The organism is Streptomyces sp. NPDC048361 (genome assembly GCF_040651795.1).
Lineage (GTDB): Bacteria > Actinomycetota > Actinomycetes > Streptomycetales > Streptomycetaceae > Streptomyces.
Genome location: NZ_JBEZKW010000009.1, coordinates 1 through 57,671, shown reverse-complemented (window position 1 = coordinate 57,671; position 57,671 = coordinate 1). Strand labels below are relative to the sequence as shown.

Here is a 57,671-nt window from a genome sequence, read left to right as displayed (position 1 = left end):
TCGTGGCGCAGCTCGCCGCCGGTGATCCGGGCCTCGTACACGATGCGCAGACCCTGGAAGTCGGCGAATCTGCCGAGTTTGCGCGGATAGCGCCGGTTGATGGAGTCGATGCCGAGCAGCCGGACCGGTTCGACGGCGTAGCCCGTCTCCTCGTCGAGCTCGCGCACCACGGTCTCCAGGGGGTCCTCGCCGTGGTCCATGCCGCCGCCCGGCAGCGTCCACCGCTTGGTGCCGTCCCTGGCCACCCAGCGCGCGAGCAGCAGCTCCCGGACCCCGTCCGTTTCCCGTACGCATATGGCGTAGGCCGCCACCCGCAACTCCGTGTTCATTGGGTGAGATTACGGGGCCGTGCGCGCGGGCGGCGGCCGCCGGGCGCACAGGTTCACCGAGGCGCCGTGGCGGAGCACGCCCCCTGGCGGGAATGCGCCATGTGCACATCACGTAACGGTCAACTCTCCACAAACAACAGTCATATAGGCAATGCTCAGCGGTCATCCGGCACCGAAATACGAACCGTTTTTCACGAGCCGGGTCCTTACCCACTTCACAGGGATGCTGAATGACCACTGAATCCCCGCGCCCCATACCCGGGGCGAGACGCACGGCCCGAATAGCGGCGGCGGCCGGCCTGGTGGCCGCGCTCGTCACGGCGGGCGCAGCCCCGGCCTTCGCCACCACCGGCGGCGACGGCCCGACCGCGCCCCCGGTGAAGACCGCTCCGGCCAAGACCGCCGACGACAAGCTCGGCAAGGCCGACGAGCAGCGTCTCGCCGAGGCGCAGGCCAAGGGCGAGAAGAGCGTCACCGTTATGGTGGCGACCGCCCCGGGCGCCACCTCCGACGTCGCCAAGCAGCTGCACGCGGTCGCGGGGACGACCGTGGGCAAGCAGGACGACAAGCTCGGCTACGTCCGCGCGACCCTGCCGACGGTGAAGGCCGAGGCCGCCCTGAAGGCCGCCGCGAAGCTGCCCTCGGTGCAGGGCATCGACCTGAAGCAGGACATCCAGCTGGACGACCCGACCCCGTCGGGCGACACCACGAGCTCCGCGAAGCAGCTGCGGACCTCCAACAGCTACCCCGCCCCGGGCAAGGACACCCCCGCGAAGAACCCGTACAACCCGAACTTCGAGACGGGTGCGGTCGACTTCGTGAAGCAGCACCCGCAGGCCGACGGCCGCGGGGTCACCATCGGTGTCCTCGACTCGGGTGTCGACCTCGGTCACCCGGCGCTCCAGAAGACCACCACCGGCGAGCGCAAGATCGTCGACTGGGTCACCGCGACCGACCCGGTGCAGGACAACGACGGCACGTGGCTGCGCGCCAACCTGCCGGTGTCCGGGCCGACGTTCACCGCGGGCGGCAAGACGTACCAGGCCCCGGCGGGCTCGTACGACTTCTCCACCTTCTCCGAGAAGGTCACCAAGGGCGGCGACGCGGCCGGTGACCTGAACCGGGACGGTGACACCACCGACAGCTGGGGCGTGCTCTACGACCCGGTCGCCGGCACGGTCCGGGTGGACCTGAACAACAACAACGACTTCTCGGACGACGCTCCGATGAAGCCGTACAAGGACGGCAACCAGATCGGCTACTTCGGTACCGACAACCCGGCGACCGACGTCGTCGAGCGGGTCCCGTTCACCGTCGAGATCCGCAAGAACGTCGTGTACGACGCGGCCGGGCACACCTCGGACTACGTCAACATCGGCGTCATCGAGTCCGAGCACGGCACCCATGTCGCGGGCATCACCGCGGCCAACGGCCTGTTCGGCGGCAAGATGAGCGGTGCCGCGCCCGGCGCGAAGATCGTCTCGTCGCGCGCCTGCAACTGGGACGGCGGCTGCACCAACATCGCGCTGACCGAGGGCATGATCGACCTCGTCACCAACCGCCACGTCGACATCGTGAACATGTCGATCGGCGGACTGCCGGCGCTCAACGACGGCAACAACGCGCGGGCCGCGCTCTACAAGCGTCTCATCGACACCTACGGCGTCCAGCTGGTCATCTCGGCCGGCAACGACGGCCCCGGCGTCAACACCATCGGCGACCCCGGCCTCGCCGACCACGTCATCTCGGTGGGCGCGAGCATCTCCAAGGACACCTGGGCCGCCAACTACGGCTCCGGCGTCTCCACGGAGTACCAGATGATGCCGTTCTCCTCGCGCGGCCCGCGTGAGGACGGCGGCTTCACGCCGACGCTGACCGCCCCGGGCGCGGCCATCAACTCCACCGAGACCTGGCTGCCCGGCAGCCCCGTCAAGGAGGCGGGCTACAGCCTGCCGGCCGGCTACTCGATGCTCCAGGGCACCTCGATGGCCTCCCCGCAGGCCACCGGCGCATCGGCGCTGCTCATCTCGGCCGCCAAGCAGCAGGGCATCGACCTGCCGCCGGCCGATCTGCGCACCGCGCTGACCTCGACGGCCAAGCACATCAAGGGCACCCAGTCCTACGCCGAGGGCGCCGGCCTCATCAACATCGTGGGCGCCTGGGACGCGATCAAGCAGACCGCGAAGAAGCACGCCCCGGCCCACGAGTTCACTGTCGCCGCGCCGGTCTCCAGCGCGCTCGGCTCAGCCCTGAAGACCCCGAACGTCGGCACCGGCATCTACGACCGCGAGAGCGGTCTGAAGGCGGGCCAGAAGAAGACGTACGACGTCACGGTCGTCCGCACCACGGGCCCCGACGCGAACGTCAAGCACAAGGTGTCGCTCAAGAACGACGACGGCACCTTCAAGATCCTCGGCTCGAAGGACGTGAGCCTGCCGCTCGGCAAGCCCGTCACCGTCAAGGTGCAGGCCCAGCCGAGGTCCGGCGGCGTGCACAGCGCGATCCTCCAGGTCGACGACGCCAAGACGGTCGGCGTCGACCAGCAGATCATGGCCACGGTCGTCGTCGCGACCCCGCTCGCGGCCCCGGGTTACACCTTCTCGGCGTCCTCGACGGTGCAGCGCAACTCGACCCAGTCGTACTTCGTGACCGTCCCGGCGGGTGTGAAGAACCTGGAGGTCCGCATGGGCGCGCTGCGCTCGGGCAGCCAGACCCGCTTCATCTCCATCCACCCCTACGGTGTGGCCCTGGACACCACGTCCACTCCGAACTGCTACCCGAACTACGACAACCCGGCCAACACCTGCCGCCCCGACCTGCGCTCGTACGCCAACCCGCAGGCCGGTGTCTGGGAGATCGAGGTCGAGGCGCGCCGCACCTCGCCGTACCTGGACAACTCCTTCAAGCTGGACGTCTCGGCGCTCGGCGTCACCTTCGACCCGGCCACCCAGACGGTGCCCGAGGCGAAGGCCAACACCGCGGCCCCCGTGCAGTGGAAGGTCACCAACAACTTCGCCGCTCTCGACGGCAAGCTGATGGGCGGCTCGCTCGGCTCCGCGAAGGTCGCGACCCCCACCATCAAGAACGGTGAGACGCAGACCAGCACGGTCACCATCGGCGCGGGCGTCGAGCACCTCGACGTGTCGATCGGCCGGCCCTCGGACGCGAGCGCCGACCTCGACCTGTACGTCCTCGACCAGAGCGGCAAGGTCGTCGCGCAGGCCGCGACGAGCAGCGCCGATGAGGCGGTCAGCCTGACGAAGCCGGCCGCGGGTACGTACACGATCCAGGTCGCCGGCTACTCGGTCCCGGCCGGTTCGACCACGTACGCCTACAAGGACGTGTACTTCGCTCCCTCGCTCGGCACCCTGAAGGTCGACGAGAGCAAGACCGTCAAGCTCGTGGGCGGCGCTTCGGCGCAGGTGACGGCGGACGTCGTCGCGGCGGGCGCGGCTCCCGAGGGACGCCAGTTCTTCGGCACCGTGCAGCTCCTGGACGAGCGCGGCACCGTGGCGGGCACCGGCAACGTGATCATCGGCAAGGTCACGCAGTAACGGCCGCCGGCATCACCGGCATCACCGGTATCGCCGGTATCGCCGGTATCACCTGAGGAACGACGGCGGGGCGGGCGCTCTTCACGAGCACCCGCCCCGCCTTTTCCGTCTCCGCTCAGTGCTTGAGCGAGCCCAGGTCGAGCGAGCCCAGATCGTAGGCGTACGTGCCGACCGCGTACGCGATGACATCGATGTTGAGGTCGAAGTACTTCCTGTCGATGTTCTTCAACGTGTCACCCTTGGCGTGGTAGTTGGGGTCGAAGGCCTCCCCGGCCTTCCCTCCCCACTTCGCGGCCTGCTCGGGCGTCTTGATCTCCTCGGCGCCGGTGTAGGTGCCGCCGGCGGGGATGCCGACCTCGATGAAGGGGCCGTAGTCGGAGCGGCCGTCGAAGTCGTACCCCTCGTGCGGGACACCGCGCCGGTCGAGGTAGCGGTTGATCAGGCCTTCGATCCCGGCCGATCCGGCCGGGCCCGGGCCCGCGCCCTTCTTGTCGGAGTCGTCGCCGTCGTAGACGAGCTGGGCGGCGTTGGGCGAGCCGATCATGTCGAAGTTCAAGTAGAGCTTGATCTGCTTCTTCTGTGCCTCGGTAAGGCTCTTCACATAGTGGTCCGAGCCGAGCAGGCCGAGCTCCTCCCCCGACCACCAGGCGAAGCGCACCTTGTGAGGCAGCTCCTTGGGGTGCTTGCGGGTCTGCTTGGTCTCCTGCGCGAGCTTGAGGGCGACCTCCAGGAGGCCCGCCGAGCCGGAGCCGTTGTCGTTGATACCGGGGCCGGCCGGCACCGAGTCGAGGTGGCTGCCGAGCGCGACCACGTCGTCGGGGCTGCCGGTGCGGGTCTCGGCGATCACGTTGCGGGTCTTCTTGGCCACGGACTCGGTGGCCACGTCCAGGGTGATCTTCACCGGCCCCTTGGCGACCCGGGCCGCGAGCGCCTCTCCGTCGGCGAGCGAGATCCCGGCGGCCGGGATGTGCGCGTTGGCCGGGTCCTCGACCGTGCCGCGCACCGGATCGGTCCCGGAGTGGTTGTAGAGGACGATGCCGGCCGCGCCCGCCTGCGCGGCGACGGCCTCCTTCTCCTTGAAGGTGCAGCTGCCGCGCTTGACGAGCGCGATCTTCCCGGCGAAGGAGCCGGATGCGTAGTCGTCGAGCGAGCAGCCCGGGGTGTCGTCGACGCGAGCCGCCTGCACCTCGGCGGTGATCCCTCCGACGGGCGTCGCCTTGCTGAACAGGAAGGCGGCGGCGGGCAGTTGACGCCCCTCGGGCCCGTCCAGAGTCACCTTCTGGCGCAGCGTCTTCGACTCGTAGAACGTGAAGTCCTGGTACGCGACCTCGTACCCGGCGCGCTTCAGCTGCCCGTACACATAGGCGGCCGAGGCGTCGTAGCCGGGGGTGCCGGCGGCGCGGTTGCCGCCGTGGGCGTCGGCGATCTTCTGGAAGGCCTCCAGATGGCGGTACGCGCTCTGCCCGGACGCCTCCTCGACCAGCTTCCTGGCGAGGCGCGGGTCGCGCGGCCTGTGCGGCCCGTCGGCGACGGCGGGTGTGGCCAGGGAGAGGATCACCGGGGCGGTGGCGAGGGCGGCTATGGCCCGGCTGCGGCGGGATGCGCGACGGGGTACGGGCACGGAAAATCCTCCGGAGTACGGTGCGGTGTCGCCGGTGATCGACCGGCTTGCCGCGACCGTAGCCAGCAAAAACGGCCCCATGGGGCATTTCGGGGCGGATGCAACACGGATGCCATGGACTTGTCACAAGTGGGCAGGTGTCCCACACCCCGGACAATGGATTGGACAAGTCCGCCGGGCGCCGACGCATCATGGATGCGCCGGAGTCGTATCTAGACCACGTGAGCTGCACGTGAGCACCAAAGGAGTCACCGTGAGGGTCGGAATCGTCGGAGCCACCGGGCAGGTCGGCTCAGTCATGCGCAGGATCCTCGTCGAGCGGAAGTTCCCCGTCGACGAGCTGCGTCTGTTCGCCTCCGCGCGCTCCGCGGGTACGGTCCTGGACGGCGTGACGGTCGAGGACGCGTCCACCGCCGACTACTCCGACCTCGACATCGTGCTGTTCTCCGCGGGCGGCGCCACTTCGCGCGCCCTCGCCGAGAAGGTCGCCTCGCAGGGGCCCGTCGTGATCGACAACTCCTCCGCGTGGCGTGGCCACCCCGAGGTGCCCCTCGTGGTCTCCGAGGTCAACCCGCACGCGATCGCGAACCGGCCCCTTGGCATCATCGCCAACCCGAACTGCACCACGATGGCCGCGATGCCGGTCCTTCGTCCGCTGCACGACGAGGCCGGCCTCACCGCGCTGGTCGCCACCACCTACCAGGCCGTCTCCGGCTCGGGTCTGGCGGGCGTGGCCGAGCTGTACACCCAGGCGCAGAAGGTCGCGGCCGAGGCGGACCGGCTGACCTTCGACGGCGGCGCGGTGGAGTTCCCCGAGCCGGCCGTCTACAAGCGCCCCATCGCCTTCAACGTGGTGCCGCTCGCGGGCAGCATCGTCGACGACGGCTCCTTCGAGACGGACGAGGAGCAGAAGCTCCGCAACGAGTCCCGCAAGATCCTGGAGATCCCGGAGCTGAAGGTGTCCGGCACGTGTGTCCGTGTGCCGGTCTTCTCGGGCCACTCGCTCCAGGTCAACGTCCGCTTCGAGCGGCCGCTCAGCGTGGAGCGCGCGTACGAGCTGCTCAAGGACGCCCCCGGCGTCGAGCTCTCCGAGATCCCGACGCCGCTTCAGGCCGCGGGCAAGGACGCGTCGTACGTGGGCCGCATCCGCAACGACGAGACCGTCGAGAACGGTCTCGCGCTCTTCCTCTCCAACGACAACCTCCGCAAGGGCGCTGCGCTGAACGCCGTCCAGATCGCGGAACTGGTAGCAGCCGAACTGAAGAAGTCCTGACCCCCTGAGCACAGTTCCCCGCGGGCGGCCAGGCACGCCGGGTGCCCTACAGGGGCGCGGGGAACTGCGCGGGTGCCCCAGCACGGCCCGCACCCGAAGTGCGCCGGGGCCATTGGGGCTTCGCCCCGGACCCCGTTCGCGCCTGAAGGGCGCTCGTCCTCAAACGCCGGACCGGCTGAGGGAATGCACCCGCCCGGCACCGAGTAGCTCAGGGGCGCGGGGAACTGCGCGGGACGCGGGCACGGTCCGAGCACCCCGGAACGGGTGGGGTCGCCGGGGCTCCGCCGGGCTCCGAGGGTGGCCCTCCCCCATGAAAAAGGGACATCGCGCTGCCCGCATCCTGCGTGCAAGGATGGCTGGAACGTCACGATCTGATGGAACTGAAGTATCTGAAGGAGATGACCGGGTGCCTGGCACGAATCTGACCCGTGAAGAGGCGCAGCGGCGCGCGGCCCTGCTCACCGTCGACTCGTACGAGATCGAGCTCGACCTGAGCGGCGCGCAGGAGGGCGGAACGTACCGCTCCGCCACCACCGTGCGCTTCGATGCCGCCGAGGCCGGGGCGGAGACCTTCATCGACCTGGTCGCGCCGACCGTGCACGAGGTCGTCCTGAACGGCACCGCCCTCGACGCGGCCGCCGTGTTCGCCGACTCGCGCATCGCCCTGACCGGGCTGGCGCAGGGCCGCAACGAGCTCACGGTGGTGGCCGACTGTGCCTACACCAACACCGGCGAAGGCCTGCACCGCTTCGTGGACCCGGTGGACCAACAGGCCTATCTGTACACGCAGTTCGAGGTCCCCGACGCCCGCCGCGTCTTCGCCTCGTTCGAGCAGCCCGACCTCAAGGCGACCTTCCAGTTCACCGTGAAGGCGCCGAGCGGCTGGACGGTGATCTCCAACTCGCCGACCCCGGAGCCCAAGGACGACGTCTGGGTCTTCGAGCCGACGCCGCGCATCTCCTCGTACATCACGGCGCTGATCGTGGGCCCGTACCACGCGGTGCACTCCACCTACGAGGGCCCGCATGGGCAGAGCGTGCCGCTGGGCATCTACTGCCGCCCCTCGCTCGCCGAGTTCCTCGACGCGGACGACATCTTCGCGGTGACCCGGCAGGGCTTCGACTGGTTCCAGGAGAAGTTCGACTACGCCTACCCGTTCGCCAAGTACGACCAGCTCTTCGTGCCGGAGTTCAACGCGGGCGCGATGGAGAACGCGGGCGCGGTCACCATCCGCGACCAGTACGTGTTCCGCTCGAAGGTGACGGACGCCGCGTACGAGACGCGCGCCGAGACCATCCTGCACGAGCTCGCCCACATGTGGTTCGGCGACCTGGTCACGATGGAGTGGTGGAACGACCTGTGGCTGAACGAGTCGTTCGCCACCTACACCTCGATCGCCTGCCAGGCGCACGCCGAGGGCTCGCGCTGGCCGCAGTCGTGGACCACGTTCGCCAACCAGATGAAGACCTGGGCCTACCGCCAGGACCAACTGCCGTCCACGCACCCGATCATGGCCGAGATCAATGACCTGGACGACGTCCTGGTCAACTTCGACGGCATCACGTACGCCAAGGGCGCCTCGGTCCTCAAGCAGCTCGTCGCCTACGTCGGCATGGACGAGTTCTTCCAGGGCGTGCAGGCATACTTCAAGGCCCACGCCTTCGGCAACACGCGCCTTTCCGACCTGCTCGGCGCGCTGGAGAAGACCTCGGGCCGCGACCTGAAGACCTGGTCGAAGGCGTGGCTGGAGACGGCCGGCATCAACATCCTGCGCCCCGAGATCGCGGTGGACGACGCCGGCGTCGTCACCTCGTTCGCCGTCCGCCAGGAGGCTCCGGCGCTCCCGGCCGGCGCGAAGGGCACCTCGACGCTGCGTCCGCACCGCATCGCGATCGGCCTGTACGACCTCGACGGCGCGGGCAAGCTGGTGCGCACCGACCGCATCGAGCTGGACATCGAGGGTGAACTCACCGCCGTGGACGCCGTGGTGGGCAAGGCGCGCCCCGCGGTCGTGCTGCTCAACGACGACGACCTGTCCTATGCGAAGGTCCGTCTCGACGAGGAGTCCCTGCGCGTCGTCACCGAGCACCTGGGCGACTTCACGGAGTCCCTGCCGCGCGCCCTGTGCTGGGCGTCGGCATGGGACATGACGCGCGACGGCGAACTGCCCACGCGTGACTACCTGTCGCTGGTCCTGTCGGGCGTCGCCAAGGAGTCCGACATCGGTGTGGTGCAGTCCCTGCACCGCCAGGTGAAGCTGGCCATCGACCTGTACGCGGCGCCCGAGTGGCGCGACACGGGTCTGACCCAGTGGACGGAGGCGACCCTCGCGCACCTGCGGACCGCCGAGCCGGGCAGCGACCACCAGCTGGCGTGGGCCCGCGCCTTCGCGGCGACGGCCCGCACCCCGCAGCAACTCGACCTGCTTCAGGCCCTGTTGACGGGCGCGGAGGTCATCGAGGGCCTGGCCGTCGACACCGAGCTGCGCTGGGCGTTCGTGGAGCGCCTCGCCGCGACCGGCGTCTTCGACGAGGCGGAGATCGCGGCGGAGCTGGAACTCGACAAGACGGCGGCGGGCGAACGCCACGCGGCGACCGCGAAGGCCGCGCGGCCGACACCGGAGGCGAAGGCCGAGGCGTGGGCGTCGGTCGTGGAGGGCGACAGCCTGCCCAACGCGGTCCAGGAGGCGGTCATCTCCGGCTTCGTCCAGACCGACCAGCGCGAGCTCCTCGCCCCGTTCGCGCCGAAGTACTTCGAGGCGGTCAAGGGCGTGTGGGAGTCCCGCTCGCACGAGATCGCCCAGCAGATCGCGGTGGGCCTCTACCCGGCGCTCCTGGTCTCCGAGGAAACCCTGGCCGCCACGGACACCTGGCTCACCTCGGCCGAGCCGAACGCGTCCCTGCGCCGCCTGATGTCGGAGTCCCGCGCAGGCATCGAGCGTGCCTTGCGCGCCAGGGCGGCCGACGCGGAGTCCGCCTAGCCAACCCGGGAGAGGCGGGGAGTACGCCACAGCGCGCCGCTCCCCGCCTCTCCCCTGGCGGGCGAGCGCCCTGTGCAGCCTCCGGCTGGACTCGCAGCCTGCAGACAGGCCGTGGCCGGCCGGCGGATGACGGTCTACCAGGCCGAGCCCGGCAGCGCCGACGAGGCGGCGCTCGGGATGCTCGCCGCGCGCTGACCGGGTCCACCGATGCCGCCGTCATCGGATGACCGGCCGCCTGAGCGAGCCAACAACCTCGCCCCAGGGCTGTCGCCGAGAGCGACCAGGACGAACCGGCGGCGCGGCGGGTCGGACACGAACGGCCGCCACGCCATCCCCGCGTCCGCTGTGAAGCTGTTCCGGCTTCGCAGGCCCACCAGGTTCTCACTGGTGCGCAGGTGGCGGCAGTACAGCGCCTGGCTGTGCGCGTCGACGATCCGCAGCTGCGGCGTCCAGCCGTGGCCGGCGAGGTGGGCCAGGGCGTCCTCGGCGAAGCGGCGATTGCGCTCGGCCGGGAACCACAGGAGCTCCTGGTCCGCCAGGTCGGCCCAGGACAGTGCGGTGTGCTCGGCCAGCGGGTGGTCGGGGCGCAGCACCACGCCGTGCGGTTCGTCGTCCAGGGTCAGCGCGGCCAGGCCGTCGATGGGGTGGAAGACGCGCATCACCCCGAAGGCCAGGGCACCGGTCCGCAGGAGGTCGAGCTGCCGCTGGGAGTCGGCCTCGTCGAACTCGACGCTCAGGGAGCCGTCGTCGGCGAAGATCCGCTCGACGCGGGCCAGCAGGTGCTCCGGAACCGTTCGGCAGACCCCCACCCGGACCGCGCGGCGCGCGTCGCGCGCCTGGTCCAGCGACGCCTCGATCTCGGCGAGGGCGCGGATGGCGGTCGCGTACAGGATCCGGCCGCCCTCGGTCAGCTCCATCCCCTTGGGTCTGCGGTGGAACAGCGGGGCGCCGACACGGCGTTCCAGGGCGCTGATCTGCTGGCTCAGGCTGGGCTGTGCGATCCGCAGCACGCGCGCCGCCTCGGTCATCGTGCCTTCCTCGGCGACGGTGACGAAGTAGCGGAGATGGCGAAGTTCGACGCCCCGGTGGTCGTTCACGGCCGCTCCTTCCTCTCGCGATAGGCCCGAGCCTATGGCTTGCTTCCCAACTGCTATTGGCATGAGTCGGATCCCGTGGGTTTTCCTAAGGAGGCCGTCCACGGCCTCGTCGGTCCGGTGATCAATCTCTGAGAGCTGAGGAACCATTTATGAAGATCGCCGAGTTCCCCGCATCGGCGGCACGGGGAAGCGTGGCCGCGGCCCTGGCGGAGGACAGGGCCGCCGACGACATCACCACCCTGTGGAGCGTCCCGGCCGGCCCGATCGCCACCGCCGAGATCAGTACCCGCCAGCCCGGTGTCGCCGCCGGACTGCCCGTGGTCCACGAAGTCTTCGCCCAGACCGACGCCGAGGTCGAGGTCGAGACTTTGGTCGCGGACGGCGGGCGGCTGCGGGCCGGGGACGTCCTGGTGCGGCTGACCGGATCGGCGCGCAGCCTGATCACCGCCGAGCGCACGGTGCTGAACTTCCTGCAGCGCCTGTGCGGCATCGCCACTGTCACCGACGGCTTCGTCCAAGCGGTGGCCGGAACCCCAGCGCGGATCCTGGACACCCGCAAGACCGCCCCGGGACTGCGGGCGCTGGACAAGTACGCCGTGACCGCGGGCGGCGGCAGCAACCACCGGCTCACCCTGGCGGCGATGGTCCTGCTGAAGGAGAACCACATCACCACGGCGGGCGGGGTGACCGCGGCGATCAATGCGGTCCGGAAGGGAATGGCCGATTCCGGGACGAGCGTGCCGATCGACGTCGAAGTGCAGACCGTCGCGCAGGCCCGCGAAGCCATGGAAGCGGGAGCTGGCTGGCTCATGCTCGACAACATGGAGGTGGCCGACATCGAAGAAGTGATGCGAATGAGGGCCGGCCGTTCCGGCGGTTCGGAGATCCTCCTGGAGGCTTCCGGCAACGTCACCCTGGACCGGGTTCGCGCCCTTGCCGATGCCGGCGTCGACCTCATCTCGATCGGCGCCCTGACGCACAGCGCACCCGCGCTCGACCTGACGATGCTGATCACGATGGGCGCGGCGCCATGCCCGAGGTGACGATCGTCGACGCGTGCCGGCGGCAGGGCCAGGGCGGCAGTCCGACCGCCGTTCTCGACGACGCGCCCTTCACTGATGCCGAGCGACAGCGCATCCGGCACCCTGATCCGCCTGGGCGGCGCCGCAGAAATCGCGCGCCGTCCGCCTTCCCCTGCTCGGCTGACACGAAGGCGACTCGCGGTGGTCAGCAGACCAACAAGGACGGCCGCCGACGCTCGTCCGAGACCAACCCGTAAGTCAGATGCACTCATCCCACCACTGGAGGTTCCATGCCCAAGGGCTACTGGGTCAGCGTCTACCGCACCATTTCAGATCCTGAGAAGCTGGCTGCTTACAACAAGCTGGCCCGCCTGGCCGTCGCGCCCGGGGGCGGCCGGACCATCGTCCTTGGCGGTCGGGTCGTGGCGCATGACGCCGGAATCGCCGAGCGCACCGTCCTGGTCGAGTTCGACAGCTTCGAGCAGGCCGTCGCGGTGCGCGAGAGTGCGGCCTACCAGGAGGCGCTGGCCGCCCTCTCCGACGGCGTCGAGCGCGACTTCCGCATCGTCGAAGGCATTGACTGACCGAGGTCCACCCCGGCGGCCTTCGCGATCGCCGCGAAGCTGGTGCGGCCGCCTGTGCGTTGTGCTGCCGAGATGTCCTTCTCGGCGTCGCTGCGGGCGCGTTCGCTGCGACGCCGGGTGGCCTCGGCCAGTGGGGCGGTGTTGTCAGCCGGCGGTCCAACCCCCGCTGGTTCACGTCGTCCTACAGCAACAACGGCGGCCAGTGCATACAGGTGGCCACCAACCTCGCCGACGCCGGCCGGGGTGTGGTCCCCGTACGGGACAGCAAGAACCCCCTCGGGCCCGTCCTGCGGCTCTCCCCCGACGCCTTCCGCGGTCTCATCGAGTTCGCTCGGCGTGCCGACCGATAGCAGCCCACCCCGCACATGGGAACCGCCCGACGGACGGGCGTCGATGCGCAACCGTTCCGCCGGGCGGGAGTACGAGAGAGGAGCCGGGGTCAGCCGGTCAACTCCGTGTGGCGGCGGCGCAGTTCGGCCGCACCCTCGGCCGTGAGGGCACCGTGCAGTCGCATGCGCGCGACCCCGCCGTCGGGGAAGGCGTCCAGGCGGACGTGGGTCGCCACCGCCTGGGCCGGGAGGCGGAACCGGTGCAGCGTGTCGGGCTGGAGGCGCGTACGCGGGATGATCTCGAACCACTCGCCCGTCTCGCCGTCGCGCCCGCTCAGCGCGATCCAGCCCGCCGAGTTGCCCTTCAGGTACGCCGTGTCGATCTCGACCGCCCTGATCGCCCCCTGTGCGACCAGCCGGAAGCGCACCCAGTCATTGGTGTCGCGGACACGGCGACGGCGGTTCTCCCAGCCGTCGTCCATCTTGCGGGAGGTGCCGGGCAGGATGATCTGCGTCGGCGAGGAGTAGAACTTGTCGCTCGCGTCCTCGTACGAGCCGCCGTTGACGACCGCCACGAGGTCGATCGTGCCGAGGGTGTCGAGCCACTCCGGGTCCGGTACGACCTCGCCGTGCACGCGCAGGCGGGCCACGCCGCCGTCGGGGTGCTGGCAGAGGCGTATGTGGGTGTAGCGGCGCCCCGTGGTGATCTCGAAGCCGTTCTCGGCGTGACCGCGCACCGGCGTCGGCGGGACGATCTCGTCCCACTTCACGTCGTCGGCGAGAAGCTGCTCGGGGCTGGGCGAGCCCTCGACCGCGGTGGCCTGGATCGAGACCCGCTGCGGGTAATTGCCGCGGAAGTGCGCCGTGTCGACGACGATGCCCTTGATCACGCCGGGCGCGCCGAGCCGTACGAGCGCCCAGTCGTGGTCCTCGGGGGCGGGAAAGACGTGGTCGGCGTCGGCCCCGCGGCGACGGCGGGTCTCCCAGCCGTCCATGATCTTGCCCTTGTGCCCGAAGTGCTCGGGGTCGAAGACGGCGCGGTCGCGCACCAGGAGGTTCTCGCGCTCGGCGAAGAACTCGTCGTTGGCGGCGATGACTCCGGCGCCGAGCCTGCGGTCCGCGAGGTCGACGAGCTCGGTGAAGGCGAACTCCCCCGAGCGGTAGTCGGCGTACGGGTCGCCGCCGCCGTAGGGCGCGGCGTCGTTGGCGTGCGGGTCGGCCGCGGACGCGTGGTCGAGGTTCTCGGTGGCGGAAGTCATGCCATGACTCTCGGGTACCCGACCGCTCGCGTCCATCGAAAGTTTCATCACAGACCTTTTAGCAATGACGAACGATCTCGGGAGAGGCGGACGGCTTCCCTCCGCGCTTACATGGCCACTTCTGGCCAACTCCCGTTTGCGCCCTGGGGCGTTGCCATACTCCCGGCATGGACTCAGAGACGATCACCGCAGCGGAGACGATCACCGCGGCGGATGCCGGCAGCTGGAAGCTCGGCGACCTGGAAGTGAACCGGATCGGTTTCGGCACGATGCGGCTGCCGCAGCGGGGCGCGGCCCTGCGCGCCGATGCCGTACCGAGGGACCGCGACGAAGCAATAGCCGTGCTGCGCAAGGCCGTTGAGCTCGGCGTGAACCACCTCGACACGGCGGCGTTCTACTTCTCGCCGCTGCGTTCGTCGAACGAGCTGATCAACAGCGCGCTCGCCCCGTACGCGGACGACCTCGTCATCACCACCAAGGTGGGGCCCGCGCGCGTCGCCTCGGGAGAGTGGGGTGAGCACGCGCGGACGCCGCGGGCGCTGCGCGGGCAGGTCGAGGAGAACCTGCGCCAACTCGGCCGCGACCACCTCGACGTCGTGAACCTGCGTGTCTCCGGGCCCGATTCGGTCGCCGAGCGTTTCGGCGCACTGGCCGAGCTGCGCGCGGCGGGGCTCATCCGCCACCTGGGCCTGTCCAATGTGGGCCCGGCCCACCTCGACGAGGCGCTCGCCATCGCGCCCGTGGTCTGCGTACAGAACCCGTACGGCATCGGCGCCCCCGCCGAGCAGGAGGCCATGCTGCGGCTGTGCGGCGAGCGGGGCATCGCGTTCGTGCCGTTCTACGCGATCGCGGGGGCGGGGCGGGAGGCGGGCGCGGGTGCGGGCGACGCGGCCGGCGCGGCCGGCGCGGCCGGCGCGAAGGACCGGGAGGTGCTGGCGATCGCGGGTGAGCGGGGTGTGAGCGCGGCGCGGATCCGGCTGGCCTGGACGCTGCACCGGGGCCCGCACGTCCTGGCCATCCCCGGCACCGGCGACCTGGCCCACCTCGCCGACAACGTGGCCGCGGGCGCGCTGCGGCTCACGGACGACGAACTGGCCCGCCTGGGCGCGGACACACCCCATGTGAGCGTCTGACCGACACCGATCCGGCCGACCGGCCGGCCCGCCTGGGCGCGGACACACCCCACGTCCGTGCCTGACCGACACCGATCCGGCTAACCGGCCGGCCGTACGCGCGCGACCTCGCGCAGTGCGGCGAGGACACGGGCCACGGCAGGGCCGTCCTCCGCGCCCCGCCGCACCGCGGCCACCACGTGGCGGCGCGGCTGGTCCGCGCTGAGGATGCGTGTGACGACGCCCGCACGGCGGTCGGCCGCCGCCATGCGGGGCACGAGCGCCACCCCCATCCCGGCCTCCACCATGGCCAGGATCGCCGTCCATCCGGCCGCGCTGTGCGCCTGCTCGGGGACGAATCCGGCGGCCTCGCACGCCGCGGTGGTGATCTCCGACCAGGGGCCGCTGCCGCCGAAGATCCACGCCTCGTGGGCCAGGTCCGCGAGGCGCAGACCCGGTTCGGCGGCGAGTGGGTGCCCGGCGGGGAGCGCCACGTCGAGGGGGTCGGTGAGCAGGGGCAGCAGGGCGAACTTGGGGTCGCGGGCGCTCGGCGCGTGGGCCGCGAGGGAGAGGGCGAGGTCCACCGACCCGGCCGAGAGCAGCTCGTACGCCTCGGCCGCCTCGGCTTCGCGTACGCGTACCTCCAGCGCGGGGTGGCTGCGGCGCAGCTGCTGCACGGCGGGCACGACGAGGGCGGGTACGGCGGTGGAGAAGGCCCCGATCCGCACCTCGCCCGCCTCTCCTTGCAGATAGCCCGCCAACTCGGCGTCCGCGCGCTCCAGTTGGGCGAAGACCACCTCGGCGTGGCGCAGCACGAGATGGGCGGCGTCGGTGAGGCGGACCCGGCGGCCGTGCGCTTCGAGCAGGGTCACTCCGAGCTGCTTGGCGAGGTTGGACAGCTGCTGCGAGACCGCCGAGGGCGTCATGAGCAGCACCTCGGCGGTCGCGGTCACGGTGCCCTGTTCGCGCAGGGTCCGCAGGATGTGGAGTTTCTTGATGTCCCACTCGCTCATGGGACGCAACATACCGGCGCTCCCCCGGCCCGGCTCACCTGCGGCTTCCCAGGACGACCCCGCCGAGGATGAGCGCCATGGACACCAGCTGCGCCGGGCCCGTGGACTCGCCGAGCAGAGGGTAGGAGAGCAGCGCCACACAGACCGGCTGGAGGTAGTAGACGACGCCGGCGCGGGCGGCGCCGATCAGCGAGATCGCCTTGTTCCAGGCGAAGAAGGCCACGGCCGACGAGAGCACCCCCACGTAGAGGAGCGGGCCGACGGTGGCGGGCGTCGCAGCGAACCCGCCCTGCACGGCGAGGCTGACGCCGTAGGCGGGGGCCAGCATGAGCGCGCCGAGTACGAAGGTGGTGAACAGGAAGGTGAGGGAGCCGAGTTCGGCCGGGCGGCGGCGCAGCAGCACGCTGTACGAGGCGAAGCTGAGGGCGGCCGCGACCATCCAGAGGTCGCCGGGCGCGAGGGCGAGGTCGAGTGAGCCCTTGCTGACCAGGAGCAGGACGCCGGCGACGGCGACGAGCAGCCCGACGGTGCGCCGCGCGCCGAGCCGGCCACCGGTGAGGCGTTCGTGGACGGCCATCAGGACCGGCGAGGCCGCCATGATCATGCCCATGTTGCCGGCCGGGGTGGAGGTGCCGGCCTGGTTGACGAGGGTGTTGTACACGGTGATGCCGAGCAGGGAGGCGACGGTGAGGTAGCCCAAGTTGCGTCGGATCAGGGCGCGTTGGCGCCAGGTCTCACGGATGGCGAAGGGGGCGACCGCGGCGATGGCGATCAGCCAGCGCCAGAAGGCGTCCTGGACGGGCGGCACCGAGGCGTGCAGCGCCCGGCTCGCGACGAAGCTCCCGGACCAGACGACCGTCGCTACGGCGGCGAGTGCGAGCCCGAGCCCGGAGGCTCCGCCCGCCTTCCGGGCCGCGGTGGTACGCGGTGTGCTGCGGACGTGGTCCAGGACGGTCACGAGGGCTCCGTTTCGGATTCGGCAGGGCCTGCGCACCTGGGGAGGCGCGGGGTGTGCCCCTACCGTCGCACCGCCCCAACGGTTAAGTCTATCGAAAGTTTCGCCTCAATACTTTCAGTAGAACTGAACAGAGCGGGGCCGCTCGCCGGCTTCTTCGGCGCGATGGCGATCTGCCCGGCGAGGGTGGCGCCGAAGGCGATCGCCATCCCGAGGATCTGTACGGGGCCGAGGGCCTGGCCGAGCGCCGCCCAGCCGATGACGGCGGCGGTGAGCGGGGAGAGCGGGCCGAGGAAGGTGACGGAGGTCGCGGTCATGCGGCCGATGCCGCGGAACCAGAGCCAGTACGCGACGGCCGTGTTCACCAGGGCGAGGTAGAGGTATCCGGTGAGGTTGCGTCCGTCGAGCGCGGGCGGGGCGCCCTCGGCGAGGAGGGCGACGGGCGCGATGAGCAGCCCGCCCGCGGTGAGCTGCCAGCCGGTCAGGACCAGCGGCCCCACACCCTCGGGCCGCCCCCACCGTTTGGTGAACACCGTGCCTGCGGACATCGAGGCGGAGGAGCCGAGCGCGGCGATCACCCCGATCGCGTCGAAGGCGCCGGTCGCCTTCAGGACCACGAGGCTGACCCCGAGGGCCGCGGCCACGCCGGTGAGCAGGGTGCGCCGGGTGGGCCGCTCTCCCAGGAAGAGCGCGGCGAGCCCGGCCACCCACAGCGGCCCGACCGACCCGATCACGGCCGCCATGCCGCCGGGGAGCCGGTAGGCGGAGAGGAAGAGCAGCGGGAAGAACGCGCCGATGTTGAGCGCGCCGAGCACCGCGGACTTCCACCACCAGGCGCCGCGGGGCAGCCTCCTGGTGACCGCCACCAGCGCGAGCCCGGCGGGCAGGGCCCGCATCATGCCGGTGAACAACGGGCGGTCGGCGGGGAGGAATTGGGTGGTGACGAAGTAGGTGGAGCCCCAGGAGATGGGGGCGAGGGCGGTTAGAGCGGTGGTGGTGAGGGGTCGGTTGAGGTTGAGGTTCACTGGATGTCCCTTCCAGGGGGTGGGGTGGGGCTGGGTGAGGTGGAGTGGGTGCGGTCGGGATGGCTGCGATGCCGGGTGACGGCCGTGCGTGGCTGGTCGCGTTCCCCGCGCCCCTGGAGGCCGCCGGTACCGACCGGTCGCGCCCGCCGCGGCGGAGCCGCGCAGTGTTACAGCCCCGCGCCCCTGGAGGCCGCCCGGTACCGACCGGTCGCGCCCGCCGCGGCGGAGCCGCGCAGTGTTACAGCCCCGCGCCCCTGGAGGCCGCCCGGTACCGACCGGTCGCGCCCGCCGCGGCGGAGCCGCGCAGTGTTACAGCCCCGCGCCCCTGGGTCCGCTCTTCGGGGGAGGACGAGCGCCCTTCAGGCGCGAACGGGGTCCGGGGCGGAGCCCCGGGGGGCTGCACCTTCGGGTAGCCGCACGGGTGACTGGGTGGGAAAACCTCCGACCGCCCCATCGGGAAGCCCCCGCTCAAGCCGCACCACAACCCCCGCCGCCACCACCGACGTCACGACCAGGACCGCCCACGGCACCCGCCCGTCCACGGCCATCAGCGCCGTGAAGAGCGACGGCGCGACCGCTGCCGCGAGCGACCAGGACAGCTGGTACGCCGCGAGGTAGCGCCCCCGCAGTGCCTCCGGCGCGGCGGCCACGGAGAGCGCGCCGGCCGAGGGGCTGTGGACGAGTTCGCCCAGCGTGTACAGCGCGACGATCACCATCAGCGCCCCGCCGAGGACGATCCCCGAGCCGGGCCGGAACGTACCGAGCACGATCTGCGCGGCGAAGGCGGCGGCGAACAGGAGCGAGCCGAGCGCGGCGGAGCGGGTGCGCCGGGCCCCGCGGGACCGTATCCGGGCGCCGACCGCGACCCCGCCCGCCGCGCACATCACGGTGTTGAGCGTGAACGCGGTGCCGGTGAGGGCCTGGGGCCCGCGCAGCCAGGTCGTGATGTACAGCGGGAAGAGCACCGAAAGGGCCGAATAGCCCAACGCGTTGAGGAAGTTGACGGCGGTGAGCCCGAGGAAGGGACGGTCGGCGAAGACCTGCCGGTACCCGGCGGGCCGGGAAGCGACGGCGGCCGCGGCGCCCCCGACGTCCGAGGCGCCCGCGACCGCACCCCCGCCCGCAACCGCGCCCGGCGTGACGGCGGCCCGCCGTTCGGGCCGTACGCCGCGCATCAGGAAGGCGGCGAGGGCGAAGCTGCCCGCGTTCAGCCAGGCCGCGGCCGTAAATCCGGCGTCCCCGCCGAACCCGACGACGAGCGAGGCGAGCAGCGAGCCCGCGCCGAGCCCGCCGTTGCGCAGGGCGCGCGAGGAGGCCTGGAGCCGGTCCCGGTCCGCGCCCTGGGCGACCTCCCCGAGCAGGGACTGCTGCACGGCGGGGAAGGCACGGTCACCGAAGGCGGTGGCGAGCGCGACGGCCGCGAAGGCCGGCAGGGAGTGGGCGAAGGGGTAGAGGAGGAAGCCCGTGCCGCGCACCCCGTACAGGAAGAGCTGGATGCGCCGGGCGCCGTACCGGTCGACGGCCGCCCCGGCGAGCGGCAGCGCGCCGAGCCCGAGCAGTCCCACGACCGTGAGCACGAGGCCCACCGTGGCGAACGGGAGCCCGGTGACATGGTGGAAGAAGACCAGGCTGAACGGTACGTACATCCCGGAGCCGGTCGCGTCGACCGCCATGGCGACGAGCATCCGGCGCTCGCCGGCTATGCGGGGGGTGCGGGTACGACTGCGGAACGTACGCATGGGGACTCCGTCTCCGGTCCGTGTCCGGCCCGTCTCCGGGCGGGCCAAGTGGCTTAGCTGAAAGTAGCTTACTCGTAAGCTACTTTCCGTCAAGCAACTTTCTTGCGTACGACCGATGCTCCTCGGATACTGGTCCCATGACTGCTGCTCCTGGCCCCATGACTGCTGCGACAAGCCCGGCATCCTCGTCCGCACCCCCTCAGGCCGGCGTGCCCGCCTCCGCACCCCCGGACGCGGTGGACGCGATCACCGCGCAGTGGGCCGAGGTCCGGCCGGACCTGGAAACGGTGCCGATGGCGGTGTACGGGCGGATCTACCGGATCGCGCGGGCGATGGGCGATCGGATGGACAGGGAGTACGCGCGCTTCGGCATCGGGCGGGGCGAGTTCGACGTCATCGCGACGCTGCGGCGCTCGGGCGAGCCGTACACGCTGTCGCCGCGCCAGCTCTCGGGGACGCTGATGCTCACGACGGGCGGGATGACGGGGCGCCTGGACAAGCTGGAGAAGGCGGGCCTGCTGGTGCGCAGCCCCGACCCGACGGACCGGCGCGGTCTGCGGGTGACGCTGACGGAGCGGGGGCTGAGGCTGGTGGACGAGTCGGTGACGGCCGGGCTTGCGGCACAGCGAGAGGTCCTGGGCGCCGCCCTCGACGAGGACGAGGCGGCCCAACTCTCCGCGCTGCTGAGGAAGTTGCTGGCGGCGCACTGAAGGACTGCCGGCGCACCAGGGGGCGAGGCACCTTACGCGGGGCTCCGGGTGAGCCGGACGCGCAGCCGCCGCACGCGCCGGGCCACGAAGCCGAACGTGTGCGTGACACGCTCCTCGACCAGGTGCGGCTTGGCGCGCCACAGGGCGGAGAGCATGAGGTCCGCTTCCATACGGGCCAGAGGCGCGCCGAGACAGAAGTGCGCTCCCAGGCCGAACGCGAGGTGTTTGCTGCCGCGTTGCAGGTCCAGGCGGTGCGGGTCGGCGTGGACGAGCGGGTCCCGGTTGGCGGCGTTGAGCATCAGAACCATGATCGTTCCTCGCGGGACCACCGCACCGCCCACCTCGGCGTCGGTCAGCGCGGTGCGCACGGCGATGTGGACGGGTGGTTCGTAGCGCAGGAGTTCCTCCACAGCCGTGGCCATGACGCCGGTGCCGGCACCGGCGTGATCGAGGACGCGACTCTCCTCGGGGTGGGTGAGCAGCGTGTGCAGGCCGTTCGCGATCAGGCCGACCGTCGTCTCGTAACCCGCCGCGATGAGCTGGCCGCAGGTGGCGACCGCCTCGCTCAGTGTGAGGGAGCCGTCCTGCCGCGCGGCGACCTCGGCGAGGTGGCCGATGACACTCGTGCCGCCGCCCTCGGGGCTGTGCCGCAGGAGGGTGGCGAAGGTACGGACGAACTCGGTGCGGGCCCGGGCGATACGGGCCCCGGCGGCGGGATCGACGGCCTGCTGCGGGTCCATGCCGCGTACGAGGAGCTCCGCCATCTCCCCGAACCCGCCGAAGCGGCTCTCGTACTCCGGCGGCAGGCCCAGGACGTCGGAGAGGACCGAGGCCGCCAGCGGCTGGGCGAGGTCCGCGACGACGTCCACTTCTCGTTGGCGCCATGCCCGGTCGGTGAGTTCGCAGACGTACCTTTCGATCCTGGGCCCGAGCCCGGCGGTGGCCCGCGCGGTGAACGCCCCGCTGACCCTGCCCCGTTGCCGGTCGTGCTCGGGCGGGTCCGTCAGGAGGAAGGACCGGGCGGGCACGCCGTACGCGGTGGTGTCGCGGGCCTTCCTGGCGCCGTGGCCGAACCGCGGATCGCGCAGCACCGCGGCGCACTCGGCGTGGCCGAGGAGGACCAGAGCACCCGACGGGGTGCGGTGAACGGGACCGTACCGGGCGCGGAGCGGCTCGGTGAAGCGGTTGGGGTCGGCCCGGTAGGCCTCGCTGGAGGGGTCGCAGTTCAGTTGCTCCGCGATCAGTTCGGGCCAGGAGACCGGAGCCGCGGTACGCGTGTTCTCCATGACGAGCGACTGTAGGGGGCCGCTCCGTACGGGACGGTCGCGCCACGTCTCGCACCCTGTCGGCATTCGAGGGCATTTCTTCGGGCGCCGCCGTGACGGCATGGGGTGCCCGGTGCGCCGGGATACCGGTGGTTCGCTGGCCCCATGGCTGAATTGGTGACCGTGGGCGGCGGCCCCCGGAGAGCACGGTGGGTGGCGGCGGAGACAGGGCTTTCGGTGCGGCGCAGATGGGCGGCGGCGCTCACGGTGTGCCTGGGGCTGTTCCTGCTCGGGCTCGATCTGACCGTGCTCAACGTGGCCGTCCCGGACCTGCGGAACGACCTCGACGCGAGCATGCGGGAAACCCAGTGGATCGTGGACGCCTATGTGCTGGCCCTGGGCGGGCTGGTGCTGACCAGTGGCGGGCTCACCGATCGGCTGGGGCGTCGGCGCGCGTTCGTCGCGGGCCTGGTGGTCTGTGCCCTCTCCTCGGCCGCGGGCGGCCTCGTCCACTCTCCCTGGCAGGTCGTCACCGCGCGCGGCGCCATGGGCGTGGGTGCCGCGTTGCTGATGCCGGCCACGCTGTGCATCATCACCGGCCTGTTTCCCGAACCCGCGCTCCGCCGGCGGGCGATCGCCGTATGGGCGGCGGTCGGTGGGCTCGGGGGCACCTGTGGGCCCGTGATCGGCGGGTGGCTGGTGGAGCGGACCTCCTGGCGCGCCGCCTTCTGGATCAACATTCCCATCGCCGCCCTCACCGTCGTCCTGGCGCTGACACTTGTGCCCGCCCACCGGCCCCTCTCCTCCCGCGCCGCTCCCCGCTTCGACGTGCCGGGCGCCGTCCTGTCGGCGAGCGGTCTGCTCGTCCTGGTGTGGGCCGTCATCGAAAGCCCCGCCCGGGGCTGGACGGAGCCGCTCACGCTCTGCGCCTACGGGGTGGCCGCGCTGTTGCTGGCGGGCTTCCTCGTCGTGGAACACCGCGGCGCCTGCCCGGTCCTGCCGTTGCCGCTGGTGCGTGACGCGCGGGTCGGCACGGCGGCGCTGGTGCTGGCCATGATGTCGTTCGCCCTGTTCGGTGCGCTCTTCGTGGTCACCCTGTATCTGCAGGGGGTTCTGGAGTACACGCCGTGGCAGGCGGGGCTGCGGGTGCTGCCGTTGCCTGCGGGGCTCATGGTGGGCGCGGCGGTCTCGCTGGGGGTCACGGCCCGTTGGGGCGAGAGGAGCAGTGTGCTGCTCGGACTTGTCACGGTGGCGGGCGCGTTCGGGCTCCTGGCACACACGTCCGCGGGCTCCGGCTACGGGCCTCTCGCGGTCTTCCTGGTGCTGGGCGGTGTGGGTGCGGGGCTGACCGCAGCGGCCTCGACCGCCTGCGTCATGAACGCGGTTCCGGCCGCCCAGGCCGGCCTCGGGTCATCGGTCAATGACGCCACCCGTCAGGTCGGCGCCGCCCTCGGCGTCGCCGTCCAGGGCTCGCTCCTGTCCAGCACGTACACCGGCCGGCTCGACGACGCCTTCACCCACATCCGTACGCCCGCCCTGCCACACGGGGTGAACGCCTCGGACAACGTCCTTTCCACCGTGGCGATCGCTCACCGCCTGCCGCCGGAAGCACGTGAGCGGCTGCGCGCGGCGGCGGCCGACGCGTTCGTGCACGGCATGGAGCGGGCCGCCCTGGCCGCGGCCGTCGTCGTGCTGGCCGCCGCCGTGATCACCCTGCGCCGGTTGCCGGCCGGGGCCCGCGTGGACCCGGCGCCAAGTGGTCCGCCAGTGAAGTGATTCTGACGAGCCGGGGGTGTTCCCGACGGCGAACCACCGGCGGCGCCGGTATCACAGGGGACGTCGCCCATCCGCAACCGAACGAACACCCCGACGAAAGGGCACGCCTTGACTACCGCGCAGATTCCGTTCACCGAAGAATCCCTCAAGGCCCTCGTCGTCGAGGAGTTCGAGATTCCCGCCGGTCAACTGAGCGAGGACGCCACCCTGGAAGCCCTCGGGCTCGACTCCCTCGGCTTGCTGGAACTCCTCGTCGCCGTCGAGGCCCGGACGCGCAGGGAAATCTCCACCATGGACCTGCCGATCTCCCCCAACACGCCGTATTCCGAGGCCGCGCGCATCGTCACGCGGGCCGTGGCGCAGGCACCCGTGATCGGCTCCGGAGACCTGGTAGCCGAATGAACCGCCCGCCGCAGATCGCCGTCACCGGGCTCGGTCTTGTCACCGCGGCCGGTGTGGGCGTCCCGGAGACCTGGCGGCGTCTCTGTGCGGGCACGCCCACCAGCGCGCCCGACCCCGAACTCGACGGTCTGCCCGTTCCGTTCGCGTGCCGTGTCCCCGCCGCCCCCGTCAAGGCGGCGGCGCCCGGCCTCGCCTGGCGTGCCGACCCGTTCATCCGCTTCGCCGTGGCCGCCGCCCAGGAAGCCGTCGCCGACGCGGGCCTGGACCCGGGTGGCTGGGACGCGCCGCGCGTGGCGGTCGTGATCGGGGTGGGCGCCTCGACGCACGATCTGACGCCGACCGCGAGCAGTGCCATGGCCGAGCGCCGCTTCCAGGCCGTCCCGCCCACCCTCGTCGCGCGCAGCGCGCCCAACATGGCCGCCGGGTACGTCGGCATGAAGCTGGGCGCCCAGGGGCCCACCCTGTGCACCAGCACGGCGTGCGCCTCCGGAGCGACCGCCATCGGCACGGCCGCCCTGCTCCTGCGCTCGGGCATGTGCGACATCGCCGTCGCCGGCGGCAGCGAGAGCGCGAGCCGGGTCACATCGGCCGCGTTCTGGCGCATGGGAGCGCTCTCGACCCGCACCCACGACCCGGTGGGCGCGTCCCGCCCCTTCGACCGCGATCGCGACGGCTTCGTCCTCGGTGAGGGCGCGGGCGTCCTCGTCCTCGAGCACGCCACGCACGCACGTGCCCGCCGGGCCCGCCCCTACGCGCTGCTGACCGGGTACGGAGCGAGCGGCGACGCCCACCACGCCACCTCGCCGCACCCCGAGGGTGCGGGCGCGCAGCGTGCGATGCGGTCGGCCCTGGCCGACGCGGGTCTGGCGTCCCAGGACATCGATCACGTCAACGCGCACGCCACTTCGACGCGCCTCAATGACCAGGTCGAAGCGATCGCGCTGCGGGGCGTCTTCGGTACGCCGCCGCCGGTCACGGCGACCAAGAGCATCCTGGGCCACTCCCTGGGAGCCGCCGGCGCCATCGAAGCCGTGGTCGGTGCGCTCACCCTGCGCCACCAGCTGATCCATCCGTCCGCCAACCTCGACCGGCTCGACGACGGCATCGACCTGGACGTCGTGACGAAGCAGGCCCGGCCCGGCCGCGTACAGGCCGTGCTGACCACGTCGTTCGGCTTCGGGGGCCAGAACGCGGCCCTGATCCTGCAGGCCTGCTGACGGCGTCCTCGCCCGGTGCAGGCTCCGGCCCGGGGTGCGCACGAAAGCCGCTCCGGTCCACGGGCGCGCACGAAAGCCCCCGCGTCGTCCCTGGCAGGGGGCGGCGGGGGGACCGTGTTCCCGAAGGGTTACGCCTTCGTCGCGGGCTTCCGGGACTTGTCCAGGACCATCACCAGTCCGGCGATGATCGCGAACAGCGCCAGCGGCGCGAGCACGAACAGACCGATCGTGTCCATCACGCTCAGGCCGGAACCCGGGTCGTCACCGTCATCGCGCGTGAGCGCAAGCGCGGGGGACGACATCAGCAGCATCATCAGCGTCGTACCGGCTGCTACGGCGCCGGCGCGCAGGGCGTTCTTCTTGTCCACGGTGCCAACGTAGCGAACGCCCGTGAGGACCGCGCGCCCGGGGTGCCGTACGGGGCCCCGCCCACCCGGGGCCGCCCTCCGCCGGGCGCCGGTCCGCCCCGGAGCGGGGCCGGGGTCACCCCGCGTCGCCCGGGGCCCGGCGCGGAAAGATCCGCATCAGGGCGTGCAGCCGCGGGGAGGCCGTAAGTTGTTCCAGGGTCAGGGGGCGGGCGTCGGGGCCGGCCACCGGGAGGCGCCAGTTGGGGTACTGGTCCCAGGTGCCGGGCAGGTTCTGCGGTCTTCGGTCGCCGACCGCGTCGGGCAGCCACACCCCCACCATCCGCGCCGGGGTGCTCAGCAGGAACCGGTAGACGGCCCTGACCTCGGCCTCTTCGTCGCCCGGGGCGTCGGGAAGCAGCCCGAGCCGCTGGAGGTAGCCGAGCCACTCCCCCACCTCGGCGCGCGCGGCGCTCTGCTCCTGGACCAGCGGGCTCGTGAGCAGGCCGAGGCTGTGGCGGAGCTGGACGTGTTCGCCGGTGAGGCGGGCCGCCGTGGAGGGCAGGTCGTGGGTGGTGGCGGTGGCCAGACAGCCGGGGCGCCAGGTCTCGGGGGCCAGCGGCCGCCCGTCGCCGGCCCAGTCCCGTTCGAACCACAGGACCGACGTGCCGAGCACCCCGCGCGCGGCGAGCGCCTCGCGCACTCCGGGTTCCACCGTGCCGAGGTCCTCCCCTATGACGACGGCGCCCGCCCGGTGCGCCTCAAGGGCGAGGACGGCGAGCATGGCCTCGGCGTCGTAGTGGACGTACGTCCCGTCGGTGGGCGGGTGGCCCTCGGGGACCCACCACAGCCGGAACAGGCCCATCACATGGTCGATGCGCAGGGCGCCCGCGTGCCGCAACAGGCCTTGGAGCAGGCCGCGGTAGGGGGCGTAGCCGCGGGCGGCGAGGACGTCGGGGCGCCAGGGTGGCAGCCCCCAGTCCTGACCCAGCGCGTTGAAGGCGTCGGGGGGCGCCCCCACCGACATGCCGGGCGCGAAGGCGTCCTGCTGTGCCCACGCATCGGCGCCTTCGGGGTGGACGCCCACGGCGAGGTCGTGGACGAGGCCGACCGGCATGCCCGCTTCCCGCGCGGTGCGCTGGGCGGCGGCGAGCTGGGTGTCGGTCAGCCAGGCGAGCCAGGAGTGGAAGTCGACGCGGTCGATGAGTTCGCGCCGGGCGCGGGCGGTCGCGGCGGACGCGGGGTCGCGCAACCCCTCGGGCCAGCGGCGCCAGTGCGGACCGTACCGTTCGGCGAACGCGCACCACGTGGCGTGGTCTTCGAGGGCCTGGCCCTGCTCGGCGAGGAAGTCGCAGTAGGCGGCCCGCCGGCCGGGCGCCATCGGCACCCGGTACAGGAGGGTCAGAGCCTCGCGCTTGAGCGCCCACACCGCGTCACGGTCGATCAACTCACCCTTGGCGAGGACCTGTTCGCGCAGGGTGGCGGCCCGCCCGGACAGCGCGTCGAGCGCGGCCCGGTCGTTGCTGTACGCGTACTCGGGCACGTCCTCGACGCGCAGGTGCACGGGGTCGGGGAAGCGGCGCGAGGAGGGGCGGTAGGGAGAGGGGTCGGTGGGCGTGCCGTGCACGGCCGCGTGCAACGGGTTGACCTGCACGAATCCCGATCCGATGGCGCGGCCCGCCCAGCCTGCCAGCTCGGCGAGGTCACCGAGGTCGCCCATGCCCCACGAGCGCGTGGAGAGCAGCGAGTACAGCTGGACGAGGAGGCCGTGGACACGGTCCGGGGGCTGCGGCACACCCGGGGGCGCGACGATGAGCGTCGCGGACGCGGTACGGCCGTCCCGGTGGCGTACCTCCAACTGGTGGACGCCGAGCGGGAGTTGCTCGATGGGGGTGCCGATGACCGTCAGCTCGCCGGGCAGCGAGGGGCCGGGTGCGCCGCCCCAGCGCACCAGCGTGGGGGGCAGCAGCCGGTCCGCCTCGGCGGCCTCCGCGTCGGCGAGGGCCCGGCTCAGCGCGGCCGGGGTCGAGGCGTCGACGCCGAGCGCGGCGAGGACGGCGACCACCGTGGCGTCCGGCACCTCGACGGTGACGTCCGGCGACGGGGAGTATGACGTGGCCACGCCGTGCCGGGCGGCCAGCCGGGCCAGCGTCACGGCCTCAGAACCCCACGGCCGCGGCGAAGGCCGCCGCCGGGGCGGACGCTCTGTCCGAGGGGCCCGCCACCGGGGTGGGCTCGCTGGTCAGCGGGGTGACTTCGGCCATGGGGGGCTCGCTGATCAGGGGTTCGGCGTCGGCCATGGGGGGCTCACTGGTCAACGGCAGCTCGGGGGCGAGGGCGACCACGGGGGCCTCCAGAGGGGTGGACGGCAGGGACAGGGAATGCCCTACCCAGCCGGGGGCGCCCCAGACGTGCTGTCGCGCACAAGCTCGTACCGAGTCCATCGCATCAGACATACCAGACACTTAGCCCCCTCACTTTGACACCCGCGGCAGACGGGTGATGGGCTCACTCCTTACGCAGTGTCAACTGCTGCGTACACAGCGTCAAGCGAGGGGGAGGTGGAGCCGTGCGGTGCGCCGGCGGGAGGCTGGGGACGGGGAGGAGGAGCCGGGGCGCGGTGGGTGTGGCTGTTCTGGCGATCGCCCTGTTCGCGGGGGGCGTGGGTGCGGCGCCGTGCGATGCCTTCAGCAGGACGCTGATCGCGCCCGCTCCAGCCGCCGCACCGGTCGCGCACACCGCCCCGGGACCCGCCGTCGCCACGTCCGTCGCCCCGGCCGCGCACCCCTCCCCGGGACCCGCCGCCGCCACGACCGTCGCCCCGGCCGCGCACCCCTCCCCGGGACCCGCCGCCGCCACGACCGGCGCTTCGGCCGCCGTCCCGGCCCAGGTGTGGCCTCGCCCACAATGGTTGCGGTTCGGTGGGGCGCCGGTCGTGTTCGCGGGCGCCGCGGTGTTGCTCGCGACCCCGGGCGTCGATCCGTACGCCGTGCGGGCTGCCGAGGACGCCTTGGCGGCAGCCGGGGTGCGTGCCCCGCAGCGGCGCCTCCCGGGCGGCGGGCCGGTCGTCCGGGTCGGCGGGCCCGGCGCCCGGGACGCGCTGCGCGCGCTCGGGGTGCCCGGTTCCGGCGCGCTGCCCGCGGGCGGCTACCGCATCGGGGTGGGCCGGGTCGGCGGCCGTGACACGGTGGCCCTCGACGGGACGGGGCCGGACGGCCTCTTCCACGCCGTCCAGACGCTGCGGCAGCTGATCGGCGAGGACCGGCAGGGGCCGCTGCCGCAACTGATCGGCAAGGGCGGGCAGGGGCCGCAGCCGATCGGCGAGGACGAACACGGGCGGACCCGCATCCCCGGGGTCGCCGTGCGCGACTGGCCCGCGACGCCGGTGCGCGGCATCGCGGAGGGCTTCTACGGTGAGTCCTGGAGCCTCCAACAGCGCCTGGACCAGCTCGACTTCATGGCCCGGACGAAACAGAACCGCTATCTGTACGCGGCGGGCGACGACCCGTTCCGTCAGGCCCGCTGGCGCGAGCCGTACCCGGCGGGGCTGCGCACGCAGTTCGTGGCGCTCGCCGGCCGGGCCGCCCGGGACCATGTGACGCTCGGGTGGGCGGTGGCGCCGGGGCAGGAGCTCTGCCTGTCGTCCGACGCCGACGTCGCGCAGCTGAACGCCAAGTTCGACGCGATGTGGGCGCTCGGGATGCGGGCCTTCCAGCTCCAGTTCCAGGACGTCTCCTACAGCGAGTGGCAGTGCGACGCGGACGCGGCGGCGTTCGGCTCGGGCCCGGCGGCCGCGGCGCGGGCGCATGCCCGGGTCGCCGACGCCGTCGCCGCCCACCTGACCGCGGCGCACCCGGGCGCCGAGCCGCTGTCGCTGATGCCGACCGAGTACTACCAGGACGGCTACACCGCCTACCGAGGCGCGCTCGCGGCCGCCCTCACCCCGGGCATCCAGGTCGCCTGGACCGGGGTCGGTGTCGTACCGCGCACCATCACCGGGCCTCAACTCGACGGCGCGAAAGCGGTGCTGGGCCATCCGCTCGTCACGATGGACAACTATCCGGTCAACGACTACGCACCGCGCCGGGTCTTCCTCGGCCCCACCACCGGCCGCGCCCCGGCGGTCGCTGCGGGCTCGGCGGCCCTGCTCTCCAACGCGATGCGCCAGCCCGTGGCATCCCGTATCCCACTGTTCACGGCCGCCGACTTCGCCTGGAACCCCGGCGGCTACCGGCCCCAGGAGTCCTGGCGAGCCGCCGTCGACGACCTGGCGGGCGGCGACGCGCGGATCCGCGAGGCGCTCGCGGCGGTGGCGGGCAACGATGCGTCCTCCATCCTGGGCGGGGCGGAGTCGGCGTATCTGCGTCCCCTGACGACAGCGTTCTGGACGGACCGTACGGACCCGGACACGGCGGTGGCGGTGGCGGTGGCGGTGGCGGCGCACGACGGCGCGGCCCGAACGCTGAGGGCCGCGTTCACCGGTATGCGCGATGCTCGGCAGCGCCTCGCCGGCACGGCGCTTGGGGCCGAACTGACGCCGTGGCTGGACCAGTTGGCGCGCTACGGGCGGGCCGGCGAGCGCGCCGTCGACCTCCTCCAGGCCCAGTCCCACGGAGACGGCGCGGCGGCCTGGCGCGCCTCGCTCGCCCTCGAACCGTTGCGCCCGGCCCTCGTGGACGCGCCGGTCACCGTGGGCGAGGGCGTACTGGACGCGTTTCTGGACCGGGCGGTGCGCGAGGCCGATGCGTGGACGGGCGCGGACCACCCGCCCGTGAACGTCACCCGATCGCCGGACGCCCTCACCGTCGCCCCGAGCGCCCCGAGCGCCCCGAGCACCCTGAGCGCCCCGGCCACCACCGCTTCCGGCCTGCGCACCTTCGCCGTGCGCCCGGTCGAGGCGCTCACCGTGCTGGCCGCACCCGGCACCACCGGCGAGGTCCAGGCGCACACCCCGGGCGAGGACTGGCGGACCCTGGGCGCGCTCGACCCGTCCGGCTGGACCGAGATCGCGGCCCACGGCGTACGGGCCGACGCGGTGCGGGTGACCGGCGAGGCGTCCGGGGTGCGGCGCCTGGTGCCCTGGTACGCGGATGAGCCGCCGGCCCATCTGGCGCTCGGGCCCGCCACGGTGGACGCCGAGCCGGGCGGACCCCCGCAGCGGGTCACCGCCTCGGTCGCGGCGATGGGGCCCGGGGTGGTGCGGGGCGCACTCTCGGCGCGGGCGCCGCGCGGCGTCACGGTGCGGCTTCCACGCGAGGTGACGGTGGCGCGCGGCACCCGCAGAGACGTGCCGGTCGAGGTGAGCGTGGCCCCGGGCACACCCTCGGGCGACTACCGGGTGCCGGTCTCGTTCGGGGGCCGGGAGGACATCCTCACCGTGCGGGCCCGCCCGCGCACCGGCGGACCCGACCTGATCGCAGGCTCGAATGCGCCCGCGTACGCCGTCACCGAGTGAGAGCAAGGCGACGACGACGAGGGCGCCGAGCAAGCGGGGGCCGGGCGCTCGGACCGCCGCGCCCCTCTCCGCCCCGCCCTGTCCGCCCCGCCCCGCCTCAGGCGGAGATGCCGTCGATCCGGGCGAGGGCGTCGTCCGCGCCGAAAGGTTGCAGGTAGGGCAGCCAGCGCGGGTCGCGGTGGCCGGTGCCGATGATCCGCCAGGCGAGGCCGCTGGGCGGGGCGGGCTGGTGGCGCAGGCGCCAGCCGAGCTCAAGGAGGTGCCGATCGGCCTTGACGTGGTTGCAGCGACGGCACGCGGCGACGACGTTCTCCCAGGCGTGCTGGCCGCCCCGGCTGCGCGGGATGACGTGGTCGACGCTGGTTGCGACGCCACCGCAGTACATGCAGCGGCCGCCGTCCCGGGCGAACAGGGCACGCCGGGTCAGCGGAACGGGCCCCCGGTAGGGGACCCGCACGAATCTTTTGAGCCGTACGACGCTGGGCGCAGCGACGGCACGGGTCGCGCTGTGCATGAAGGCGCCGGATTCCTCAAGGCTGACGGCCTTGTTTTCCAGCACGAGGACGAGCGCGCGGCGGAGCGGTACGACGCCGAGGGGCTCGTACGACGCGTTGAGGACCAGGACGTGCGGCACGGGTGCCTCCTATTACGCCGGCGGCGCGTGGCTCGCGCCGGGACGATCTGCTCTCCAGTTTGTCCTCATGCCTGGTCGAAGCGCCACCACGTCCGGGTAACGGGCCCGAAGTGTTTTCGACCACACCCCCTTCTTTCCCAGGTGGAGGGCGTGTCTCCCCCGAACACGTCAACGGAGCACAGCTCTTGCCCCGTTAGTGTGGTGGGTCTGCCGCCGCTCTTCGCCGGCACCGCACCGCTGGAGGTTCCTGCCGTGAACTGGTCCGCCGTCCTGGCCGACGGATCGCCGTCGCCCAGGCCCGCGACGCTCGACGACGCCCAGAAGTCGGCCACCGAGGCCGCGGGCTGGGTGGAGCAGAACTGGTCGACCTGGCTGTACGTCGGATTCCGCATCCTCCTGATCATCGTCATCGCGTCGGTCCTCAGAGTGCTGGTGCGCCGGGCGCTGACCAAGCTCATCGAGCGGATGAACCGCAGCGCCCAGGCGGTCGAGGGCACCGCGCTCGGCGGGTTGCTCGTCAACGCGGAGCGGCGACGTCAGCGCTCGGAGGCCATCGGCTCGGTCCTGCGCTCGGTGGCGTCGTTCCTGATCATGGGCACGGCGGCGCTGATGGTGCTCGGCGTCCTCAACATCAACCTGGCCCCGCTGCTCGCCTCGGCGGGTGTGGCGGGCGTGGCGATCGGTTTCGGCGCGCGCAACCTGGTGACGGACTTCCTCTCCGGCGTGTTCATGATCCTGGAGGACCAGTACGGCGTCGGCGACTCCATCGACGCGGGGGTCGCCTCCGGCGAGGTGATCGAGGTCGGACTGCGCGTGACGAAGCTGCGCGGCGCGGACGGCGAGATCTGGTACGTACGCAACGGTGAGATCAAGCGCATCGGCAACCTGTCGCAGGGCTGGGCGACGGCCGGGGTGGACGTGCGGGTCCGGGCGAGCGAGGACCTGGAGCGGCTGCGTACGGTGATCAACGAGGCGACGGAGTCCATGGCGAAGGAAGAGCCGTGGAACGAGCGCCTGTGGGGCCCGATCGAGATCCTCGGCCTCGACGAGGTGCTGCTCGACTCGATGGTGGTGCGGGTATCCGCGAAGACCATGCCGGGCAAGTCGCTGAGCGTGGAGCGGGAGCTGCGTTGGCGGATCAAGGTCGCCCTGGACGCGGCGGGCATCCGCATCGTCGGCGGCCTGGCGCCGGCGGCTGGGCCGGCCGCGGTCGACCCCTCGGCCTCGGTCGCCGCCCCCTCCGCGCTGAACAACCCGACGTCCCCGCAGTCCCTGGCCACGGCCCCGATCCCCAACCCGGCGCCGAACCCGGGCGGGAGCTCGAACCTGTCGAAGTAGCCTCAGGGCCCTCCTGGGGTGGGGTGGAGAGGGGTTGAGGCCGGCGCTCCTGGCGCTCCGCCCCCTGACTACTCGGTGCCGGGCGGCATAGGCGTAGTCGGCCGGAGCCGGGAACTGCGCGAGTCGTGGGCGCGGCAGGATCACTGATCCGCCGCGTCGTACTGTCGTGCGCATGGCCGACCATGACTCCCTCGCAGCCACTCGCGAGGCATACGACGATGCCGCCGACACCTACGCCCTGCTGTTCCGTGACTCCCTGCGCGACAGCCCCCTGGACCGCGCCATGCTGGGCGTGTTCGCCGAGGCGGTGCGGGCCGGCGGGGGCGGGCGGGTCGCGGATCTGGGGTGCGGGCCGGGGCACGTAACGGATCACCTCACCGCGCTGGGCCTCGACGCGTTCGGCGTGGACGCCTCTCCCGCGATGGTCGATCTGGCCCAACAGGCGTACCCGGGGCTTCAGTTCACCGTGGGCACGATGAGCGCCCTGGACAGCGCCGACGGAGCACTGGCCGGCGTGCTCTCCCGCTGGTCGGTCATTCACACCCCGCCACCAGAACTCCCTTCCATCAGCGGGGAGTTCGCGCGCGTTCTCGCGCCCGGCGGCCACCTGCTCATCGGCTTCTCGGCCGGCGATAGCGCGTCCGAGCCCACGCAGGTCTTCGACCACGCGGTCGCGCCGGCCTACCGGTGGTGGCCCGACCACCTCGCCGCGCTGCTGCGCGCGTCGGGTCTCGCGGAGGTGGCACGCATGGTCCGCGAGCCGCAGCCCACGGACCGGCGCCAGTTCAAGGAGGTGCACCTGCTGGCCCGCAAGGCCGGCGTCTAGCGGTTCGCGCGCGCGTCGTTGCCCGAGGTGCGGTCCATGTCCGCGTTGAGCTCTCCCACGTTGATCGGCACGAGCGTCACCGTGATGGCACCCTGGGAGAAGGACTTGCCGTGACGTCCGTGGAAGCTCTCCGGGAGGCGCTGGCCGATCTCGCTCGCCGACTGGTAGATGTCGAAGATGCCCGCCACACCGACGGTCGGATCCGCGTCCGTGGAACCGGCGGTCTGCTCGACGGTGATCCGGTCGCTGCCGTCCTGCGCGACGACGCCCGCTACGTGGTAGGGCCACCTGGTGGAGTTCTGCGGGGTCTTCCCCTTCCACTCCGTCTCGACGATGGAGAAGGCCTCGCCGGCGTCCGGGGCTTCGTTGTGGTCCCCTCCGGGGCGGTTTTGCGCGTACTCGCGGGCCCGGTCGACGTTCTTCTTGTCGCTCTCACCGAAGAGCCCGCCGCCCTTGAACGTGCTGGCGTCCTGGCCCATCTCCAACGCCTGGGCGTGCATGACCTCTTCGGCGGAGTGGGAGCAGTCCTCAAGGAAGGACTTCAGCGGCGCGTACGGGATGTACTGGGCATCGCCGATGGTGGTCCTGCGCCGCCCCGTGGCCTCTTCGCAGTAGCGGGGTGCGGGGACGTCGCTTCGCGCGTACAGCTCGTACTGGTCGCTGCCACTGGCGCCGCGCAGCGCGTACTTGCCGGTCTGGGAGATGCGCCAGGTGACCGAGCCGACCTTCTCCTCGGTGTACCGCTGCACCATGGGCGCGGTGTCGCCGGCGGTGGCTCGTGCGTTCTCCTGCCCGTGCGCCGAGCCCGCCGCGGTGTGTCCCACCGCCGACCGCATGACCCGCGTGGCGTTGGCTTCCGCCTCGCGCTCGAACCGGTCGGCGGGATCGGAGACCTTGAGGCCGCCTCCGTTGTCGGTACCGGACACCGGGCCCTGGCGCTGCTGGATGACGTGGGTCAGCTCGTGGGCCAGGGTGTGCTTGTCCGCACCGCCCTCGCCCACGACGACGTGGTTGCCGGAGGTGTAGGCGTGCGCCCCGACCTCGGCGGCGGACGCCTTGGCCGCGCCGTCGTTGTGGATGCGTACGTCGGAGAAGTCCGCGCCGAGACGGGACTCCATGTCGGTACGGGTGGCGTCGTCCAGGGGACGGCCGGGGGTGCGCAGGACATCATGGACGGCGGACCGCTGCACCTGCGGCTGCTCGGCCTGCTGGTGCCCGCAGCCGGCGCCGTGCTGGTGCTTCTCCTGTACGAAGGAGTGACCGGCCTGACGGAGCATCTGCACGACCGCCGCGTTGCCCGCGGTGGCCTGCATCCCGAGCAGACCGGCGGCAGGCGTCCGTCGCTCCGGCCCGGCGCCCGGCCGGCCGGGCGCCCGCAGAGCGCCGTCGACCTTGCGGACCGGTTCGCCGTGGGGGTGCCTGGGAGTCACTCGATCACCTTTCAGATGCCTGGCGGCCGGGCCGGGTTGCGGACCGGCCTCCTGGGAACGCGCCCGCGAGGAGTAAGCCACGAGGTCGCGCCAGGGTTCGAGGGACAGTCCCCCTCGAACACGCTACCGCCCGGCCAACGCTGCACCAACCTCGGTACCACGGCGAGCAGCCCGCCCGGAATCGGCCGGATCGCACGCGCATCGAGCCGGAATCACCGCCGGCCGCGGTCAGGCGGCGTTGAAATCCGAGACTCGCCAGACGGTGCCCGATCGGTTGACGCGGAGCCAGGTGTAGCCCGCCGCGCAGTCGATGTCGACCCGGATGGAGTCGGAGCTGTCCTGGGGATCGCCCTCGGTCTTGTAGCTGTCCGGCGCGTTCACACAGACGGCCTGCCGGAAGACGTATCGATCGTCCGCCGCCAGTTCGGCAAGAGCCTCGGGGCACGATCCGCCCCTGCTGGAAGCGAAGGACCGTAGCCGGGCATCGGCCAGTCCACACGCCTCCGCCGCGTCTCCGCGCGCCAGAGCCTGCGCGAACCGCCGCGCCGCGTCTTTCGCGGTGCTCGCCGCCCCCGCGGCGGCGGGCGTGCCGGCTGCCGGCGTGGCAGGTTTCGCGGCCGACGAACGGGCGGCCGTCGACTCGCTCGACGGAGCGTGACCCGTGGAACCGGCACACGCCACGGATCCCGCTGCTACCAGCAGAGTTGCGGCACCGAGCCGGAGGACACCTTGGGCGATCACTCGCGGAGCTTAACAACTGTGGTGCAGGTGAGCCGAGTTGCCGAGGGCGATCGCCCCCGCCGGATAACGCTTTGGCAGTCGCCGCGCCGACAACCCCCGCCCCGCCCATTGACGTGCCGCGGCCCACCGCCTACCTTCCTCCCAACGAATAGGAAACTTTACTAACAGTCATACGGGGAAGCGGGCGCCACCGCGCGTACCCGGAGGGCAGGGGGATCCGTCATGGCCGGTACTACCCCGGGAACGCCGCGCGTACTCCGCGCGATGAACGACCGTGCCGCGCTCGATCTGCTCCTGGAGCACGGGCCCCTCTCGCGGACCCGGATCGGCAAGCTCACCGGGCTCTCCAAGCCGACCGCCTCGCAGCTGCTCGCCCGTCTGGAGGCGGCGGGTCTCGTCGTCGCCACCGGGACGACCGAGGGGCGGCCGGGGCCCAACGCGCAGCTGTACACGGTCAACGCGGCCGCCGCCCACGTGGCCGGGCTCGATGTGACCCCCGAGCGGATCCGCGCCGCCGTCGCCGATGTGGCGGGCGGGGTCGTCGGGGAGTTCGAGGTGGCGACCCCGCCGCGGCGCGGCGCATCCGTGGTGCGGCAGGTCACCGGGGCGCTGGACGGGGCCGTCAAGGCGGCCGGGCTGGTCCGGGGCGATCTGCACCGCGTCGTCATCGGCACCCCCGGCGCCTTCGACCCCGGCACGGGCCGCCTTCGCTACGCCTCCCACCTGCCGGGCTGGCACGCCCCCACCCTGCTGGAGGAGCTCGCCGCCACGCTCCCGATGCCCGTCGAGTACGAGAACGACGTCAACCTCGCCGCCATCGCCGAGCAGCGCCTGGGCGCGGCCCGCGGCCACGACGACTTCGTGCTGCTCTGGAACGAGGGCGGGCTCGGCGCCGCCCTCGTCATCAACGGCCGGCTGCACCGCGGCTTCACCGGCGGCGCCGGTGAGGTCGGCTTCCTGCCGGTGCCGGGGGCGCCCCTCGTACGCCATGTCACCAAGGCGAACTCCGGCGGCTTCCAGGAGCTCGCGGGCGGCCAGGCGCTGCCCCGGCTCGCCCGGGAGCTCGGCGTCGCCGACGTGCCCATGGGGGCGACCAGCGACATCGCCACCACCCTGATCGCGCGTGGCGCCGCGGCCGAGCGGGGCCCCGAACGCCGGCTCCTCCACGCCTTCGCGACCGCGCTCGCCACCGGTCTCGCCTCCATGGTCGCCGTCCTCGACCCGGAGCTCGTCGTACTGTCCGGCGGTCTGCTCGCCGCCGGGGGCGAGCCGCTGCGCGAGCTCGTCCACAGCGAACTGGGCGAACTGGCGGCCTCGCGGCCCCGGCTCGTCATCGGAGAGGTCACCCAACTCCCCGTCCTTCGAGGTGCGTTGGAGTCCGCCCTCGCCACCACGCGTGACGAGGTCTTCGACACCGCGCGCTGAACCGAACCCGCCCCACCCCCGCCAACCCACCCCACTCCCCGGGAGACACCGCCATGCCCACCACCCGCCGGAAGTCGGCCGTCGTACTGGCCGCGACCGCCTCCATAGCCCTGTTCGCCTCCGCCTGTACGGGGCAGAGCGGCACCAGCGCGAGCGACGACGCGTCCAAGGACACGACGATCACCTTCTGGCACGGGTGGAGCGCCCCCAACGAGGTCGCCGCCATCCAGGCCAACGTGGACGCCTTCCAGAAGGCGCACCCCAACATCCACGTCAAGGTCGTCGGCAACGTCAACGACGACAAGATCAACCAGGCGCTGCGCGCGGGTGGTTCCAGCGCGCCCGACGTGGTGTCGTCGTTCACCACCAACAACGTCGGCAAGTTCTGCTCGTCCAACGCGCTCGTCGACCTCGCGCCGTTCCTGAAGAAGGACGGCATCGACCCGGCGAAGACGTTCCCGAAGACCATGAACGAGTACACCCAGTTCGAGGGGAAGCGGTGCACGCTGCCGCTGCTCGGGGACGCCTACGCGCTCTACTACAACAAGGACGCCTTCAAGGCGGCCGGGATCGACGCACCGCCCACCACCTGGTCGGAGTTCGAGGCCGACGCCAAGCTGCTGACCAAGCCGAAGGGCGACGCGTACGAGCAGCTCGGGTTCATGCCGGACTACCACGCCTACGAGACGACGACCGAGCACTACCTCGCGCAGTGGTCACCGACGTACTTCGACTCCAGCGGCAAGTCGAACATCGCCAAGGATCCGGCGTTCGAGAAGGGCCTCGCCTTCCAGAAGCAGCTCGTCGACGACCTGGGCGGCTTCACCAAGCTGGAGAAGTACCGCTCGTCCTTCGGCGAGGAGTACGGCGACACCAACCCGTTCAACACCGGCCAGGTCGCGATGGCCCTGGACGGCGAGTGGCGGCTCGGGATGGCGCTGGCCGGCGAGCCGAAGTTCGACATCGGGGTGGCGCCGCTGCCCGTCCCCGACGACCAGAAGGCCACGCACGGCAAGGGCTATCTGACCGGCACCATCGCGGGCATCGCCGCGACGTCGAAGAAGCAGAACGCCGCCTGGGAGCTGGTCAAGTTCATGACCACGAACACGGACGCGGTGGTGAACTTCGCCAACGCCATCCACAACGTGCCCTCCACCCTGGACGCCCTCAAGTCGCCCAAGCTCCAGGCCGACCCGCGCTTCAAGACGTTCCTGGACATCGCGCAGAACCCGAACTCCACCACCACCCCGGCCTCCGTCAACGGCGGCCAGTACCTGGTGTCGTTGCAGAACCTCGGCTTCGACGTCGAGAGCGGCAAGCAGGGCGACATCAAGGCGGGGCTCGCCAAGACCGCCCAGGAGATCGACTCCGCGATCGCGCAGGCGAAGTAGCCGGTCATGAGCACCCCGTACACACTGCGCGCCAAACACCGCCGCTCGGCGCTGCGCACCCTGGCGTTCCTGTCGCCCTGGCTGATCGGGTTCTGCGTCTTCTTCGCCTACCCGCTGATCTCCACGGTCTACTTCTCCTTCACGCACTACGACGGCTTCGGCGCGGCCACCTTCGATGGCCTCAAGAACTGGTCGTACGTGTTCAGCGACTACCCGCTGTTCTGGCCCGCGCTGCGCAACACCCTGTGGCTGGTGATCGTCATGGTCGCCTGCCGGGTGGTGTTCGGGCTCGGCGTCGGCATGCTGATCACCAAGATCAAGACGGGGGTCGGCGTCTTTCGCACCCTGTTCTACCTGCCCTACCTCGCCCCGCCGGTCGCGGCCACGCTCGGCTTCGTCTTCCTGCTCAACCCCGGTACCGGGCCGGTCAATTCGCTCCTCGGCGACCTCGGGATCCCGGCGCCGAACTGGTTCACCGACCCGTCCTGGTCCAAGCCCGCGCTCACCCTGCTCGCGGTGTGGGGCGTCGGCGACCTCATGGTCATCTTCATGGCGGCCCTGCTCGACGTGCCGAAGGAGCAGTACGAGGCCGCCGAGCTGGACGGCGCATCGCCCTGGCAGCGGTTCCGGTTCGTGACCCTGCCGAACATCTCGCCGATCGTGATGTTCGCCGTGGTCACCGGCGTCATCCAGGCGATGCAGAGCTACACCCAACCGCTGGTGGCGGGCAAAGTCGCCTCCGGCATCATCGGCAACTCGGGCCAGCAGTTCGAGCCCGGCTACCCCGACAAGTCGACGCTGACCCTGCCGCAGCTCGTCTACAACCTGGGCTTCCAGCGCTTCGACTACGGCTCCGCGTGTGTGGTCGCCCTCGTCCTGTTCGCCCTCTCCATGGCCTTCACCGCGCTGCTCATGAAGCGGCGCGGCGGGCTGCTCCAGGCAGGTGAGTGACGTGACGTATGCCCTTGAGACCCCCCTCGCGACCCCCGCGGCCAAGGTGGCCCGGCGCAAGGCGGCGCTCCACTGGATCGCCGTGCACGCGCTCGGCGTGGCCGCCGCGCTCTTCTTCGTGCTGCCCTTCGTCTTCCTGCTGCTCACCTCGCTCATGGACGACCACCAGACCCTGACCCGCGATCTGATCCCGCACCACTGGGCGTGGTCGAACTACCGCAAGGTGTTCGACACCCCGGGGTTCTTGACGTGGTGGAAGAACACCCTCCTCTACGCCGGCCTCGGCACGGTGCTCAGCGTGGTGTCGTCCGTGCCGGTGGCGTACGCGCTCGCCAAGTTCCGCTTCCGCGGCCGCAATCTGTCGCTGATGCTGGTCATCTCGATGATGATGCTGCCGCCGCAGGTGATCATCATTCCGATGTACTTGTTCTGGGCGAAGCAGCTGGACCTGTCGGGCACGCTGTGGCCGCTGATCATCCCGCTGGCGTTCGGCGACGCGTTCACCATCTTCCTGCTGCGGCAGTTCCTGCTGACCATCCCCAACGAGTACCTGGACGCCGCGAAGGTCGACGGGTGCGGGGAGCTGCGCACCCTGATCAAGGTGGTGCTGCCGATGGCCCGGCCGGGCATCGCCGCCGTCGCGCTCTTCCAGTTCTTCTACGCCTGGAACGACTACTTCGGGCCGCAGATCTACGCGTCCGACACGCCGGCGTCCTGGACGCTCAGCTATGGCCTGGAGTCCTTCAAGGGCGCGCACCATACCGACTGGAACCTGACCATGGCCGCGACCGTTCTGGTCATGGCCCCCGTGATCCTCGTCTTCTTCTTCGCGCAGAAGGCTTTCGTCGAGGGCGTCACACTGACCGGAGTGAAGGGCTGATCTCGAATGAAGCTCGCAGTAGTGGGGGGCGGGTCCACCTACACCCCCGAACTCATCGACGGCTTCGCCCGGTTGCGGGACACGCTGCCCATCAGTGAGCTCGTCCTCGTCGACCCGGCCGCCGACCGCCTGGGCCTCGTGGGCGGGCTCGCCCGGCGCATCTTCGCCAAGCAGGGCCACCCGGGGAAGATCGTCACCACCTCCGACCTGGACGCGGGCGTCGAGGGCGCGGACGCGGTCCTGCTCCAGCTCCGCGTCGGCGGGCAGGCCGCCCGGCAGCAGGACGAGACCTGGCCGCTCGAATGCGGCTGCGTGGGCCAGGAGACCACCGGCGCGGGCGGCCTCGCCAAGGCCCTGCGTACGGTCCCGGTGGTGCTCGACATCGCCGAACGCGTACGCCGCACCAACCCGGGCGCCTGGATCATCGACTTCACCAACCCGGTGGGCATCGTGACCCGGGCCCTGCTCCAGGCCGGGCACAAGGCGGTCGGCCTGTGCAACGTGGCGATCGGGCTCCAGCGCAAGTTCGCGGCGCTGCTCCAGGTGACGCCCGGCGAGATCCACCTCGACCACGTCGGCCTCAACCACCTCACCTGGGAGCTCGGGGTGCGCCTCGGGGGGCCGGCGGGCGAGAACGTACTGCCGAAGCTCCTGGCCGAACACGGCGACGCCATCGCCGACGACCTGCGCCTGCCCCGCCAGGTCCTGGACCGGCTCGGCGTGGTGCCCTCGTACTACCTGCGCTACTTCTACGCCCACGACGAGGTGGTGCGTGAGCTCGGCACCAAGCCGTCGCGGGCCGCCGAAGTCGCCCAGATGGAACGGGAGTTGCTGGCGATGTACGGTGACCCCGCACTCGACGAGAAGCCCGAGCTGCTGGCCAGGCGGGGCGGCGCCTTCTACTCGGAGGCCGCCGTCGACCTCGCCGCCTCCCTGCTCGGCAACGGGGGAAGCCCCGTGCAGGTCGTCAACACGTACAACAACGGCACGCTGCCCTTCCTCGCCGACGACGCCGTCATCGAGGTGCCGGCCCGGGTCGGGCACGACGGTGCGGTGCCGCTCGCGGTGCCCGAACTCGACCCGCTGTACGCCGGGTTGATCGCCCACGTCACCGCGTACGAGGACCTCGCGCTCGAAGCCGCCCTGCGCGGCGGACGCGACCGGGTGTTCCGGGCGCTGCTCGCCCACCCGCTGGTCGGGCAGTACGACCAGGCCGACGGGCTCACCGACCGGCTGATCGCGCACAACCGGGAGCACCTTTCGTGGGCATGAGTGTGCTGGCGATCGACGCCGGCAACAGCAAGACCGATGTGGCGCTGATCGGCGCCGACGGCACGGTACTCGGCACCGCGCGGGGCGGCGGCTTCCGGCCGCCTTCGGTGGGGGTCGAGGTGGCCATGCACATGCTGGCCACCACGGTCGAGGAGGCCTACCTCGCCTCCCGCAGCCCCGAGCCGCTGCGGGTCGCGCATGTGTCGGCGTGCCTGGCCAACGCCGATCTGCCCATAGAGGAGAAGGAGTTGGCCGCGGCGCTCGAAGCCCGCGGCTGGGGGGATTCGGTACGGGTCCACAACGACACCTTCGCGATCCTGCGCGCCGGGCTGCCCAGCGGCGCCGAGCCGTGCGGGGTCGCGGTGGTGTGCGGCGCGGGCATCAACTGCGTCGGCATGACCCCGGACGGGCGCACCGCCCGCTTCCCCGCCATCGGGAAGATCTCCGGCGACTGGGGCGGCGGCGGGGGCCTGGCCGAGGAGGCTTTGTTCTTCGCGGCGCGCGCCGAGGACGGCAGGGGCGAGGCGACCGCGCTCGCCACCGCGCTCCCCGCCCACTTCGGGCTCTCCTCGATGTACGAGCTGATCGAGGCGCTGCACCTGGAGAAGGTCCCGATGGTGCGCCGGCACGAGCTGAGCCCGGTGCTCTTCGAGGTCGCGGCGGCCGGGGACGCGGTGGCCGGCGCGCTGGTACGGCGCCAGGCCGAGGAGATCGTGGCCCTGGCCGCGGTGGCGCTCGGCCGGCTCGGCCGCCTGGAGACACCGACCCCGGTGCTGCTCGGCGGCAGTGTGCTCGCGGCCCGCCATCCCCAACTGGACGGCGCCGTACGCGACCTGCTCGCGGCGCGGGCGCCCAAGGCGGTGCCGCTGGTGGTGACGGTCTCGCCCGTGCTCGGCGCGGGGCTGCTCGGCCTCGACCAGGTGGCGGCGCCCGACGAGGCGTACACACGGCTGCGCGCCCAGTACACGCAGGCCCGGGCCCAGTACACGTAGGACCGGGAAGTGCGGCATGCCGGGCCCCCCCGGGAACCGAACGGATCGGCCCCGCGTATACATGAGGGGGAACGCACAGCAGGGGGCTCCGGGGGCTCAGGTCGCGAAGCGGCAGGTAACAAGATCCAGACAACCCTGGATGGTTGTCGGTCCCTGCGGCCATACTGCCTAGGCAGCGACCAAGGGGGAGGTCAGGTGGCGATGTCGCCGAACGTGCGCGAACCGGAGACGCGGGAGTCCGCGGCCGGGTCCGCGGTGCAGCCACGACCGGGCGCGCACCAGGGCTGGTCGCAGGCCCGCGCACGGATGCGCGCCGCGTCGACCACCGAGCCCGGCCGCCTGTGGATCATCGGTACGGTCGTGGCGGTGCTCGTGGTGGCCTTCGGCGCCGTCACCGCCTGGGAGGTCTCGGACCGGGCGGCCGCCGCCGACGACGTGGTGAGTCGCAGCCAGCCGCTGAGCGCCGACGCCGCGTCCATCTACCGTTCGCTCGCCGACGCCGACACGGCGGCGGCGAGCGGCTTCCTCGCCGGCGGCCAGGAACCCCTCGACGTGCGCAAGCGGTACGACACGGACATCGCGACCGCGTCGCGGCTGCTGGTCAAGGCGGCCGCCAACAGCACGGGTTCGGCGGAGTCCGCCCAGCAGATAGCCACACTCAACGAGCAGCTGCCGCTCTACAACGGCCTGATCGAGCAGGCGCGCGCCAACAACCGGCAGGGTTTCCCCGTCGGCGGCGCCTATCTGCGCTTCGCCAACCAGAAGATGAGCGCCAGCCTGCTGCCCGCCGCGCAGAAACTGTACGAGGCGGAGACGGGCCGGCTCTACGACGACTACGACCAGGCGGACACCTGGCCGTACGCGGCGACGGTGCTCGGTCTGGTGGCGCTCGGCGGCCTGGTGTGGGTGCAGCGCCGCAACTACCTGCGGACCAACCGGGTGTTCAACCACGGGCTCCTCGCCGCGACGGCCGCCTCCACGGTGGTGATGCTGTGGCTGGTGGTGGGACACGCGGTGGCCTCGTCCGACCTGTCGGCCTCGCGCGCCCACGGCCAGGAGTCCCTGAAGGTCCTCAACGACGCCCGGATCAGCTCGCTCCAGGCCCGCGCCAACGAGAACCTGACCCTGGTGGCCCGGGGCGCGGTGCTCACCTCCGACGGCAAGGACCAGTACGAGGCGCAGTTCGCCCGGGAGATGTCGACGCTGGGCGACAAGCTGGGCGCCGCCAAGGACCTCGCCGACGACACGGCGGGCAGGACCCCGGTGACGGAGGCCAAGGCCGACATGGACGCCTGGCAGCAGCGCCACACGGCGGCCCGCAAGACGGACGACAGCGGTGACTACGACGGCGCGCTGAGCCAGGTCCTCGCCGCGAAGGGCTCCACCGGCGAGTGCTTCGACAAGGTGGACCGGCAGCTCGACGCGGCGATCGCCCATGAGCAGCACCAGTTCACGACGGCGGCGTCCGACGGCCGCGGCGCCCTGACGGGACTCCCGGTGGGCGCGGCCGTTCTCGCGGTGCTCGCGGCGGCCGGCGCCGGCGTCGGCGTCAGCCGCCGGCTCGCGGAGTACAGGTGAGCGGCATGGACAGCGGCAACGGATGGGCGAGAGGGGTCGCGATGAGCGGCGCGAACAGCTCGGCGGACCCGGCCCACCCGGCCGCTCCGGGCACCGACACGCCGGGCCGCGCCCGGCGCACCGGGCGGCGCGGGGCCGGTCGGCTGCGCGGCTGGGGCGGGGTGGCCGCGATGGCCCTCGCGCTGGCGGTCGCGGTGGGCGCCCTGATCCCGCTGACCCGGCACGGCGGCGAGGCCGCCGCGGTGGGCGTGGCGGGCCCCGGGACCGCGCACGCCGTGCAGACCAAGGCCGACGACTGCAAGGACCCGGAGGCCAGCCTGTCCCCATCGTCGGCGGACGGGCCGAACATCGACGCCATCAAGCGGCGCGGCAAGCTGATCGCGGGCGTCGACCAGAACAGCTTCCGCTGGGGCTACCGCAATCCGGCGACGCGCACCCTCGAAGGCTTCGACATCGACCTGGTGAAGGCGATCGCGAAGAACATCCTGGGCGACGAGAACGCGGTGATCTACCGCGCCATCCCCACCAGCCAGCGCATCCCGGCGCTGCAGAACGGCACGGTCGACGTGGTCGTGCGGACCATGACCGTCAACTGCGGCCGCATCAAGCAGGCCTCGTTCTCGACGGCGTACTTCGAGGCGGGCCAGCAGGTGCTCGCTCCCAAGTCCTCCGCCATCACCGGCTTCGACGGCTCGCTGAAGGGCAAGCGGGTCTGTGTGGCGGCGGGCTCGACCGCCTTCGACGCGCTCAAGGCCGATCCGCACGGCGCCGACTACCGGGACTTCACGGTCCCCAACCAGCTGGACTGCCTGGTGCGCCTCCAGCAGAACCTGGTGGACGCGGTCGTCACCGACAACGCGCTCGCCGCGGGGCAGGCCGCCCAGGACCCCGCGGTCCAGCTGAAGGGCAGCCCGTTCACCACCGAGTACTACGGTGTCGCCGTGAAGCTCGGCAACACCGACTTGGTGCAGCGCATCAACCAGGTCCTCGTGGACTACCGCAGCGGCGGGGACAACAGCCCCTGGATGAAGGCGTACCGCCTGTGGCTGGCCGCGGACCTGCCCGGCATAAAGAACCCGCCCGCCCCCAAGTACCGGTCGGGTTGAGCGCGTTGACGGCGGGTTCGCGTCCCGGAGCGGTTTCGTACCACAGAGCGGAGAGGTGATCGATGGGCGCGGGATCCTCCCCCAGCTCCACCGGGGGGCCCCCGGAGCCGGTCATGGACCGGGACGAGGCGGACCGTGCGCTGGCACGCCTCGACGCCGAGCACGAGGCCGTCGAGACCTCGCTGCTCGCCCTCCAGGACCACGCCGGGCGCCGGCTCCTCGAAGGGGCCGGGCTCACCGGCCTCACCAAGGAGCGCTGGGCCGCCACCGAGCAGTCGATCTCCCTGCTGTGGTCGTACTTCGACGCGTACGCGGCGGCCCTGGAGTCCGCGCGTGAGCTGCGCGCCCGGCGGCGCTGGCCCCACCGCGAGGACCTGGTGGAGCTGACCGACCGGCTGCGCGGCCCGTCCGTGACGCTCTCCGGCGCCGCCCTGCACGGCGCGCCGACCCTGGCCGGCGGGCCGGCGAAGCTGACCGAGCGCTTCTCGCTCGCCGAGCTCGTGCACCGGATGAACGAGCTGTACGCGCGCTCGCTCGACGTGGTGGTGGCCGCCGACGCGGTGTGGTCCGCGCTGCCCGCCCGGATAGACCTGCTCGCCGCCGAGCTGCACCGCACCCGGAGCCTGGCGCACTCGGTGGGCGTGCGGCCCGGCGAGCACCCCTCGGGCGACGATCTGGAGGAGATCACCGCCGAGCTCGCGGAGCTGCGCGCGCAGGTGATCTCCGATCCGCTGGCGTTCTGGGTGCCCGCGCAGGGCAGCTCGGCGCCGGGCGGCGGCCGCCCCGACACCGGGCGCTACGACCGGGCGGCGCGCGCCCTCGAAGACGTACGGCGGGAGATCGACGCTGTTCTGACGGTGCGTCAGGACGCAGAGGCGCGGCTCGCGCGGGTGCGGGACGTGCTGTCCCGGGCCGACCGCACGCTGGCCGAGGCCCGCTCGGCGCGCGGCGAGGTGCTCGCGAAGATCGCCGCGAGCGAGGTGCCCGCGGTCAGCGGTCCCTCGATCGTGCTCCAGGAACAGCTGGCCGCGGCCGCCGAGTACCGCCGGCACGCGCAGTGGCACCGCCTCTCGCCGCTCCTGGAGTCCCTTGAGCGCGAGGCCGAGGACGAACTGCTGCGCGCCCGCGCGTCGTTGACGGCGGTCACCGCGCCGCTCGCGGTCCGCGCCGAGCTGCGCGGCCGGCTCGACGCGTACAGGGCGAAGGTCGCCCGGCACGGCATGGCCGAGGACCCGTTCCTGATCGAGCGGTACGACGCCGCCCGCCGGATGCTGTGGTCGGCGCCGTGCGATCTGCGCGTCGCCGAAGAGGCGGTGCTGCGCTATCAACGGGCGGCGGCGGAGGTACTGGTCCCGAGAGACTCCGGGCCACATGACGTGAGGGGGGATTCGTGAGCGAGAACACTCAGTGCCAGCGCCCCGGCTGCGCCGGTACGTACGAGGACATGGGCGGCGGCGAGCTGTACTGCGACATCTGCGGGCTCGCGCCCGTCGTGTCGCCCACCGGCATGGTGTCGTCACCGCCGACCGGGATCACGGGCGGCGGCCACCGCTCGGCCTCGCAGTCCTCGCGCTCCTCCTCGCGCGCCTCCGCCCGCTCGTCGTCACGGTCCTCGACCTCGCGGCGCTCGGTCTCCGGGCGTCTGTCGTCGCTGACCGGGAACACCACCGCGCGTTCGGTGTCGGTGCGCAGTTCGGGCGCCGCGGCGAGCGCGTCGGCGCGCAGCCGGCTCGGCGCGGGCCTGGTGACCGTGCCGGGGGTGCCGCGCCCCGACCCGCGCTCCGCGGTGATGGAGCACCCCGAGGTGCCCGAGCGCAAGCGGTTCTGTTCACGCTCGGACTGCGGGGCGCAGGTGGGCCGTTCGCGCGGGGACCGGCCCGGGCGCACCGAGGGGTTCTGCACCAAGTGCGGTCACCCCTACTCCTTCGTGCCGAAGCTGCACACCGGCGACATCGTGCACGGTCAGTACGAGGTGATGGGCTGTCTGGCGCACGGCGGCCTCGGCTGGGTCTACCTCGCCGTGGACCGCGCCGTCTCCGACCGCTGGGTGGTCCTCAAGGGCCTGCTCGACACCGGCGATCAGGACGCGATGGCGGCGGCCATCTCCGAGCGGCGCTTCCTCGCGGAGATCGAGCACTCCAACATCGTGCGGATCTACAACTTCGTCGAGCACCTCGACCAGCGCACCGGGTCGCTCGACGGCTACATCGTGATGGAGTACGTCGGCGGCAAGTCGCTCAAGGAGATCGCCAACGAGCGGCGCACGGTGGACGGCAGACGCGATCCGCTCCCCGTGGAGCAGGCCTGTGCGTTCGGCATCGAGGCCCTGGAGGCGCTCGGCCATCTGCACAGCCGCAACCTGCTGTACTGCGACTTCAAGGTCGACAACGCGATCCAGACCGAGGACCAGCTGAAGCTGATCGACATGGGCGCGGTGCGCCGCATGGACGACGACGAGTCGGCGATCTACGGCACGGTCGGCTACCAGGCGCCCGAGGTCGCCGAGGCGGGCCCCTCAGTCGCCTCCGACCTGTACACCGTGGCGCGCACCCTCGCGGTGCTGACCTTCGACTTCCAGGGCTACACCAACGTCTTCGCGGACAGCCTGCCGGACCCCGACACCATCGACGTGTTCCGTACGTACGAGTCGTTCTACCGGTTCCTGGTGCGGGCCACCGACCCCGATCCGGCGCGCCGGTTCGCCTCCGCGCAGGAGATGGCGGAGCAGCTGACGGGTGTGCTGCGCGAGGTCGTGGCGCTCCAGACGGGCCGCCCGAGGCCCGCGCTCTCCACCCTGTTCGGCACCGAACTGCGCGTCACGGACACCAAGTTGTTCGCCGAGGCCAACGGTGACGTCTCACGCCTCGGGGCGCAGGTGGCGCCGGTGGGCAGGCGCGCCCGCAAGGCGCTCGCTCAGGCCGCGGTACCGGCCGCGGCTCTCGCGGCCGTCCCGGCGGGCGCGCCGCCCGTGCCGGCCCTCGCGCCGCACACCCCGGGCCTGCCGCAGCCGGTGCCGCAGGGCGCCATTCCCGCGCCGCGCACCGAGGGCGCCACGGGTGGTGGTGCGTACGGTGGCGCGTACGGCGGGCCGCTGCTCGCGCCGCTCGACCCGCGGGGCACCACCCTCGCGCTTCCGGTGCCGCACGTGGATCCGGGCGACCCCAACGCGGGGTTCCTCGCCGGTCTGATGGCCGCCGCCCCCGCCGAGCTGATCACCGCGCTGCGTTCGGCCCCGGCCCACTCCATCGAGCGCAGGCTGCGGGAGCTGCGGGCCCGGCTCGACATGGACGAGCGGGTCTCCGCGGGCAAGGCCCTGGACTCCCTGGAGGCCGACTACCCGGACGACTGGCGGGTGGTCTGGTACCGGGGCCTCGCCTCGCTGGCCGCAAGCGACAACGAGAACGCGGCGCTGGCGTTCGACGCGATCTACGACGCGTTCCCGGGCGAGCCCGCCCCCAAGCTCGCGCTCGGCGTGTGCGCGGAGGTGCTCGGCCAGCTCGACAACGCCGCGGAGTACTACCGCCTGGTGTGGACGACCGACCCGAGTTACGTCAGCGCCGCGTTCGGCCTGGCCCGGGTGCAGCTCGCCGCGGGTGACCGCGCCGGCGCCGTACGGACCCTCGAATCCGTGCCCGAGGCCTCCATCCACTACACGGCGGCCAGGGTCGCGGCGGTCCGGGCGCGGCTGCGCAGCCGGTCCCCGCACGACGCGCTGCTGGACGACCTGTCGGCCGCCGCGGCCCAGGTCGAGGCGCTCGACGCGTTCGGTCTCGACGCGGTGCGACGTGAACAGCTGGCGACCGAGGTCCTGGGCACCGCCCTGGACTGGGTACTGTCGGGGAGCACCGGCGCCGGGCCGGGCGGGAAGACCGTTCTGCTCGGCAGCGAAGTCGACGAGCGGGGCCTGCGCTTCGGTCTGGAACGTTCGTACCGGATGCTCGCCCGGCTGGCACAGCGCGGCGAGGAAAGGATCGACCTGGTGGAACGGGCCAACCGATTCCGCCCCCGGACCTGGGTGTGACGATGTCGCAGACGCATCAACTCGCCGCCTGCCCCGGCTGCGAAGAGCCGCTGGAGACGGGCGACCTGTTCTGCGGGGCCTGCGGGTACGACCTGTCGGCCGTGCCCGAGCCGCCGCTGGACCATCCGACCATCGAGATGGCCTCTCCGGCCGCCGTGGCCGCCGCGGCGCTGGACCCTCAACTCCCTTATCCCGTACGGACGGACGAGCCGGCCGTGGCGGCGGAGCCCGCACCGGAGACGGTCGCGGGCGCTGCACCGGAGACGGTCGCGGGCCCCGCACCGGAGGCAGTCGCGGGCCCCGCGCCGGAGACGGCCGCGGGCGCTGCACCGGAGACGGCCGCGGGCGCTGCACCGGAGGCGGTCGCGGAGCCCGCGGAGTATCCCCTCGCCGCCCCGGACCCGCGGGCCGCCGAGCCCGACCCCGACACCCATGTGGCGCGGCCGCCGGCGCCCGGCGCCAAGGTGTGCGTGGCCTGCCGGGCCGGGCGCGTCGACGGCGACGGGTACTGCGAGAACTGCGGACACGCCCAGCCGCGCGAGCGCGACCACATGGAGCAGGAACTCGGCGGGGTCTCCGCGGTCAGCGACCGCGGCCTGCGCCACCACCGCAACGAGGACTCCTTCGCGCTGTCCTCGACCGCGCTGCCCGACGGCTCGCCCGCCGTCGTCGCGATCGTCTGCGACGGGGTGTCGTCCGCGACCCGCCCCGACGAGGCGTCCGCGGCCGCGGCGGTCGCCGCCAACGAGTCACTGCTCGCGGCCCTGCCCCAGGGCACCCATCCGCAGCAGGCGATGCACGACGCGATCCTGGCCGCCGCCGAAGCGGTCAACTCCCTTGCCGTGGACCCCGCGCAGGTGCCGCCGCAGGAGGGACACCGGCACCAGAACGCGCCGGCCTGCACGCTGGTGGGCGCCATCTCGGCGAGCGGCCTCCTCGTGGTCGGCTGGATCGGCGACAGCCGCGCGTACTGGGTTCCCGACGACCGTACGGCCGCCCCGGCCCGGCTCACCGAGGACGACTCGTGGGCCGCGCAGATGGTGGCGGCGCGCCTGATGAGCGAGGCCGACGCCTACGCCGACGAGCGGGCCCACGCCATCACGGGGTGGCTGGGCGCGGACGCGTACGAACTCGACCCGCACACCGCCTCGTTCAAGCCGGACCGCTCCGGTGTGGTGGTGGTCTGCACGGACGGGCTGTGGAACTACGCGGAGGGCGCCGGGGAGATGGCCCGCGTCGTCCCCGCGGACGCGGCACAACGGCCGCTGCACAGCGCCCAGGTACTGGTCGGGCACGCCCTGGACGGCGGCGGCCACGACAACGTAACAGTGGCCGTGCTGCCGTTCGCGGTGGAGCGGTAAGGGGCAGGATCCGCCTACCCACAGGCCCCGACCCCGGCGCGCCGCTCCGGCACCGCCCCGCCCCTGCTGCCCGTCCCTCACCTTTTTCACTTCAGGTCCATGGAGCCTCAAGGAGCCTTGTCGATGGCCAACTTCTCGAAGTCCAACGTGCCGCAGTTCTCCGTCGAGGTGTACCAGAACGAGTTCCTGCCGGAGGGCGGCCGTGAGGTCAACGCCATCGTCACGGTGGCCTCCACCGGCGGCGGGACGCTGGGCGGCGCTCCCTTCACGGCGGCCACCACGTCGCCCGCCCACATACCCGGGCAGCCGCCCGCCGCCGCCGTGGTGATCATGGTGGACTGTTCGGGCTCCATGGAATATCCGCCGGCCAAGATGCGCAACGCCCGCGACGCCACGGCCGCCGCCATCGACACCCTGCGCGACGGGGTGGCCTTCGCGGTGGTCAGCGGCACACACATCGCCCGCGAGGTCTACCCGGGCAACGGCCGCCTCGCCACCGCCGACAGCCAGACCCGGGCGCAGGCCAAGGAGGCGCTGCGCAAGCTGAGCTCGTCGGGCGGCACCGCGATCGGCACCTGGCTGCGCCTGGCCGACCGGCTGCTCGGCGGGGCGGACGTGCCGATCCGGCACGGCATCCTGCTGACCGACGGGCGCAACGAGCACGAGTCACCGGAGGATCTGCGCTCCGCGCTCCAGGCGTGCGCCGGACGGTTCACCTGTGACGCCCGCGGTGTGGGAACCGACTGGGAGGTCAAGGAGGTCACCTCGATCGCCTCCGCGCTGCTCGGCACCGCGGACATCGTGGCCGATCCGGCCCATCTGGCCGCGGACTTCACGCAGATGATGGAGAACGCGATGGGCAAGGAGGTCGCGGACGTGGCCCTTCGCCTGTGGACCCCGGTCGGCGTGGAGATCAAGTTCGTCAAGCAAGTGGCGCCCGCCGTCGAGGAGTTGACGGGGCGGCGTACCGAGGTGGGGCCGCGCGCCGGGGACTATCCGACCGGCTCCTGGGGCGACGAGTCGCGCGACTACCACGTGTGCGTGCAGGTGCCCCAGGCCAATGTCGGCCAGGAGATGCTCGCCGCGCGCGTCTCGCTGATCGTGCCCGACCGCGAGGGCGGTGCGCCGCAGGTGCTCTCGCAGGGCCTGGTGCGGGCGGTGTGGACCGACGACATGGCGGCCTCCACGTCGATCAACCCCCAGGTCGCCCACTACACGGGTCAGGCCGAACTGGCCCAAGTCATCCAACAGGGTCTGGATGCCCGCAAGTCGGGCGATGTGGACGGCGCGACGGCGAAGCTGGGCCGTGCGGTGCAACTGGCCGCGGTCTCGGGGAACGCCGATACGGCGAAACTGCTCGCGAAGGTGGTGGACGTCGTCGACGAAGCGACCGGTACTGTGCGACTGAAGGCGAAGGTCGCGGAAGCGGACGAGATGACCCTCGAAACGCGCTCCACCAAGACCGTTCGCGTCAAGAAGTAGCAAGAAGTAGCAATCCGTAGCACCACGTAGCACCACGTAGCGAGAAGTGAATACGCAGTAGTCAGCCACGCAGGCAGTCTGTGCGACGTGGCTGATGACCGAGAACGACCGTAATGCCGCGGCCCACCGGGCCCGACGAGGAGAGGGGGAAGCGACTCCATGCCGACCTGCCCGAACGGACATCAGTCGGGTTCCGACGACTGGTGCGAGATCTGCGGCCATCGCATGGGCGCCGTGCCGCCGCCTCCCCCGCCGCCGCCCGCGTACGGCTATCCGGGTCCCGGCGACCCGAACGCCACCGCGCAGGCCGAGCTCTGCCCGCAGTGCCGCACACCGCGCGAGGCCGGTGCGCCCTTCTGCGAGGAGTGCCGCTGGAACTTCCTCACCAACACGGCGACCTCGTACACCCCGCTCGCCCCGCAGCAGCCCATGCCGGCGCCCGGCCCCGGCGGTGGCCCCGGCCACGGTCCCGGCCCGGGCGGTGGCCCCGGTGCGGCACCCGGCCCCGGCCCCGGCCCGGGTCTGAACCTGCCGCCGGCCTTCCAGCAGGGCCCGCCGCCCGCGCCGCGCGACCCGTACGAGTACCAGCGGTCGCGGCCCTCGCAGGTGAACCGGCCGGCCGAGCCGCTGGCCGCCGAGCCCTCGGGGCGCCCCGGGCAGCAGCTCCCGCCCAACGCGTTCCAGCAGGGACCGCCCGCGCCGCCGCAGCCGTTCGGCGGGCCCCAGGGCGGGCCCCAGGGTGGGCCGCCGCAGCAGCCCTACGCCGGGCCGCAGGGCGGGGCTTCGCAGCAGCCGTTCGGCGGGCCGCAGGGCGGGCCTCCCCCGCCGCCGTCGTTCCAGCAGCAGGGGCCGCCCGCGCCGCCGCCGGTGCGGGAGTCCCAGGGGCAGCCGCCCCACGGGCAGTCCTCGCAGGGCAGGCCTTCGCACGGGCAGCCGCCTCACGGTCAGCCTTCGCACGGGCAGTCTGCGCACGGGCAGTCTGCGCAGGGCGACGACGACTGGATGCTGCCGCCGCCGTCCTCGGCCGTACCCGGATCACGGCAACAGCCCGGCCCCGACCGCGGCGACGACTGGCCGCAGCCCACCCCGGAGCGCGGCGACGACGACTGGCCCCGGGCCACGCCGCCGGCCGCGCCCGAGCGGGGCGCGGACGACTGGCCGCAGGCCACGCCGCAGTCGGCCCCGCAGGGCGCTCCCCAGCGGGCCGCCGAGCGGGCACCCGAGCGAGCGGGCGACGACTGGCCGCAGGTCACGCCTCAGGCAGCCCCTCTGGGAGCCCAGCCGGGTGCCCCTCTGGGAGCCCAGCCGGGTGCCCCTCTGGGTGCCCAGCCGGGTGCCCCTCTGGGAGCCCAGTCGGGTGCTCCCGAGCGGGGTGTTCCCGAGCTCGGTGAGGACGACTGGCCGCAGGCCGTGCCGCCGCCCGCGCCGGCCGGCTGGTCCATCACGATCGGCCCCGACCGGGAGTACTTCCTGGCGATGATGCAGCGCAGCGGACCGGAGGCGTCGGGGCTCAACCTGCCCGCGTACTCGCCCGAGCAGCAGCGCCCGCTGTCCGGCAACCAGATCACCATCGGCCGCCGCCGCCACTCCACCGGCGAGGCGCCCGACATCGATCTGTCGGTGCCGCCGGAGGACCCGGGCGTCTCGCACCAGCACGCGGTACTGGTGCAGCAGCCGGACGGGACCTGGGCGGTGGTCGACCAGAACTCGACCAACGGCACCACGGTCAACGGCGCGAGCGAGCCGATCCAGCCCTATGTGCCGGTGCCGCTCCAGGACGGCGACCGGGTGCACGTGGGCGCCTGGACGACGATCACCGTGCGCCGGGGCTGAACGGCGCACCCCGCAGGGGCCAGCTGTGCGGCCCCTGCGGATCGTCGAGCCACGCCCACTGCGCGCCGTCCTCGACCGTCACCCCGAACCGCTCGCGCCGCGGCCGCTCCTCGCGGCGCCACAGCTCGTACGCCGCGTACGGGTCGAGGCTGCCCGCCGTCAGCTGAAGCAGGAAGCGGAACAGCTCGTTCGAGACGGCGTCTCGGGGCGGACCCTCCGCGGGCGGCCCGGGCAGGGCACCCGGGCCCGCACCGCGCAGCGGTACGAAGTAGGCCGGGGTGTGCAGGAAGCGGCCCTCGGCCCGGCCCGGGCGCGTGACCCGCAGCCGGATGAGGCCGGTCGCGAGGGGGGTCAGGACCAGCGCGCCCGGCCGGCACTGCGCGAGCCAGTCGTAGGGCACCGAGCCCACCGCGCAGGTCGCCACGATCTTGTCGAACGGCGCTCGCGCGGGGGCGCCGCGCGCCCCGTCCCCGGTGATCACGGCGGGCCGGTATCCGGCGGCCGCCAGATGGGAACGCGCGGCCTCGGTGATCTCGGGCTCCAGATCGACCGTGGTGACGTTGGCCTCGCCGAGCCGGTGGCACAGGAGCGCCGCGTTGTAGCCGGTGCCCGCGCCGATCTCCAGGACCCGGTCGCCGTCCCCGAGCTCCAGGGCCTCCAGCATGCGTGCCATCAGGGAGGGCTGGCTGCTGGAGGAGACAAGGTCGCCGTCGCGCATCCGGGTGCCCAGCGGCGCGTCCGCGTAGGCCCCGGTCAGCCAGCGGTCCCGCCGCCCGGCGTCGGGGTCCTCGCCCCACAGCCGTACGTGGCCGCCGGGCGCGCCCTCGTAGTAGTACGGCACGAACAGGTGGCGCGGCACGTCCTCGAAGGCGGTCCGCAGCGCCGGGTCGGCGAGTGCGCCGCCGGCCACGATCTCCCGCACCAGGGCCCGCCGCAACGCCAGGTCCGCGCTCATAGCTCCACTGTGCGGCGCGGGGGCCCGCGAGGCGAGCGGTCCGCTCCGTAAGGGCGGGTCGGCTCCGCGGGGGCCCGGGTGAGCGAGGGCCTACGTCCCCGGTCCTCGGCCGCCGGGTCTGAGACCATGGAGGGGTGCTGCATTCACCGGGGGACGGCCCCTGGTCCCCGGGTCGTGTCCCGGGGCAGGCCCGAATGACATTGCGAGGGTGTTCAACGTGACCGAGATTCCGCGCGGCACGCTCCAGGAGCAGACGTTCTACGAGCAGGTCGGCGGCGAGGCGACCTTCCGCCGGCTCGTCCACCTCTTCTACCGGGGCGTCGCCGACGACCCGCTGCTGCGTCCGATGTACCCGGAGGAGGACCTGGGCCCGGCCGAGGAGCGGCTCGCCCTGTTCCTGATGCAGTACTGGGGCGGCCCGCGCACCTACAGCGACGGCCGGGGCCACCCGCGCCTGCGGATGCGGCACGCGCCGTTCACGGTCGACCGGGCCGCGCACGACGCCTGGTTGCGCCACATGCGGACGGCCGTCGACGACCTCGCCCTCTCCCCCGAGCACGAGCAGACGCTCTGGAACTACCTGACGTACGCGGCCGCTTCGATGGTCAACTCCGAGGGCTGACCCCGCCGCACGGCCGGGCGCCGCCAACGGCGCGGGCCGGGCGCCGCCAACGGCGATCTACCATCGGGAAATGACACTTTCCGCACGGAGTGAGCGCAGTGACCGGGGTGACCGGGGTGACCGGGGTGCAGCCGCCTTCGACCTGTGCGAGTTGCAGCTGGCAGGGGATGACGCGGCTGCGGCGCGGGTGCATCGGGTGGGACGTCGCGCTTACGCGGTCGAGGCTGAGTTGATCGGCTTCGACGGGATCCCGGCCCTGCAAGAGAGTATCGAGGAGATGCGAGATCAGCCCTTGCGCTGGCTCGGCGCCGTCGGGGACGGCGGGCGGCTCGCCGCGTTCGTTGCCTGGCAGAATCCGGCGGGGGACCACGGGGGGAACATCGTTGACATTGACCGGGTCTGCGTGGATCCCGACTGGTTCCGCTGCGGACTGGCGTCACGATTGATCCGTCACCTTCTCGTCCACCTGGCTCCCGCTGGGAACGTCCAGGTGAGCACGGGTGCTGACAACGGTCCGGCCGTAGCTCTCTACGAAAGCCTCGGGTTCTCGCGCGTCGGCACCATTGAGCCCGTCCCCGGGCTGCGTCTGGCCCAGTTTCTGCTGGACCGGTCCCGGAGCGGGCGGTCGGGCTCATAGCTCGGCGTGCGATACGCGCCCCGCGCGCGCCGGACGATGGCCACAGCCAGAGGTCAGGGCTGCAAGGATGCGAAACGGCGCGGCGCCGCGCGGGCAAGGCCCCGTAGCCTCGCCACCATGCCCCGCAACCACAAAAGGCTTCGCCGACTGGTCGCCGACGGGTACACGTACCTGTGGCGGCACTGCCACAGCCACCGGCTGGAGAACGGTCGGCCCACGGATTGCCGCCAGATCCTGACGCTGTACCCCCAGCATCCCCAGCCTCCCCAGCATCCCCGGCGTCTCCGTCCGGTCGACGGCCGCGGCCCCCTGCGCATCGTCTTCGCCGATGGCCCCGGCCGGTACGTGCCCGGTGGGGCCTACTCGGGTTCTGGGGATGTGGGGCACATGGAGGGCGCCGACCTCAACCTCCATGAACCGGGCGCCGTCCGGGCCCTGCTCGACGCGGCGTCGGCCCGCGGATGGCACCCGGGGGTGCGCGGGGTGACGGAGGTCGACGGCTGGACCCTGCTGGAGGCGGCGGCCGGGGGGAGCCGAGCAGAGGGCCCCTGACTCGCGCTTGGCCGACGGCGCGAACGGGAGCTGGGGCGGAGCCCCAGAGGCCCGTCCGCAGAGCGCAGGCCGTGCGGGGCTGGGCGCGCAGTTCCCCGCGCCCCTGAACTACTCGGGCCCGGCCCGTATGAACTCCCTCAGCCCGTACGGCAATTGACGACCAGCACCCTTCAGGCACGACCCGAGGTCTGGGGCCGAACCCCAGAGGCCCGGCCGCAGAGGGCAGGCCGTGCGGGGCTGGGGGCGCAGTTCCCCGCGCCCCTGAAGTACTCCGCGCCGGCCCGCATGAACTCCCGCACCCCGTACGGCGGTTGTGGACGAGCGCCCTTCAGGCGCGAACCGGGGTTTGGGGCGGAGCCCCAGAGGCCCGTCCGCAGAGCGCAGGCCGTGCGGGGCTGGGCGCGCAGTTCCCCGCGGCCCTGAACTACTCGCTGCCCGGCCGCATGAACTCCCGCAGCCCGTACGCCAATTGACGACCAGCGCCCTCAAGGCGCGAACCGGGGTTTGGGGCGGAGCCCCAGAGGCCCGTCCGCAGAGCGCAGGCCGTGCGGGGCTGGGCGCGCAGTTCCCCGCGGCCCTGAAC

46 protein-coding genes and 1 pseudogene (1 of these 47 running past the window's edge) are annotated in these 57,671 nt (G+C 72.4%); 31 read left to right on the top strand and 16 right to left on the bottom strand.

Annotated features, from left to right (window positions below; translation table 11 throughout):
* A protein-coding gene (locus AB0D31_RS07465) for an NUDIX hydrolase (RefSeq protein WP_362718350.1) crosses the window boundary here: on the bottom strand, nucleotides 1–329 show its 5' portion. It extends 145 nt beyond the left edge of the window; 329 of the gene's 474 nt are visible here — the first part of the coding sequence; it begins with the start codon at nucleotides 327–329; its stop codon lies off the left edge, out of view.
* Nucleotides 330–559: 230 nt separating this feature from the next.
* Between AB0D31_RS07465 and AB0D31_RS07460 the strand changes: the two genes are divergently transcribed.
* Nucleotides 560–3,883 (top strand): S8 family serine peptidase, encoded by a 3,324-nt coding sequence (locus AB0D31_RS07460; RefSeq protein WP_362718347.1) that lies wholly within the window; start codon nucleotides 560–562, stop codon nucleotides 3,881–3,883.
* A gap of 115 nt (nucleotides 3,884–3,998) precedes the next feature.
* Here the strand turns inward: AB0D31_RS07460 and AB0D31_RS07455 are convergent, their stop codons facing one another.
* Nucleotides 3,999–5,504, bottom strand: a complete 1,506-nt coding sequence (locus tag AB0D31_RS07455; protein WP_362718345.1) for a M28 family metallopeptidase — start codon at nucleotides 5,502–5,504, stop codon at nucleotides 3,999–4,001.
* Nucleotides 5,505–5,757: 253 nt separating this feature from the next.
* Between AB0D31_RS07455 and AB0D31_RS07450 the strand changes: the two genes are divergently transcribed.
* On the top strand, nucleotides 5,758–6,777 hold the full coding sequence (locus AB0D31_RS07450; protein WP_362718342.1) for an aspartate-semialdehyde dehydrogenase: 1,020 nt from the start codon (nucleotides 5,758–5,760) through the stop codon (nucleotides 6,775–6,777).
* Between the two features lie 406 nt (nucleotides 6,778–7,183).
* A complete protein-coding gene (gene pepN, locus AB0D31_RS07445; RefSeq protein ID WP_362718339.1) occupies nucleotides 7,184–9,757 on the top strand; it encodes an aminopeptidase N in 2,574 nt (857 codons plus the stop codon).
* Nucleotides 9,758–9,891: 134 nt separating this feature from the next.
* Here the strand turns inward: pepN and AB0D31_RS07440 are convergent, their stop codons facing one another.
* Nucleotides 9,892–10,854 (bottom strand): LysR family transcriptional regulator, encoded by a 963-nt coding sequence (locus tag AB0D31_RS07440; protein WP_362718337.1) that lies wholly within the window; start codon nucleotides 10,852–10,854, stop codon nucleotides 9,892–9,894.
* A gap of 149 nt (nucleotides 10,855–11,003) precedes the next feature.
* On the opposite strand from AB0D31_RS07440, the gene nadC reads away from it, so the two are divergent.
* The 4 genes and pseudogenes from nadC to AB0D31_RS07420 form a co-directional block, all read left to right on the top strand.
* Nucleotides 11,004–11,897 carry a carboxylating nicotinate-nucleotide diphosphorylase gene (nadC, locus tag AB0D31_RS07435; protein WP_362718334.1) on the top strand — a complete coding sequence of 298 codons (894 nt, stop codon included), beginning with the start codon at nucleotides 11,004–11,006 and terminating at the stop codon, nucleotides 11,895–11,897.
* Entirely contained in the window at nucleotides 11,894–12,133 is a 240-nt protein-coding gene (locus AB0D31_RS07430) for a hypothetical protein (protein ID WP_362718332.1), read from the top strand. The genes nadC and AB0D31_RS07430 overlap by 4 nt, the downstream gene beginning before the upstream one ends.
* Before the next feature lie 33 nt (nucleotides 12,134–12,166).
* Entirely contained in the window at nucleotides 12,167–12,460 is a 294-nt protein-coding gene (locus AB0D31_RS07425; protein ID WP_362718329.1) for a DUF1330 domain-containing protein, read from the top strand.
* A 158-nt stretch (nucleotides 12,461–12,618) separates the two neighbouring features.
* A pseudogene (locus AB0D31_RS07420) lies at nucleotides 12,619–12,810 on the top strand (DUF397 domain-containing protein); the annotation flags it as partial.
* Nucleotides 12,811–12,899: 89 nt separating this feature from the next.
* Here the strand turns inward: AB0D31_RS07420 and alc are convergent.
* Entirely contained in the window at nucleotides 12,900–14,048 is a 1,149-nt protein-coding gene (gene alc, locus AB0D31_RS07415) for an allantoicase (protein ID WP_362718326.1), read from the bottom strand.
* Nucleotides 14,049–14,215: 167 nt separating this feature from the next.
* Here alc and AB0D31_RS07410 point away from each other — a divergent pair, with 167 nt between their 5' ends.
* Nucleotides 14,216–15,181, top strand: a complete 966-nt coding sequence (locus AB0D31_RS07410) for an aldo/keto reductase (RefSeq protein ID WP_362718323.1) — start codon at nucleotides 14,216–14,218, stop codon at nucleotides 15,179–15,181.
* 80 nt (nucleotides 15,182–15,261) lie between these two features.
* Here the strand turns inward: AB0D31_RS07410 and AB0D31_RS07405 are convergent, their stop codons facing one another.
* From AB0D31_RS07405 to AB0D31_RS07390, 4 genes are all read right to left on the bottom strand, one after another.
* Nucleotides 15,262–16,173 (bottom strand): LysR substrate-binding domain-containing protein, encoded by a 912-nt coding sequence (locus tag AB0D31_RS07405; RefSeq protein ID WP_362718321.1) that lies wholly within the window; start codon nucleotides 16,171–16,173, stop codon nucleotides 15,262–15,264.
* Nucleotides 16,174–16,207: 34 nt separating this feature from the next.
* On the bottom strand, nucleotides 16,208–17,122 hold the full coding sequence (locus AB0D31_RS07400; RefSeq protein ID WP_362718550.1) for an EamA family transporter: 915 nt from the start codon (nucleotides 17,120–17,122) through the stop codon (nucleotides 16,208–16,210).
* A 68-nt stretch (nucleotides 17,123–17,190) separates the two neighbouring features.
* Nucleotides 17,191–18,153, bottom strand: coding sequence for an EamA family transporter (locus AB0D31_RS07395; protein WP_362718319.1), 963 nt, complete (start codon nucleotides 18,151–18,153; stop codon nucleotides 17,191–17,193).
* Nucleotides 18,154–18,512: 359 nt separating this feature from the next.
* Nucleotides 18,513–19,892: an MFS transporter gene (locus AB0D31_RS07390; RefSeq protein ID WP_362718316.1), complete on the bottom strand. Its 1,380-nt coding sequence runs from the start codon at nucleotides 19,890–19,892 to the stop codon at nucleotides 18,513–18,515.
* Nucleotides 19,893–20,050: 158 nt separating this feature from the next.
* On the opposite strand from AB0D31_RS07390, the gene AB0D31_RS07385 reads away from it, so the two are divergent.
* Nucleotides 20,051–20,602: a MarR family transcriptional regulator gene (locus AB0D31_RS07385; protein WP_362718313.1), complete on the top strand. Its 552-nt coding sequence runs from the start codon at nucleotides 20,051–20,053 to the stop codon at nucleotides 20,600–20,602.
* A gap of 32 nt (nucleotides 20,603–20,634) precedes the next feature.
* Here the strand turns inward: AB0D31_RS07385 and AB0D31_RS07380 are convergent, their stop codons facing one another.
* Entirely contained in the window at nucleotides 20,635–21,888 is a 1,254-nt protein-coding gene (locus AB0D31_RS07380) for a cytochrome P450 (RefSeq protein WP_362718310.1), read from the bottom strand.
* 144 nt (nucleotides 21,889–22,032) lie between these two features.
* Here AB0D31_RS07380 and AB0D31_RS07375 point away from each other — a divergent pair, with 144 nt between their 5' ends.
* The 3 genes from AB0D31_RS07375 to AB0D31_RS07365 all read left to right on the top strand — a co-directional run bounded on the left by AB0D31_RS07375 (nucleotide 22,033) and on the right by AB0D31_RS07365 (nucleotide 25,262).
* Nucleotides 22,033–23,643 (top strand): MFS transporter, encoded by a 1,611-nt coding sequence (locus AB0D31_RS07375; protein WP_362718307.1) that lies wholly within the window; start codon nucleotides 22,033–22,035, stop codon nucleotides 23,641–23,643.
* A 108-nt stretch (nucleotides 23,644–23,751) separates the two neighbouring features.
* Nucleotides 23,752–24,045, top strand: a complete 294-nt coding sequence (locus tag AB0D31_RS07370) for a phosphopantetheine-binding protein (protein ID WP_362718305.1) — start codon at nucleotides 23,752–23,754, stop codon at nucleotides 24,043–24,045.
* Nucleotides 24,042–25,262, top strand: coding sequence for a beta-ketoacyl-[acyl-carrier-protein] synthase family protein (locus tag AB0D31_RS07365; protein WP_362718302.1), 1,221 nt, complete (start codon nucleotides 24,042–24,044; stop codon nucleotides 25,260–25,262). Before AB0D31_RS07370 ends, AB0D31_RS07365 begins: the two co-directional genes overlap by 4 nt.
* 128 nt (nucleotides 25,263–25,390) lie before the next feature.
* Here the strand turns inward: AB0D31_RS07365 and AB0D31_RS07360 are convergent, their stop codons facing one another.
* The 3 genes from AB0D31_RS07360 to AB0D31_RS07350 all read right to left on the bottom strand — a co-directional run bounded on the left by AB0D31_RS07360 (nucleotide 25,391) and on the right by AB0D31_RS07350 (nucleotide 27,984).
* Nucleotides 25,391–25,630, bottom strand: coding sequence for a hypothetical protein (locus AB0D31_RS07360; RefSeq protein ID WP_362718299.1), 240 nt, complete (start codon nucleotides 25,628–25,630; stop codon nucleotides 25,391–25,393).
* 115 nt (nucleotides 25,631–25,745) lie between these two features.
* A complete protein-coding gene (gene malQ / locus AB0D31_RS07355) occupies nucleotides 25,746–27,761 on the bottom strand; it encodes a 4-alpha-glucanotransferase (protein ID WP_362718296.1) in 2,016 nt (671 codons plus the stop codon).
* A gap of 4 nt (nucleotides 27,762–27,765) precedes the next feature.
* Complete coding sequence (locus AB0D31_RS07350) at nucleotides 27,766–27,984, bottom strand: hypothetical protein (protein WP_362718547.1); 219 nt, start codon at nucleotides 27,982–27,984, stop codon at nucleotides 27,766–27,768.
* Nucleotides 27,985–28,226: 242 nt separating this feature from the next.
* Between AB0D31_RS07350 and AB0D31_RS07345 the strand changes: the two genes are divergently transcribed.
* Nucleotides 28,227–31,061, top strand: coding sequence for a beta-N-acetylglucosaminidase domain-containing protein (locus AB0D31_RS07345; protein WP_362718293.1), 2,835 nt, complete (start codon nucleotides 28,227–28,229; stop codon nucleotides 31,059–31,061).
* Between the two features lie 97 nt (nucleotides 31,062–31,158).
* Here AB0D31_RS07345 and AB0D31_RS07340 read toward each other — a convergent pair whose 3' ends face one another.
* A complete protein-coding gene (locus tag AB0D31_RS07340) occupies nucleotides 31,159–31,695 on the bottom strand; it encodes an HNH endonuclease (RefSeq protein ID WP_267053178.1) in 537 nt (178 codons plus the stop codon).
* Nucleotides 31,696–31,947: 252 nt separating this feature from the next.
* Between AB0D31_RS07340 and AB0D31_RS07335 the strand changes: the two genes are divergently transcribed.
* A complete protein-coding gene (locus AB0D31_RS07335; protein ID WP_362718291.1) occupies nucleotides 31,948–33,033 on the top strand; it encodes a mechanosensitive ion channel family protein in 1,086 nt (361 codons plus the stop codon).
* 172 nt (nucleotides 33,034–33,205) lie between these two features.
* Nucleotides 33,206–33,859, top strand: coding sequence for a class I SAM-dependent methyltransferase (locus AB0D31_RS07330; protein WP_362718288.1), 654 nt, complete (start codon nucleotides 33,206–33,208; stop codon nucleotides 33,857–33,859).
* On the opposite strand, the gene AB0D31_RS07325 is transcribed toward AB0D31_RS07330, so the two are convergent.
* Both AB0D31_RS07325 and AB0D31_RS07320 read right to left on the bottom strand, forming a co-directional pair.
* Nucleotides 33,856–35,238 (bottom strand): DUF4157 domain-containing protein, encoded by a 1,383-nt coding sequence (locus tag AB0D31_RS07325; protein WP_362718544.1) that lies wholly within the window; start codon nucleotides 35,236–35,238, stop codon nucleotides 33,856–33,858. The genes AB0D31_RS07330 and AB0D31_RS07325 overlap by 4 nt on opposite strands.
* Nucleotides 35,239–35,517: 279 nt before the next feature.
* A complete protein-coding gene (locus tag AB0D31_RS07320; protein WP_362718285.1) occupies nucleotides 35,518–36,030 on the bottom strand; it encodes a hypothetical protein in 513 nt (170 codons plus the stop codon).
* Between the two features lie 222 nt (nucleotides 36,031–36,252).
* Here AB0D31_RS07320 and AB0D31_RS07315 point away from each other — a divergent pair, with 222 nt between their 5' ends.
* The 13 genes from AB0D31_RS07315 (at nucleotide 36,253) to AB0D31_RS07255 (ending at nucleotide 54,322) form a co-directional block, all read left to right on the top strand.
* Nucleotides 36,253–37,455, top strand: coding sequence for an ROK family transcriptional regulator (locus tag AB0D31_RS07315; protein ID WP_362718282.1), 1,203 nt, complete (start codon nucleotides 36,253–36,255; stop codon nucleotides 37,453–37,455).
* A gap of 53 nt (nucleotides 37,456–37,508) precedes the next feature.
* Entirely contained in the window at nucleotides 37,509–38,846 is a 1,338-nt protein-coding gene (locus AB0D31_RS07310; protein WP_362718280.1) for an ABC transporter substrate-binding protein, read from the top strand.
* Nucleotides 38,847–38,852: 6 nt separating this feature from the next.
* The gene (locus tag AB0D31_RS07305) at nucleotides 38,853–39,797 is read left to right on the top strand and encodes a sugar ABC transporter permease (protein ID WP_362718278.1); all 945 of its coding nucleotides are present in this window, start codon (nucleotides 38,853–38,855) and stop codon (nucleotides 39,795–39,797) included.
* Nucleotide 39,798: 1 nt separating this feature from the next.
* Entirely contained in the window at nucleotides 39,799–40,677 is an 879-nt protein-coding gene (locus AB0D31_RS07300) for a carbohydrate ABC transporter permease (RefSeq protein ID WP_362718275.1), read from the top strand.
* Nucleotides 40,678–40,683: 6 nt separating this feature from the next.
* Complete coding sequence (locus AB0D31_RS07295; RefSeq protein ID WP_362718272.1) at nucleotides 40,684–41,949, top strand: 6-phospho-beta-glucosidase; 1,266 nt, start codon at nucleotides 40,684–40,686, stop codon at nucleotides 41,947–41,949.
* Nucleotides 41,946–42,941: a BadF/BadG/BcrA/BcrD ATPase family protein gene (locus AB0D31_RS07290; RefSeq protein WP_362718269.1), complete on the top strand. Its 996-nt coding sequence runs from the start codon at nucleotides 41,946–41,948 to the stop codon at nucleotides 42,939–42,941. Before AB0D31_RS07295 ends, AB0D31_RS07290 begins: the two co-directional genes overlap by 4 nt.
* Nucleotides 42,942–43,247: 306 nt before the next feature.
* Entirely contained in the window at nucleotides 43,248–44,519 is a 1,272-nt protein-coding gene (locus AB0D31_RS07285; protein WP_362718541.1) for a hypothetical protein, read from the top strand.
* A 170-nt stretch (nucleotides 44,520–44,689) separates the two neighbouring features.
* A complete protein-coding gene (locus AB0D31_RS07280) occupies nucleotides 44,690–45,625 on the top strand; it encodes a glutamate ABC transporter substrate-binding protein (protein WP_362718539.1) in 936 nt (311 codons plus the stop codon).
* A gap of 62 nt (nucleotides 45,626–45,687) precedes the next feature.
* Entirely contained in the window at nucleotides 45,688–47,019 is a 1,332-nt protein-coding gene (locus AB0D31_RS07275) for a hypothetical protein (protein WP_362718266.1), read from the top strand.
* Between the two features lie 50 nt (nucleotides 47,020–47,069).
* A complete protein-coding gene (locus AB0D31_RS07270) occupies nucleotides 47,070–49,646 on the top strand; it encodes a tetratricopeptide repeat protein (protein ID WP_362718536.1) in 2,577 nt (858 codons plus the stop codon).
* Between the two features lie 2 nt (nucleotides 49,647–49,648).
* Nucleotides 49,649–51,007 carry a protein phosphatase 2C domain-containing protein gene (locus AB0D31_RS07265; RefSeq protein ID WP_362718264.1) on the top strand — a complete coding sequence of 453 codons (1,359 nt, stop codon included), beginning with the start codon at nucleotides 49,649–49,651 and terminating at the stop codon, nucleotides 51,005–51,007.
* A gap of 123 nt (nucleotides 51,008–51,130) precedes the next feature.
* Nucleotides 51,131–52,489 carry a VWA domain-containing protein gene (locus tag AB0D31_RS07260; protein WP_362718261.1) on the top strand — a complete coding sequence of 453 codons (1,359 nt, stop codon included), beginning with the start codon at nucleotides 51,131–51,133 and terminating at the stop codon, nucleotides 52,487–52,489.
* A 159-nt stretch (nucleotides 52,490–52,648) separates the two neighbouring features.
* Complete coding sequence (locus AB0D31_RS07255) at nucleotides 52,649–54,322, top strand: FHA domain-containing protein (protein ID WP_362718258.1); 1,674 nt, start codon at nucleotides 52,649–52,651, stop codon at nucleotides 54,320–54,322.
* On the opposite strand, the gene AB0D31_RS07250 is transcribed toward AB0D31_RS07255, so the two are convergent.
* Nucleotides 54,303–55,277: a methyltransferase domain-containing protein gene (locus AB0D31_RS07250; RefSeq protein ID WP_362718255.1), complete on the bottom strand. Its 975-nt coding sequence runs from the start codon at nucleotides 55,275–55,277 to the stop codon at nucleotides 54,303–54,305. The genes AB0D31_RS07255 and AB0D31_RS07250 overlap by 20 nt on opposite strands.
* A 217-nt stretch (nucleotides 55,278–55,494) precedes the next feature.
* On the opposite strand from AB0D31_RS07250, the gene AB0D31_RS07245 reads away from it, so the two are divergent.
* The 3 genes from AB0D31_RS07245 to AB0D31_RS07235 all read left to right on the top strand — a co-directional run bounded on the left by AB0D31_RS07245 (nucleotide 55,495) and on the right by AB0D31_RS07235 (nucleotide 57,088).
* Nucleotides 55,495–55,899 (top strand): globin, encoded by a 405-nt coding sequence (locus tag AB0D31_RS07245; RefSeq protein WP_362718253.1) that lies wholly within the window; start codon nucleotides 55,495–55,497, stop codon nucleotides 55,897–55,899.
* Between the two features lie 70 nt (nucleotides 55,900–55,969).
* On the top strand, nucleotides 55,970–56,536 hold the full coding sequence (locus AB0D31_RS07240; RefSeq protein ID WP_362718250.1) for a GNAT family N-acetyltransferase: 567 nt from the start codon (nucleotides 55,970–55,972) through the stop codon (nucleotides 56,534–56,536).
* A 117-nt stretch (nucleotides 56,537–56,653) separates the two neighbouring features.
* Complete coding sequence (locus tag AB0D31_RS07235) at nucleotides 56,654–57,088, top strand: hypothetical protein (protein ID WP_362718247.1); 435 nt, start codon at nucleotides 56,654–56,656, stop codon at nucleotides 57,086–57,088.
* Nucleotides 57,089–57,671: the final 583 nt, after the last annotated feature.

What these genes read in the sequence shown, in the direction of transcription:
- AB0D31_RS07460 (WP_362718347.1), top strand. Translation starts at nt 560, where the DNA reads ATGACCACTGAATCCCCGCGCCCCATACCCGGGGCGAGACGCACGGCC.
- nadC (WP_362718334.1), top strand. Translation starts at nt 11,004, where the DNA reads ATGAAGATCGCCGAGTTCCCCGCATCGGCGGCACGGGGAAGCGTGGCC.
- AB0D31_RS07425 (WP_362718329.1), top strand. Translation starts at nt 12,167, where the DNA reads ATGCCCAAGGGCTACTGGGTCAGCGTCTACCGCACCATTTCAGATCCT.
- alc (WP_362718326.1), bottom strand. Translation starts at nt 14,048, where the DNA reads ATGACTTCCGCCACCGAGAACCTCGACCACGCGTCCGCGGCCGACCCG.
- AB0D31_RS07410 (WP_362718323.1), top strand. Translation starts at nt 14,216, where the DNA reads ATGGACTCAGAGACGATCACCGCAGCGGAGACGATCACCGCGGCGGAT.
- AB0D31_RS07405 (WP_362718321.1), bottom strand. Translation starts at nt 16,173, where the DNA reads ATGAGCGAGTGGGACATCAAGAAACTCCACATCCTGCGGACCCTGCGC.
- AB0D31_RS07390 (WP_362718316.1), bottom strand. Translation starts at nt 19,892, where the DNA reads ATGCGTACGTTCCGCAGTCGTACCCGCACCCCCCGCATAGCCGGCGAG.
- AB0D31_RS07385 (WP_362718313.1), top strand. Translation starts at nt 20,051, where the DNA reads ATGACTGCTGCGACAAGCCCGGCATCCTCGTCCGCACCCCCTCAGGCC.
- AB0D31_RS07380 (WP_362718310.1), bottom strand. Translation starts at nt 21,888, where the DNA reads ATGGAGAACACGCGTACCGCGGCTCCGGTCTCCTGGCCCGAACTGATC.
- AB0D31_RS07375 (WP_362718307.1), top strand. Translation starts at nt 22,033, where the DNA reads ATGGCTGAATTGGTGACCGTGGGCGGCGGCCCCCGGAGAGCACGGTGG.
- AB0D31_RS07365 (WP_362718302.1), top strand. Translation starts at nt 24,042, where the DNA reads ATGAACCGCCCGCCGCAGATCGCCGTCACCGGGCTCGGTCTTGTCACC.
- AB0D31_RS07330 (WP_362718288.1), top strand. Translation starts at nt 33,206, where the DNA reads ATGGCCGACCATGACTCCCTCGCAGCCACTCGCGAGGCATACGACGAT.
- AB0D31_RS07315 (WP_362718282.1), top strand. Translation starts at nt 36,253, where the DNA reads ATGGCCGGTACTACCCCGGGAACGCCGCGCGTACTCCGCGCGATGAAC.
- AB0D31_RS07310 (WP_362718280.1), top strand. Translation starts at nt 37,509, where the DNA reads ATGCCCACCACCCGCCGGAAGTCGGCCGTCGTACTGGCCGCGACCGCC.
- AB0D31_RS07305 (WP_362718278.1), top strand. Translation starts at nt 38,853, where the DNA reads ATGAGCACCCCGTACACACTGCGCGCCAAACACCGCCGCTCGGCGCTG.
- AB0D31_RS07295 (WP_362718272.1), top strand. Translation starts at nt 40,684, where the DNA reads ATGAAGCTCGCAGTAGTGGGGGGCGGGTCCACCTACACCCCCGAACTC.
- AB0D31_RS07290 (WP_362718269.1), top strand. Translation starts at nt 41,946, where the DNA reads ATGAGTGTGCTGGCGATCGACGCCGGCAACAGCAAGACCGATGTGGCG.
- AB0D31_RS07285 (WP_362718541.1), top strand. Translation starts at nt 43,248, where the DNA reads ATGCGCGCCGCGTCGACCACCGAGCCCGGCCGCCTGTGGATCATCGGT.
- AB0D31_RS07280 (WP_362718539.1), top strand. Translation starts at nt 44,690, where the DNA reads ATGGCCCTCGCGCTGGCGGTCGCGGTGGGCGCCCTGATCCCGCTGACC.
- AB0D31_RS07275 (WP_362718266.1), top strand. Translation starts at nt 45,688, where the DNA reads ATGGGCGCGGGATCCTCCCCCAGCTCCACCGGGGGGCCCCCGGAGCCG.
- AB0D31_RS07270 (WP_362718536.1), top strand. Translation starts at nt 47,070, where the DNA reads ATGGGCGGCGGCGAGCTGTACTGCGACATCTGCGGGCTCGCGCCCGTC.
- AB0D31_RS07265 (WP_362718264.1), top strand. Translation starts at nt 49,649, where the DNA reads ATGTCGCAGACGCATCAACTCGCCGCCTGCCCCGGCTGCGAAGAGCCG.
- AB0D31_RS07260 (WP_362718261.1), top strand. Translation starts at nt 51,131, where the DNA reads ATGGCCAACTTCTCGAAGTCCAACGTGCCGCAGTTCTCCGTCGAGGTG.
- AB0D31_RS07255 (WP_362718258.1), top strand. Translation starts at nt 52,649, where the DNA reads ATGCCGACCTGCCCGAACGGACATCAGTCGGGTTCCGACGACTGGTGC.
- AB0D31_RS07250 (WP_362718255.1), bottom strand. Translation starts at nt 55,277, where the DNA reads ATGAGCGCGGACCTGGCGTTGCGGCGGGCCCTGGTGCGGGAGATCGTG.
- AB0D31_RS07240 (WP_362718250.1), top strand. Translation starts at nt 55,970, where the DNA reads ATGACACTTTCCGCACGGAGTGAGCGCAGTGACCGGGGTGACCGGGGT.
- AB0D31_RS07235 (WP_362718247.1), top strand. Translation starts at nt 56,654, where the DNA reads ATGCCCCGCAACCACAAAAGGCTTCGCCGACTGGTCGCCGACGGGTAC.